This window comes from Streptomyces sp. NPDC088706 (assembly GCF_044752765.1).
Taxonomy (GTDB): Bacteria; Actinomycetota; Actinomycetes; order Streptomycetales; family Streptomycetaceae; genus Streptomyces.
The window spans coordinates 114,247-157,064 of sequence record NZ_JBIVLW010000015.1; the positions used below are offsets into that span (position 1 = coordinate 114,247).

Annotated in this window: 32 protein-coding genes (1 of these 32 running past the window's edge); 20 read left to right on the forward strand and 12 right to left on the reverse strand. The window is 71.5% G+C overall.

The window, feature by feature from the left end; genetic code table 11:
- From truB to ACIQAK_RS26960, 4 genes are all read left to right on the forward strand, one after another.
- Positions 1 to 274: the 3' portion of a tRNA pseudouridine(55) synthase TruB gene (gene truB, locus ACIQAK_RS26945; RefSeq protein ID WP_366387761.1), read on the forward strand. Its footprint begins 626 nt before the window's first position; 274 of the gene's 900 nt are visible here — the last part of the coding sequence; its start codon lies beyond the left edge, outside the window; its stop codon occupies positions 272 to 274.
- Positions 275 to 477: 203 nt separating this feature from the next.
- Positions 478 to 4,311 carry a serine protease gene (locus tag ACIQAK_RS26950; RefSeq protein WP_366387762.1) on the forward strand — a complete coding sequence of 1,278 codons (3,834 nt, stop codon included), beginning with the start codon at positions 478 to 480 and terminating at the stop codon, positions 4,309 to 4,311.
- Between the two features lie 43 nt (positions 4,312 to 4,354).
- Positions 4,355 to 5,311: a bifunctional riboflavin kinase/FAD synthetase gene (locus ACIQAK_RS26955; protein WP_366387763.1), complete on the forward strand. Its 957-nt coding sequence runs from the start codon at positions 4,355 to 4,357 to the stop codon at positions 5,309 to 5,311.
- An 89-nt stretch (positions 5,312 to 5,400) separates the two neighbouring features.
- Complete coding sequence (locus ACIQAK_RS26960) at positions 5,401 to 6,510, forward strand: XdhC/CoxI family protein (protein ID WP_366387764.1); 1,110 nt, start codon at positions 5,401 to 5,403, stop codon at positions 6,508 to 6,510.
- On the opposite strand, the gene ACIQAK_RS26965 is transcribed toward ACIQAK_RS26960, so the two are convergent.
- From ACIQAK_RS26965 to eccE, 9 genes are all read right to left on the reverse strand, one after another.
- Positions 6,500 to 7,507, reverse strand: coding sequence for an ABC transporter ATP-binding protein (locus ACIQAK_RS26965; RefSeq protein ID WP_366387765.1), 1,008 nt, complete (start codon positions 7,505 to 7,507; stop codon positions 6,500 to 6,502). The two genes, ACIQAK_RS26960 and ACIQAK_RS26965, sit on opposite strands and share 11 nt — an antisense overlap.
- Positions 7,504 to 8,625: an ABC transporter ATP-binding protein gene (locus ACIQAK_RS26970; protein WP_401370543.1), complete on the reverse strand. Its 1,122-nt coding sequence runs from the start codon at positions 8,623 to 8,625 to the stop codon at positions 7,504 to 7,506. The genes ACIQAK_RS26965 and ACIQAK_RS26970 overlap by 4 nt, the downstream gene beginning before the upstream one ends.
- Positions 8,571 to 9,500 carry an ABC transporter permease gene (locus ACIQAK_RS26975; RefSeq protein ID WP_366387767.1) on the reverse strand — a complete coding sequence of 310 codons (930 nt, stop codon included), beginning with the start codon at positions 9,498 to 9,500 and terminating at the stop codon, positions 8,571 to 8,573. The genes ACIQAK_RS26970 and ACIQAK_RS26975 overlap by 55 nt, the downstream gene beginning before the upstream one ends.
- Complete coding sequence (locus tag ACIQAK_RS26980; RefSeq protein WP_366387768.1) at positions 9,497 to 10,588, reverse strand: ABC transporter permease; 1,092 nt, start codon at positions 10,586 to 10,588, stop codon at positions 9,497 to 9,499. The genes ACIQAK_RS26975 and ACIQAK_RS26980 overlap by 4 nt, the downstream gene beginning before the upstream one ends.
- 3 nt (positions 10,589 to 10,591) lie before the next feature.
- Complete coding sequence (locus tag ACIQAK_RS26985; protein ID WP_366387769.1) at positions 10,592 to 12,469, reverse strand: ABC transporter substrate-binding protein; 1,878 nt, start codon at positions 12,467 to 12,469, stop codon at positions 10,592 to 10,594.
- A 196-nt stretch (positions 12,470 to 12,665) separates the two neighbouring features.
- The gene (locus ACIQAK_RS26990) at positions 12,666 to 15,878 is read right to left on the reverse strand and encodes an SCO5717 family growth-regulating ATPase (RefSeq protein ID WP_366387770.1); all 3,213 of its coding nucleotides are present in this window, start codon (positions 15,876 to 15,878) and stop codon (positions 12,666 to 12,668) included.
- A gap of 241 nt (positions 15,879 to 16,119) precedes the next feature.
- On the reverse strand, positions 16,120 to 16,353 hold the full coding sequence (locus tag ACIQAK_RS26995; protein ID WP_015611831.1) for a DUF397 domain-containing protein: 234 nt from the start codon (positions 16,351 to 16,353) through the stop codon (positions 16,120 to 16,122).
- Positions 16,354 to 16,440: 87 nt separating this feature from the next.
- Positions 16,441 to 17,151: a hypothetical protein gene (locus ACIQAK_RS27000; protein ID WP_366387771.1), complete on the reverse strand. Its 711-nt coding sequence runs from the start codon at positions 17,149 to 17,151 to the stop codon at positions 16,441 to 16,443.
- Between the two features lie 41 nt (positions 17,152 to 17,192).
- The gene (eccE, locus tag ACIQAK_RS27005) at positions 17,193 to 18,548 is read right to left on the reverse strand and encodes a type VII secretion protein EccE (RefSeq protein WP_366387772.1); all 1,356 of its coding nucleotides are present in this window, start codon (positions 18,546 to 18,548) and stop codon (positions 17,193 to 17,195) included.
- Between the two features lie 182 nt (positions 18,549 to 18,730).
- Here eccE and eccB point away from each other — a divergent pair, with 182 nt between their 5' ends.
- The 7 genes from eccB (at position 18,731) to ACIQAK_RS27040 (ending at position 25,872) form a co-directional block, all read left to right on the forward strand.
- Positions 18,731 to 20,257, forward strand: a complete 1,527-nt coding sequence (eccB, locus tag ACIQAK_RS27010) for a type VII secretion protein EccB (RefSeq protein WP_366387773.1) — start codon at positions 18,731 to 18,733, stop codon at positions 20,255 to 20,257.
- A 14-nt stretch (positions 20,258 to 20,271) separates the two neighbouring features.
- Positions 20,272 to 21,624 (forward strand): type VII secretion-associated serine protease mycosin, encoded by a 1,353-nt coding sequence (gene mycP, locus ACIQAK_RS27015; RefSeq protein WP_366387774.1) that lies wholly within the window; start codon positions 20,272 to 20,274, stop codon positions 21,622 to 21,624.
- A gap of 70 nt (positions 21,625 to 21,694) precedes the next feature.
- Positions 21,695 to 22,156, forward strand: a complete 462-nt coding sequence (locus ACIQAK_RS27020; protein ID WP_366387775.1) for a hypothetical protein — start codon at positions 21,695 to 21,697, stop codon at positions 22,154 to 22,156.
- Positions 22,153 to 23,832 (forward strand): hypothetical protein, encoded by a 1,680-nt coding sequence (locus tag ACIQAK_RS27025; RefSeq protein ID WP_366387776.1) that lies wholly within the window; start codon positions 22,153 to 22,155, stop codon positions 23,830 to 23,832. Before ACIQAK_RS27020 ends, ACIQAK_RS27025 begins: the two co-directional genes overlap by 4 nt.
- A 27-nt stretch (positions 23,833 to 23,859) precedes the next feature.
- A complete protein-coding gene (locus ACIQAK_RS27030; protein ID WP_366387777.1) occupies positions 23,860 to 25,101 on the forward strand; it encodes a S8 family serine peptidase in 1,242 nt (413 codons plus the stop codon).
- Between the two features lie 74 nt (positions 25,102 to 25,175).
- On the forward strand, positions 25,176 to 25,538 hold the full coding sequence (locus tag ACIQAK_RS27035; RefSeq protein ID WP_366387778.1) for a WXG100 family type VII secretion target: 363 nt from the start codon (positions 25,176 to 25,178) through the stop codon (positions 25,536 to 25,538).
- A 34-nt stretch (positions 25,539 to 25,572) separates the two neighbouring features.
- The gene (locus tag ACIQAK_RS27040) at positions 25,573 to 25,872 is read left to right on the forward strand and encodes a WXG100 family type VII secretion target (protein WP_366387779.1); all 300 of its coding nucleotides are present in this window, start codon (positions 25,573 to 25,575) and stop codon (positions 25,870 to 25,872) included.
- A 244-nt stretch (positions 25,873 to 26,116) separates the two neighbouring features.
- On the opposite strand, the gene eccCa is transcribed toward ACIQAK_RS27040, so the two are convergent.
- On the reverse strand, positions 26,117 to 30,091 hold the full coding sequence (gene eccCa, locus ACIQAK_RS27045; protein WP_366387780.1) for a type VII secretion protein EccCa: 3,975 nt from the start codon (positions 30,089 to 30,091) through the stop codon (positions 26,117 to 26,119).
- 350 nt (positions 30,092 to 30,441) lie between these two features.
- On the opposite strand from eccCa, the gene eccD reads away from it, so the two are divergent.
- The 6 genes from eccD to ACIQAK_RS27075 all read left to right on the forward strand — a co-directional run bounded on the left by eccD (position 30,442) and on the right by ACIQAK_RS27075 (position 37,691).
- The gene (eccD, locus tag ACIQAK_RS27050; protein ID WP_366387781.1) at positions 30,442 to 31,944 is read left to right on the forward strand and encodes a type VII secretion integral membrane protein EccD; all 1,503 of its coding nucleotides are present in this window, start codon (positions 30,442 to 30,444) and stop codon (positions 31,942 to 31,944) included.
- A gap of 188 nt (positions 31,945 to 32,132) precedes the next feature.
- Positions 32,133 to 32,423, forward strand: coding sequence for a 30S ribosomal protein S15 (gene rpsO / locus ACIQAK_RS27055; protein WP_003965855.1), 291 nt, complete (start codon positions 32,133 to 32,135; stop codon positions 32,421 to 32,423).
- A 312-nt stretch (positions 32,424 to 32,735) separates the two neighbouring features.
- A complete protein-coding gene (locus ACIQAK_RS27060) occupies positions 32,736 to 34,949 on the forward strand; it encodes a polyribonucleotide nucleotidyltransferase (RefSeq protein WP_366387833.1) in 2,214 nt (737 codons plus the stop codon).
- On the forward strand, positions 34,946 to 36,325 hold the full coding sequence (locus ACIQAK_RS27065; RefSeq protein ID WP_366387782.1) for a pitrilysin family protein: 1,380 nt from the start codon (positions 34,946 to 34,948) through the stop codon (positions 36,323 to 36,325). Before ACIQAK_RS27060 ends, ACIQAK_RS27065 begins: the two co-directional genes overlap by 4 nt.
- 33 nt (positions 36,326 to 36,358) lie before the next feature.
- Complete coding sequence (gene dapB, locus ACIQAK_RS27070; protein WP_366387783.1) at positions 36,359 to 37,111, forward strand: 4-hydroxy-tetrahydrodipicolinate reductase; 753 nt, start codon at positions 36,359 to 36,361, stop codon at positions 37,109 to 37,111.
- 10 nt (positions 37,112 to 37,121) lie between these two features.
- On the forward strand, positions 37,122 to 37,691 hold the full coding sequence (locus ACIQAK_RS27075) for a tetratricopeptide repeat protein (protein WP_366387784.1): 570 nt from the start codon (positions 37,122 to 37,124) through the stop codon (positions 37,689 to 37,691).
- Between the two features lie 80 nt (positions 37,692 to 37,771).
- Here the strand turns inward: ACIQAK_RS27075 and ACIQAK_RS27080 are convergent, their stop codons facing one another.
- Complete coding sequence (locus ACIQAK_RS27080) at positions 37,772 to 38,323, reverse strand: PH domain-containing protein (protein ID WP_366387785.1); 552 nt, start codon at positions 38,321 to 38,323, stop codon at positions 37,772 to 37,774.
- 117 nt (positions 38,324 to 38,440) lie between these two features.
- Positions 38,441 to 38,680 carry a hypothetical protein gene (locus ACIQAK_RS27085; protein ID WP_366387786.1) on the reverse strand — a complete coding sequence of 80 codons (240 nt, stop codon included), beginning with the start codon at positions 38,678 to 38,680 and terminating at the stop codon, positions 38,441 to 38,443.
- A gap of 197 nt (positions 38,681 to 38,877) precedes the next feature.
- Here ACIQAK_RS27085 and thyX point away from each other — a divergent pair, with 197 nt between their 5' ends.
- The 3 genes from thyX to ACIQAK_RS27100 all read left to right on the forward strand — a co-directional run bounded on the left by thyX (position 38,878) and on the right by ACIQAK_RS27100 (position 42,492).
- The gene (gene thyX / locus ACIQAK_RS27090; protein ID WP_366387787.1) at positions 38,878 to 39,615 is read left to right on the forward strand and encodes an FAD-dependent thymidylate synthase; all 738 of its coding nucleotides are present in this window, start codon (positions 38,878 to 38,880) and stop codon (positions 39,613 to 39,615) included.
- A gap of 152 nt (positions 39,616 to 39,767) precedes the next feature.
- Positions 39,768 to 40,667, forward strand: coding sequence for a 4-hydroxy-tetrahydrodipicolinate synthase (gene dapA, locus ACIQAK_RS27095; RefSeq protein ID WP_366387788.1), 900 nt, complete (start codon positions 39,768 to 39,770; stop codon positions 40,665 to 40,667).
- 139 nt (positions 40,668 to 40,806) lie between these two features.
- Complete coding sequence (locus tag ACIQAK_RS27100; RefSeq protein WP_030569288.1) at positions 40,807 to 42,492, forward strand: ribonuclease J; 1,686 nt, start codon at positions 40,807 to 40,809, stop codon at positions 42,490 to 42,492.
- The last annotated feature ends 326 nt before the right edge of the window (positions 42,493 to 42,818 follow it).

Genomic DNA, 42,818 nt, shown 5'->3' on the forward strand with positions numbered 1-42,818 from the left:
CACCCGGGTCGGCCCGTACGGACTGGACGCGGCCCGCACCCTGGAGGCGCACCAGGAGGAGCTGACGGTGATGCCGGTCGCCGACGCGGCCGCCTCCGCCTTCCCCCGCTGGGACGTCGACGACAAGCGCGCCAAGCTGCTGCTGAACGGCGTACGGCTGGACATGCCCGCGCACCCGCCGGGGCCGGTCGCGGTCTTCGGGCCGGACGGCGCGTTCCTCGTGCTCGTGGAGGAGGAGAAGGGCAAGGCCAAGAGCCTCGCCGTCTTCGCCTGAGCCGGCGCTCCCGGTGATGTGTGGAGCGGGCACCACCCCCCCACCCGGTGCCCGCTCCACGTCCCCCCGGGACCATCTCTGCTCCAGGGGGACACGCCTATTCACCCCATTGGACGGGCGCTCGAAGTGAACACCCGGTGCGCGGGGGGCGCTTTACCGGTCCGCGCTACTCCCGGAGATCACCGGCGGCCTACCGTCAGACCATGGGCAGTGGGGACCGGTCGACGCTGGTGAGAATCTGTGATCAGGCCGGCCGGCCGCGGGGGACGGGATTCGTCGCGGACGACCGCGGCACGGTCGTCACCGCCCACCAGGCCACCGCCGCCCCCGGCCCGCTCCTCCTCCACGGCACCGACGGCCGCACCTGCCGCATCGGCCCCGACGACATCACCGCGCTCCCCGCCCTCGGCCTCGCCCTCCTGCGCACCGGCGGCTCCGGAACCCTCGACGTGGAGCCGCTGCCCATCGCCGTACGGGAGCGGATCGAGCCCGGCAGTTACGTCGGGATCGCCGCCCACGGCCGCCGCGAGGCCCGGGTCCTCGGTACGGCCCCCGCCACCTACACCGCCCCGGACGGCGCCCACCCGGTCCCGGCCGCCCTGGAGCTGGCCCTCGGCACCGACGGGCGCGACGCCCTGCGCTCCGGCGGCGCGGCGATCGGGGGACCGGTGAGCGACCCGGCCACCGGCGCGGTCCTCGGCCTCCTGTGCACCGCCCTCACCACCCCGTACGAGGCCGCCGGGCTCGCCCTGCCCCTCCCGCGCGGCGCCGACCCCGCTCTCGACGCCCTCCTCGCGCGCAACGCAGCCGCCGCCCCCGCCTACGGCCCCGACCTCAACCTCGCCGGGGTCCTCCAGCTCACCGCCACCTCCGTCGGCTCGGCGGACGGCCCCGGAGCCCGCACCGCACCGGTCGAGCGCGATGAGGTCACCGCCGAGTTCGCCGCCTTCGAGGCCGGTACGGGCACGGTCCTGGGTCTCGTCGGCGGGCCCGGCACCGGCCGCACCACCGAGCTGGCCGCCCTCGCCGCCCGCCGGGCCGACAGCGCGGCGCCCGCCCCCACGCTCTGGCTGCGCGGCGCCGACCTGCTGGCCGACGACACCTCGGTCGCCGAAGCGGCGGACCGTACGCTGACCCGCTCGGCCCGGATCGTGGCTGCGGCCGGGGCCCTCGGGGACATGGCCACGGCCACCGCCGGACGGATCGCCCGGCTCACCGCCGACGCCGGCCACCCCCTCCTCGTGGTCCTGGACGGCCCGGAGGAGATGCCGCCGCTGCTGGCCCACCGCCTCGCCGAATGGACGGCGGGCACCGCCACCTGGTTGCGGGAGCACCGCGCCCGGCTCGTCGTCGCCTGCCGCCCCGAGCACTGGGAGACCGCTGGCGCCCTCTACCCGCCCGGCGCCCTGCACCGCCCCCACCGCCCCGCCCGCGGGCTGCCGCCGTCCCTGCGCCTGGCCGATCTCACCCCCGCCCAGGCCGACCGGGCCAAGGAGCGCCTGGGCATCCCGCCGCACGCCCTCGCCCCCGGCCACGACCGGCACCCGCTCACCCTGCGCCTGCTCGCCGAGGTCCGCGAGGCCCTGCCTCCGGGCGTCCCGGGCCGCCCCGACACCGAGGATGTCTTCGGCGCCCACCTGGATCTCATGTGCGTGCGCGTCGCGGTCCGGATCGCGGCCGCCGCCGACGAGCAGCCCCGCGGCACCGCCGTACGGAGGCTGGCCGCCCGGGTGGCGGGCCAGGTCCACGAGGCGGCCCGGCGCTGCCTGGGCCCGGGGCAGGGGGAGCTGGACCGGGAGGCGTTCGAGGAGATCTTCCCCTGGCGGACCGGGTGGGCCTCGGCCGTACTGACGGAGGGGCTCCTGGTCCCCGCCGGGGCCGGCTACCGCTTCGCCCACGAGGAGTTGGGCGACTGGGTGCAGGGCGCCCACCTGGACCTGGACGCGGCGCTGCGCTCCCTGGTGCACCGCTGGCACCGGGGGAGCGGTGGACGCGAGCGAGTGCCGTGTCCCCGAGCCGCCGGGGAGCCCCACGCCGCCGGGGAGCCCCACGCCGCCGGGGAACCCCGCGCCGTCGATGCGACCCGCGCGGCCGGGGAGCCGCATGCCGTCGATGCGACCCGCACCGCCGGGGAGCCCCACATCCCCGGGAAGACCCGCATCCCCGGGGAGATCCGCACCACCCGGGAGCCCCGTACTCCCGGGGAGCCCCGCTCCCTGCCCGTGCCCCGGCACCGGATCGGGCCGGTGATCCAGGCGATGGTGCTGCTCGGCCGACGCCAGGGCACTGCCGCGCTGGCGCACCGGATGGCCGACCTGATCGAGGCGCTGGACCGGCTCTGGACCGACGGACACCACCGCGACGGGCACCCCGGCGCGGGTCCTCGCCGCGACGGACACCCAGGCGAAGGTCCGCGCCACGACGGACACCCCGGCGCGGGTTCTCGCCGCGGAGGCCCCCGGGACGAGGACGCCGCCTGGTGGGCGGCCCATCTCCTCGGCGGCAGCCTGCTCCGGGTGCCCGACGCCCGCCCGTACCTCGGTGTCCTACGGGTCCTCGCCGGGCGCATCACCCGCCACGCGGCCGCCGCCACCGGGGGACCGGCGGGCCCGGGGGCGTACGGGGAGTTCGGGCCCTGGTTCTGGCGGCGGCTCCGGCTGCCCGAGGAGGACCGGATCGACCTGCTCCGCCGCCTCGTCCCCGCCGACGGGGTGCCCCGCACCGACGGCGACGAGCGGTATCTCGACGCGGTGGCCCGCCGCCTCACGCTCGACGCCCCCGCCGTACAGCCGCTGCTCTGCCGCTGGTTCACCGACGAGCGCCCGCTGCTGATGGGACCCGGCGCACCGGAAACCGAGCTGCGCCCCACCGTGGCCGCCGCCGCGCAGGCCCTGCTCTTCGCCCGCCGCGACCTCGCCGTCGACGACCTGACCGACGCGCTGATCGCCACCCCCCACACCCGGGCCGGTGAGCTGCTGGCCGCCCTCGCCGAGGACGAGCCCACCGCGCTGTGCCGGGCCGTGGAGCGCTGGGCCCGCGACGAGGACCGCCCGGCCCGCCGCTCGGCCGCCGCCCGGTACGGCGTACTCCTCCAGCAGCGCGTCACCACGGAGGGCGACCGGGCCCTGCTGCGCTCCGCCGCCCTGGAACTGCTCGCCCGCCCCGAGGAGGACGGCCTGCACGCCGCCGCCCTGACCCTCCTCGTCCGGGACCCGCAGACCCGGGGCCGCCACCTCGCGCAGGCGCTCCGCCGCTTCGCGCACGGCGACCCCCGGCTGCCCGTGGAGCTGCTCGCCGAAGTCTTCCCGGTCCACCCCGAGCCGGTCCTCGCGGCCCTCCGCGCCCGACTGGCCCACCCCGGCGACGGCGGGGGCGCGGTGCTGCGGGCCCTGGCCGGGCTCGACACGCCCGCGCTCGCCCTGCACGTCACCGGGCTCTTACGGGAGTACATCGGCGCCCACCCCGAGGACGGCACGCACCCGGCGGAGTACGTCGACCTCCGCCTCGAACACGGCCCCGCCGCCCGCGCCCTGCTGCTGCCCCTGGTCACCGGACTGCTCCGGGACCGCCCCGCCCCGTCGCCGGTCCGCGCCGCGCTGGCCCGGGTGCTCGCCGGGGCCGGGAGCGCCGCGTCCCGGCCGCTGCGCGCCGAGCTGCTGGAGGTCCTGCTGGAGTTCGAGCAGACCACCGGACGGGACCCGGACGTACTGGAGGCCCTCCTCCAGGCCGCGGCGACCGGAGCGGCGACCCGCCCGGAGATCCGTACGCGCGCGCTCGTCCACCGCACCGGCATGCTCCTCGTCCGCACCCCCGAGGGCGCCGCCCGCTTCGACCGGCGCCTGGTCGAACTCGCCCGGGACGTGCCCGGATTCGCCGCCCTCGTCATCCGCTGGCTCGCCGACGCCCCGCAGGAGTGGGCGGCGGTGGTGGGCCCCAGCGCCCGGCGCACGGTGGAGGCGTCGGAGACATCACGGCGGGCGATGCCGATGCCGATGCAGGCAGCGGGGCGTGAGCATGGCAGTCTTAGACCTGCGTAATCGACATACACACGTACACAGGTTCGGGCGAGGAGCGGTCACAGTGCAGCGCTGGCGTGGCTTGGAGGACATCCCCCAGGACTGGGGACGCAGCGTCGTCACCATCGGCTCCTACGACGGCGTGCACCGCGGACACCAGCTGATCATCGGCCGGGCCGTCGAGCACGCCCGTGAGCTGGGCGTTCCGTCCGTCGTCGTGACCTTCGACCCGCACCCCAGCGAGGTCGTCCGCCCCGGCAGCCACCCGCCCCTGCTCGCCCCGCACCACCGCCGCGCCGAACTCATGGCGGAGCTGGGCGTGGACGCGGTGCTGATCCTGCCGTTCACCGCGGAGTTCTCCAAGCTGTCGCCGGCCGACTTCATCGTGAAGGTCCTGGTCGACAAGTTGCACGCGAAGGCCGTCATCGAGGGGCCGAACTTCCGCTTCGGCCACAAGGCCGCCGGGAACGTCGCCCTGCTGACCGAGCTGGGCGCCACCTACGACTACACCGTCGAGGTCATCGACCTGTTCGTGACCGGTGCGGCGGGCGCCGGCCAGCCGTTCTCCTCCACCCTCACCCGCAGGCTGGTCGCCGAGGGCGATGTCGCAGGCGCCGCCGAGATCCTCGGCCGCCCGCACCGCGTCGAGGGCATCGTGGTACGCGGCGCCCAGCGCGGCCGCGAGCTGGGCTTCCCCACCGCCAACGTGGAGACCCTCCCGCACACCGCGATCCCGGCCGACGGCGTCTACGCCGGCTGGCTGGAAGTGGACGGCGAGTCGATGCCCGCCGCTATCTCGGTCGGCACCAACCCGCAGTTCGACGGCACCGAGCGGACGGTGGAGGCGTACGCGATCGACCGCGTCGGCCTGGACCTGTACGGGCTGCACGTGGCCGTCGACTTCCTCGCGTACGTCCGCGGGATGCTGAAGTTCGACTCGATCGACGACCTTCTGGTGGCGATGGCCGCCGACGTGAAGCGGTGCAGCGAACTGGTCGCCGCGTACGACCGCGCCCACTGACGCACCCGTCCGGGTCGTCGGCGTACCCGCGGGCCCCCTGACTACCGCCTGGCCGTGCGCCCCGCCCGGGGACGGCGGATGCTGGCAGGGTGCGCGACATCCTGCCCGACCTCCAGGCCCGGTGCGCCGCCGGCACGCCCTTCGCCCTGGCGACCGTCGTCGCCGTGCACGGCAGCGCGCCCCGCGACCCCGGCGCCGTGATGGCCGTGGACGAGTCGGGCACGGTGCTGGGCAGCGTCTCCGGGGGCTGCGTCGAGAGCGATGTGTACGGGGTCGCCCGCGAGGTGCTCGCCGGGGCGGGACCGCGCGTGCTCACCTACGGGATCAGCGACGACGAGGCGTTCGGCGTCGGACTGACGTGCGGCGGGACGATCGAGGTGCTGGTGCGTGCGTATGCGTCGGACGGCGAGCTGGCGGACCTCGCGGCTGTGCTGGACCTGATCGCGGCGGACCTCCCGGTCGCCGAGGCCACCGTCCTGTCGGGAGAGGCGCGGACCGGCGCCCGCATGGTGGTCCGCCCTTCCTGTACCTCCGGCACGCTCGGCGACGAGGGGCTCGACGCCGCCGTCACGGACGACGCCCGCGGGCTCCTGGCCCAAGGGCGCACCGGTGTCCAGCGGTACGGGGCGCACGGGCAGCGCCGGATGCAGGAGGCCTCCGTCTTCGTCCGGACGTACGCCCCGCCGCCCCGCATGCTCGTCTTCGGCGCCATCGACCACGCGGCGGCGACCGCGCGCATCGGCACCTTCCTCGGCTACCGGGTCACCGTCTGCGACGCCCGCCCCGCCTTCGCCACCCGGGAACGGTTCCCGACCGCCGACGAGGTCGTGTGCGCCTGGCCGCACGACTACCTGGAAGCGACCGAGGTCGACGCCCGTACGGTCGTCTGCGTCCTCACCCACGACCCGAAGTTCGACGTGCCGCTGCTCGCCGCCGCGTTGCGCACGCCCGCCGCGTACATCGGGGTCATGGGCAGCCGCCGCACCCACCGCGACCGGCTGGTGCGGCTGCGCGCGGCCGGGGTGGACGAGGCGCACCTGGCACGCCTCGCCTCACCCGTGGGACTCGACCTCGGAGCCCGTACGCCGGAGGAGACGGCGGTCTCCATCGCCGCCGAGATCATCCAGCACCGCTGGGGCGGCACCGGTCGGCCGCTCGGCGAACTGACGGGCGCCATCCACCACGGGGTCAGGCCCTAGCCCCCCGCGCCGCCGCCCAGTGGCACGCCACCTGGGTGTCCGCGCCGCCCCCGAGCACCGGCAGGTCCACCGTGCGGCAGGCCTCCGCCACCCCCGCCCGCTCCGCCTCCCCCGAGGCGAGGACCTGGCAGCGGACGTGGAAGCGGCAGCCGGAGGGCACCTTCGAGGGGTCCGGGGGTTCGCCGGTCAGGACGACCGGTTCGCCCTCCGCCTCCGGGAGGACGGACAACAGGGCCTGGGTGTACGGGTGCTGAGGGGCCGTGAGCAGCTGCTCGACCGGGCCCGTCTCGACGATCCGGCCGAGGTACATGACCGCCACCCGGTCCGCGATGTTCCAGGCCAGCCCGAGGTCGTGGGTGACCACCAGCGCGGAGAGGCCCAGCTCGTCGCGCAGGCGCAGCAGGAGGGCCAGGATCTCCCCCCGTACCGAGGCGTCCAGCGAGGCCACCGGCTCGTCGGCCACGATCAGCTCCGGCTCCAGCACCAGCGCACCGGCGATCACGACGCGCTGGCGCTGACCGCCCGACAGCTCGTGCGGGTAGCGCAGGAGGAACCGCTCCGGAGGCCGCAGCCCGGCTCGGGAGAGGGCTTCCGATACGGCCGCCCGCTCGTCACCCCCGTACCCGTGGATCCGCAGCCCCTCGGCCACCGCGTCGTACACCGTGTGCCGCGGGTTGAGCGAGCCGCTGGGATCCTGGAGCACCAGCTGCACCCGCTTCCGGTACGCCTTGAGCGCCCGGCCCGCGTAGTCCAGCGGGGAGCCGGCGAAGGTGACCTGCCCGGCGGTCGGCGGGACCAGGCCGAGCAGCGACCGGGCGAGCGTCGTCTTGCCGCACCCCGACTCACCGACCAGCGCGACGATCTCACCGGGCCGGATGTCGAGGTCGACGCCGTCGACGGCACGGGCGGTGGCGGCCCCGCGCCGGCCCGGGAAGGCGACCTCGACCGCTTCGGCGCTGAGCAGGGGCGTGGCGCCGACGAGAGGGGTGGTGCTCATGGCGTGCTCCTTGCGTCTTCGTCCCCGGGCCGCGAGCGGTCCGCGTCCACCAGCACGCAGGCCACCCGCCGCCGCGCCCCGGCCTCCCGCAGCTCCTGGTCCTCCGTGGCGCAGGAGTCCAGCGCCACCGGGCACCGAGGATGGAACGTACAGCCGCCCGGCAGCGCCGCCGGGTCCGGCGGGTCACCCGGCAGGCCGCGGGGGGCGCGCCGGGAGGCGAGGTCCCCGATCTTGGGGAAGGCGGCGGAGAGCGCCCGGCCGTACGGGTGGCGGGCCTGCGCGTACACCTCCCGGGCGGGGCCCTCCTCGACGACCCGGCCCGCGTACATCACCGAGAGCCGGTCGCAGGTGTCGGCGAGCACCGCGAGGTCGTGGCTGATCATGATGAGTCCGACGTCCTGGTCGGCGACCAACTGCTCGATCAGCCGCAGGATCTGGGCCTGGATCATCACGTCGAGCGCGGTCGTCGGTTCGTCCGCGACGATCAGGCGCGGGTCGCAGGCCAGCGCCATCGCGATCATCACCCGCTGACGCTGTCCGCCGGACAGCTCGTGCGGGTAGGCCAGCGCGCGGGAGGCGGGCAGGCCCACCTGTTCCAGCAGCTCTCCGGCACGCTCGCGGGCGGCGGCCGGAGTGGACCTGCCGTGCAGCAGGATCGGCTCGGCGATCTGGTCCCCGACCCGGTGCACCGCGTTCAGCGAGTGCATCGCGCCCTGGAAGACGATGGACGCGCCCGCCCAGCGGACCGCCCGCAGCCGCCCCCACTTCATGGTGAGGATGTCCTCGCCGTCGAGCAGGATCTCGCCGGAGAGGGTGGCCGACGCGGGCAGCAGTCGCAGCAGCGCGAGGGCCAGCGTCGACTTCCCGCAGCCGGACTCCCCGGCGATGCCGAGCTTCTGCCCGGCCTCCACCCGCAGATCGACCCCCCGTACGGCGGGGACGGCAGCACCCCCGCCGCCGTACGTGACGGTCAGGTTCCGCACCTCCAGGAGCGGCGGATCACCCACCGGCTCCGTCAGGTCGGGAGATGCGGACGGGTCCGGTTCGGTGGTGGTCGTGGCAGTCAACGGGACACCCCCAGTCTGGGGTTGAGCACGGACTCGATGGCGCGGCCGCAGAGCGTGAAGGCGAGGGCGACCACGGCGATGGCGAGTCCGGGCGGGGCGAGGTACCACCAGTTGCCGGAGCTGACCGCCCCCGCCTCGCGGGCGTCCTGGAGCAGCCCGCCCCAGGAGACGATCGTCGGATCACTGAGCCCGAGGAAGGCGAGGGTGGCTTCGGTGAGGATGGCGGTGGAGATCACCAGCGTGGTCTGGGCGAGCACCAGGGGCATCACGTTGGGCAGGACGTGGCGGGCCATGATGTGCCCGTGTCCGCCGCCGAGCGCCCGCGAGCGCTCGATGTACGGGCGGGACTCGACCGAGAGCGTCTGCGCCCGGACCAGGCGGGCGGTGGTCGGCCAGGTCGTCACGCCGATCGCCAGGATCGTCGTCCAGATCGACCGGTCCAGGACCGTGGCCAGGGCGATGGCCAGCACCAGCGTCGGCATCACCAGGAACCAGTCGGTGACCCGCATGATGACGGTGGCGTACCAGCCCCTGAAGTGGCCCGCGGTGATCCCGATGAGGGTGCCGATGGCCACCGACAGGAAGGCGGCCAGCAGCCCGACCGTCAGGGAGACCCGGGTACCCCAGAGCATCAGGGCGAGCAGGCTGCGCCCGAACTGGTCGGTGCCGAGCGGGAACGCGCCGCTCGGCGCCTCCATCGGGCCGCTCGGAGCGTCGGTCACGCTCCTGGAGCCGGCGCCCGCCAGCAGGGGTGCGGCCAGCGCCAGCAGGGCGATGACCACGAGCACGGCGAGGCCGACGAGTCCGGCGCGGTGTGTGCGGTACTGCCGCCAGAAGCGGACGGCAGCCTGCCGTCGCCGGGCCCGGGCGAGGGCGCGGGGGCTGTCCGTGGACACGGCTGCGGGTTTGTCGGTCGTGACAGTCATCGGCCCACCCGGGGATCGAGCAGCGGATAGATCACGTCGGCCAGCGTGTTCATCAGGATCACCGCGGAGGCGAACACGAAGAACAGCGCCTGCACCAACGGCAGGTCGGGCACGCTCAGCGCCTGGTAGAAGAGGCCGCCGAGCCCCGGCCAGGAGAAGACCGTCTCCACCAGGATCGCCCCGGCCACCGTCGTACCGAGGTTCACGAAGAGCAGCGTCACGGTTGGCAGCATCGCGTTCGGCACGGCGTGCCTCCGGCGTACCAGGTCGTCCCGCAGACCCTTGGCGCGGGCGGTGGTCAGGTAGTCGCTGCCCATCTCGTCCAGCAGCGAGGAGCGCATCACCAGCAGGGTGCGCGCGTACTCCACGGCGACGAGCGTGATGACGGGCAGCACCATGTGGTGGGCGATGTCCAGCACCCGGTCGAAGCCGGTGGTGGAGCCGGACTCCATGCCCCCGGTCGGGAAGAGCCCGGGGATCGGGCCGATGCCGACCGACAGGGTGATGATGAGGAGCAGGCCGAGCCAGAAGGAGGGCACCGAGTACAGCGTCAGCGCGAACGCGGTGTTGGCCCGGTCCCCGGCACTGCCGTTGCGCCAGGCGGAGCGGGCGCCGAGCCAGATGCCGAGGAGCGTGTAGATGACGAAGGCGGTGCCGGTCAGCAGCAGGGTGGCGGGCAGCGCCTCGCCGATCTTGTCGATGACGGGGGCCCGGAACTGGTACGACGTACCGAAGTCGCCGGTCAGGGCCTTGCCGCAGTACTGGGTGAACTGCTGCCAGAGCGGCAGGTCGAGGCCGAACTCGCGGCGCATCGCCGCGATCTGTTCGGTGGACACCTGACGGCCGCCGGTCATCTGCTTGACCGGGTCGCCCGGGATCAGCCGGAAGAGGAAGAAGCCGGTGACGAGGACGGCGAAGAGGGAGACGGCCGCCCCGGCCAGCTTGCCCGCCGCGTAGCGGAGGTAGGCGGCGGCGGAGCGGGAGCGCGGGGAGCGGGCCGCCGGCCCGGCCGGAGCCGGGCCGCCGGATTCGGTGCTCTCCACGCCTGCCGCGCCCTTCAGCAGCGCTGGAGTGGATTCTGAGCTCATGGACTATTCACGGTCTTCCGCGGTGGAGCGGCGACGCATGGCGAACAGCAGTCCGCCACCGGCGAGGACGACGACGGCGATCCCGACCCCGATGAGCACTCCGGTGGAGGAGCCACCGGAGTCGGAGGAACCGGACGAGGAGGCCCCGGCGGCCGGGACCGCCGACCACCAGCTCCAGTAGCCGTCCTGGCCGTAGATGTTGCCCGCGGCCGCCGGCATGGTGGTGATGGACGCGATGTGGTCGGTGCGGTAGGCCTCGACGGCATTCGGGTACGCCATGACGTTCATGTACCCGGTGTCGTACAGCCGCGACTCCAGTTGCCGGACAAGATCCGCCCGCTTGGCGGGGTCGTACTCGGCCAGTTGCTTCTTGTAGAGCTCGTCGTACTGCGTGTCGCAGATGAAGTTGTCGGTCGCGGCCGACTCCTTCGCCTTCGTGGGCAGCGCGGCGCAGGTGTGGATCGACAGGACGAAGTCGGGGTCCGGGTTGACGGACCAGCCGTCGAAGGCGAGGTCGTACTCACCGGCGTACCAGGGGTCGGAGACGTTGTCGAGGCAGTCGACCTCCAGCCCGATGCCCTGCTCGCCCCACCACTCCTGGAGGTACTTGCCGATCGCCTTGTCGTTGGGGTCGGTGGCGTGGCAGAGGATACGGAAGTCGAGCGGCTCGCCGTCCGTGCCGACGCGCTTGCCCGCGCCGTTCTTCCTGTACCCGGCCTCGTCCAGCAGGGCGGCGGCCTTCGCCGGGTCGTAGGTGAGCTTCTGACTGCCCGAGGGCTTCCAGAAGTAGTCGGAGAAGCGCGGCGGGATGTACCCCTCGCCCTCGACGGCGTGGCCCTGGAAGACCTTGTCGATGATCGTCTTGCGGTCGACCGCCATGAACAGCGCGTGCCGCACCTTCTGGTCCAGCAGCGCCGGGTGGCCGTCGCCGAACTTCTTGCCGTCCTTGGTACGGGCTCCGGGGTTGACGGCGAGCGCGAAGAACCGCCGGCCCGGGGCGTCGTTCACCTTGATGTCCGGAGCGTTCTCCAGCGAGGCGGACTGGGCCGGGGTCAGGCTCGGGCTGCCGGCGACGAAGGAGACCTCACCCTTGCGCAGGGCGGCGACGGCCGCGTCCTGGTCCTTGTAGTAGCGGAAGACCAGCTCGTCGAACTTGGGCGACCCGCGCCAGAAGTCCTTGTTGGCCTTGAGCTTCACGAAGCTGTCGACCTTGTAGTCCGTCAGGATGAACGGGCCGTTCCCCACGACGGGGAAGTCCTTGTCGTTGTTGAACTTGGAGAAGTCGCCGACCTTCTCCCAGACGTGCCTGGGGACGATCGGCACGTCGAGCGCGGCCATCGTGGCCTGCGGCTCCTTGAGCTCGATGACCAGCTTGTCCTTGCCGGTCGCGGTCACCTTCTCGAAGTTGCCGACGAAGCTGCCGTTGGAGGTGGCGGCGCCCTCGTCGGTCATCATCTTGTTGAACGTCCAGGCCGCGTCCTCGGCGGTGGCCTGCTGTCCGTCGGACCACTTCGAGTCCGGCCGGATCGTGTACGTCCAGGTCAGCTTGTCCGCGGACGGCTCCCACGCGGTGGCGAGCCCCGGGATCGCCTTGTTGTCCTTGGCGTCGTAGTTGGTCAGGTAGTCGTACATGAGCCGGTGGATGCTCGTGCTGACCAGGCGCTGCGCGAGGAACGGGCTGAGCGAGTCGACACTCTGGGCGACGGCGACCGTGAGCGTGGTCTTCCCGTCGGCGGCGGCGGCCTCGGTGGGCGCCGGAGCGAGCGGGTTTCCCGGGACGACGGACCCTGCGGTGAGCGCCAGGGCGGCCGCGCCCGAGGCCAGCAGGGTACGCAGGCGCCTGCCGGGCCGGGTGGTGCGGGAGGAAACTCTTGTGACCATGGACGGGGACCTCGCGTCATCACTCGCTTGAGAAGGCGGGTTGATCTCTGGTTCGCCAGCTGGTGAAGCGAAGGTTTATCAGCGGTCGCGGGGCTCGTCAACGGTCAGTCAAACCGCGTGTGGGCTGCGGAAACAGCGATGAGGGCCCGCACCGCGCGAGCGGTGCGAGACCTCATTGGTTTAGACCTCTAACGCCTTACTGGTGAGGAGCCTGCGGCGGCTGCGGAGGCGTCTGCCGCCACCCCGCCGCAGGCACCGGACCCGGTAGATCGGGCTGGCCTGCCGGGTTGTCCTGACCGCTGGGCTGACCTTGCGGCGGACCGGCCGGAGCCGGTCCACCCGACTGGACCTGCGAGGGCGGCGACTGCTGCCACCCGTTCTGCGGTCCGCCCGGACCCGGCTGCGGGGGATAGGGCTGCTGCGGGGGCTGCGGAGCGCCCGGCTGTCCCGCGGCCTGATATCCCCCGTACGGCGGCTGCCCGGGGTAGGGCTGCTGAGCCGGCTGCCCCGGCTGCCCCGGCCGGCCGGGGTACGGCTGCTGGTAGGGCTGGCCGGGGGCCGGGTGCTGCGGCGCGTACGGCTGCTGACCGCCGGGGCCCGGCTGCTGCGGGGACGGATAGGGCTGCGGCTGGGGGGCGTGGGGCTGCTGTTGCGACATCTGGGGCTGCTGGCCCTGGACCGGCTGGCCCTGGTGACCGGGCATCGGCTGGCCCTGCGCCGGGTAGCCCTGCTGGCTCGGCATCGGCGGGGCGTACTGGGGGGGCGGGTTCTGGCCGTCCGCCGTCCACAGTCCTTGCTGCTGCTGGGCGCGTGCGAAGTCCTCCGCGACGAGGGCCGAGAGATTGAAGTACGCCTCGCGGGTCTTCGGCCGCATCATGTCGAGGTCGACCTCGGCGCCCGCCGCCAGGTGCTCGTCGAACGGGACGACCACGACACCCCGGCAGCGTGTCTCGAAGTGCTGCACGATGTCGTCGACCTTGATCATCTTTCCGGTCTCGCGGACCCCCGAGATGACGGTGAGCGAACGCTGCACCAGGTCCGCGTACCCGTGCGCCGAGAGCCAGTCCAGCGTGGTGGAGGCGCTGGAGGCACCGTCGACCGAGGGCGTGGAGATGATGATCAGCTGGTCGGCGAGGTCCAGCACCCCGCGCATGGCGCTGTAGAGGAGGCCGGTGCCCGAGTCGGTGAGGATGATCGGGTACTGCTTGCCGAGCACGTCGATCGCGCGCCGGTAGTCCTCGTCGTTGAACGCCGTGGAGACGGCCGGGTCCACGTCGTTGGCGATGATCTCCAGCCCGGAGGGCGCCTGCGAGGTGAACCGCCGGATGTCCATGTACGAGTTGAGGTACGGGATCGCCTGGACCAGGTCGCGGATGGTGGCCCCGGTCTCGCGGCGCACCCGGCGGCCGAGCGTGCCCGCGTCCGGGTTGGCGTCGATGGCGAGGATCTTGTCCTGCCGCTCGGTGGCCAGGGTCGAGCCGAGCGCGGTCGTCGTGGTGGTCTTGCCGACCCCGCCCTTGAGGCTGATCACGGCGATCCGGTAGCAGGAGAGCACCGGCGTGCGGATCAGCTCCAACTTGCGCAGCCGCTCCGCCTCCTCCTTCTTCCCGCCCAGCTTGAACCGGGAGGCGGCGGAGGGGTTACGGCTGCTCTTCGCCTTCTGCTTCCCCCGGACCAGCCGGTCGGAGGAGAGCTCGACGGCGGCCGTGTACCCCAGCGGTGCGCCCGGCACGGACCGCTCGCGCTGGTCGTGCGTGACCGGGGTGGGCCAGGCGCCGCCGGCGCGGGGGTCGACGGGCTGGCCCTGGTGGCCGGGCTGGGACTGCTGACCGTGTGCACCCGACTGGTCCTGCCGGCCAGGCTGCTGCTGGGCGGGGAGGTGGGGCGGCTGGGGCTGGCCCTGCTGACCCTGCTGGTACGGCTCCGGCTGCTGGGGGGCGGTGGGGGCGACGGGCGCGGGGAGGTTGGGGGTGGCCTGCGCGGGGAACGGGGCCGGCTGCTGGTTCTGGGGGCTCTGGTGGGCCTGGTGGTTCTGCTGGCCCTGGTGGCTTTGCTGGTTCTGCTGGCCCTGCTGGGCCTGGTGGTTCGGCTGGGCTGCGTTGGGCGCCTGGGGCGGGTGGGCCTGCGGGAAGCCGTAGCCGCCCTGCGGGGGCTGCTGCTGTTGCTGCGGGAAGCCGTAACCGCCCGCGCCCTGGGGGGCCTGGGGGTGGGCCTGCGGTGGCAGGGGTGCGCCCTGGCCGGGGAACTGCTGGGCTGCGGGGGGCTGTTGGGGCAGCTGGTACGGCTGGGGTGCCTGCGGCTGAGCCGGGTGCGGGAAGCCGTAGCCGCCGGGGGCCTCGTGGGGCGGCACGGGCGCGGGCCACTGCGCGGCGGGCTGTGGTGCGCTGGGCTGCGGCGCGGCCGGCTGGAAGGCGGGCGGCAGCGGGGGGAGCGCGCCGCCCTCGGCGGGCGCGGACCAGGGCACCGGCGCGGCGGAGACCTGCGGTCCGGGCAAGGCGGCGGGCGGGGCGTCCTGGGGGGCGGCGTCCTGCGGTACGGCGTCGGCCTGGGCGCCTGCTCCGGCGGCGGGGGCGCGGTCGCCGTCCGTGGCGCTGCCGCTGTCCGCGGTGCCGTCCGAGGCCGCCACGTCGTCCGCGTCGTCCGGGCTCGGGGCGTCGACGGAGTCCGTAGGCTTCGGGGCATCCCCGGCGGCCGCCGCGTCCGTGCCGATGCCCGTGCCCGTAACCGTGTCCGTGCCCGCTTCGGCGTCGTGGTCGGCGCCGGCGGAACCCGCGCTCGTACCGTCGGCGCCGGCGGAACCCGCGCTCGTACCGTCGGCGGCCGTGGAGCCCGTCTCCGTGACGGAGGAAGCCGAACCCGACTCCGTACCGGCAGAGGCCGAACCCGTGTCCGTACCGGAAGAGGCCGAGCCGGGTCCCGTGCCGGAAGCCTGTGCCGCTGCCTCGCGTTCGGCGATCTCCCGCTTGAGGGCGGCCGGGGAGAACCGCATCGTGGCCCCGCTCTCCACATCGCCACCCCCGAACGGGCCCGGGTCACCGGCGGCCTCGGCGGAGGGGGCCGGAGCGGCCGGCGGGGCAGGTGCCTCCGGGACCGCCGGCACGGCGGGCTCCATGGGTGCGGGCGCGGGCGTGTTCTCGGGCGGCGTCTGAGGCGCGGGAGCCCAGTTGGGGTCGAAGCCGCTCCGGGACGGCTGCTCCGGCACGGAGACCGGCGTCCCGTGCGGCGGCGGAGGCGGTGCCAGGTGGGAGCCCGCTCCCCCCGACGAGTCCCCCGCCGCGTTCTGCGTGTACCAGGCCGGAGGGGTGTAGTCGATGGTGAACTCACCCGTCATCTCGGCGGGATCCGCGTCGGACGACTCGTCGACGGGCGTGTCCCATCCGCCGCGGATCTCGTCCCGATCGCCGTTCACTTTGCCTCCTGGTGTGGTCGAGCACCCTTGTGCCGTGGTGGGTGGGGGCGACCGGTCTCGCCGGCCCGGTACGCCCGGCTCTCCCCCTTGCGACGCGCGCAACCCGCTCGCGGGTTCCTCTGCCGCGCCCCCACCCACCCTAATCGCCATCGGGCGAACTCCGGCAGGCCGTATCGCGGGCGAAGAACGGTACGAGGGTGGCCGCCCGGCCGGGCGACCACCCTCGTACCGCGTCCGGCGTCTACTTGAGGTCGAACTCACCGTCGCGGGCGCCCAGGACGAACGCCCGCCACTCCGCCTCGGTGTACCGCAGGACGGTGTCCGGGTCGAGGGAGGAGCGCATGGCGACCGCACCCCCGGGCAGATGCGCGATCTCCACCCGCTCCTCGACGTCCTCCGTGCCGGGCGCGCTCAGCCACTCCACGCCCGAGATGTCCAGAGCGTAGAGCTCGTCCTTTTCCTGCTGGGTGCCCATGCCGGCGTCCCTTCCGATCGAACGGTGTCGTTGCGTGGTCCATGCTCCCCGGTGGGAGCGGCGCGTGGGGTGCGAACGGGAGAGGAATCAGTCCATCCGGCGAGCTGTGCCCAGCAGACCGCTCTCCGCGTCCGTCGCGCTCGTCATCACCCAGTGGCGCTCGCGCCCCGCCACCCAGAGCGTCACGCCGTCCGCCAACGTCGGCAGCGCCTCGCTCTCGGCCGGTGCCAGCCCCAGGATCCGGCCGATCTGCCGCGCCTCGTCGGGCGAGACCCGCTGGATGCCCACGAGCGCGGAGGAACGCATCAACCGGGGTGCCACAGGGCTGAGATAGGGGAGCAGCGTCAACACGGACTGCCAGGGAGAGGAGATCACCCGGCCGCGGGGCGGTCGCATGCCGCAGTCGCGGATGACCACCACGGGGCTGCCGACCGTCGCACCGGTCGGCGGGACCCGCCCCACGTCGTACAGGGAGACGCACTCCAGCCCGGCGCCCGCCGCCTGCGCCAGTGTGGTCCAGGCCTGGACGCGTCCGGTCTCGACCGCCACCCGGGCACCCGTTCCGGCGGCGCGCAGCGCCAGCACCTGCGCCGTCCACAGGCCGCCGATCAGTGTGACGTCGTACGGGACCGGCCGGTGGAACCCGATCAGCTGCGGGCGTCCCTCCGCGTCGTCACCGATGATCACGCCGTCGTCACCGACCGGAAGCGACAGGGCGCCCAAGTGGTCGGTGGGCACGGTGTGGCCCGCGTGGCGGGGGCCGAGCAGTCCGCGCCTGGCCCCGATCGGCTCCCGCACGCCGCCCGCCACCGCTGCTCCGCCTCTCCTCGATCCACTCCTCACTGGGCTCCTCCCAGCGGGAGCGTCGCCAGCACACCCGGCAGCTGTTCGCGGTCCAGCCGCGCCAGACCCACCTTGGCATGCCGGGCGGCCTGCTCCAACGTCCTTCGTACGCCCACCAGTTCGGTGTCCGAGCCGCCGGTCACCCGGACATGGCCGCTCACGCTCGTCTCTCCCTGCCGGGCGCCCCGCCGGACGGTGAGGCTGAACGTCGTGGCGTACGCGGGGACCGACGTCAGCAGTGCGACCAGCTGCGGGAGCGGCGTCGCCCCCCGGCCCAACTCGGGCCAGCGGTCGACGGCGTACGTGGTGTGCCACCGGTCGTCGCACCGCCAGACCCGCGAGGTCTCCATCGTGCGCCGCTGAGGCGCCGCGTCCGGACGTCCGGCGCGGCCCGACAGCAGGGGGTTGGCACAGGCGGACGTGGCGACGGCCGAGTTCAGCTCGTCCTGGTCCAGCACCACGGCCCGGAACCCGGCCCCCGTGATCCGGCTCGCCACATGGTCCGCGACCCGCACCAGGCAGCGCTGGGCCCCCTCGATCCCGCCGCCCCGCGCCTCGATGGCCTCCCGGCACAGCTCCGGATCCAGCTTCACCGCGACCCAGGTCATCCGCAGCGCGGGTGCCCCGGTCTTGTCCTGGAGCGGCCCGTAGGAGAGGCGGGCCACCGACTGCTGCGGCAGGTGCGGGGCCGGAGCCGCCCGTACCTGCTGCACCAACTGCGCCGATTCCAGGGCGATGTCGTCGACCTGGAGGGCGTCGCCCAGCAGCGACAGCGGGAGCGAGCGGGCGCCGAACGCGGGCCGCAGCGCCTCACCGCTCGCCTCCACCCGCACCGCGGCGGTCAGGAAGGTGCCGTCCCCGAGCATGCCCACCGTGCGGTGGTCCCGGTCGACGTAGATGTGCGGGCCGAACCCGGGCACGTTCTCCGCGACCGGGGCCAGCATCGGCTCCGCGTCGCCGCCCGGCGCGGTCGCCGCCCGCCGCCGGGCCTTGAGGGTGAGGGCGCCCGACAGCCAGTCCTGGAGCGCGCGGCCCCGGCGGCGTACCACCGCGAGCAGCACCAGCAGCACCACGAGCACGCCGGCGGGCACCAGCCACGCACCACCGAGCGCCGCACCCACCGCGGCCACCGCCAGCGCCGCCTCGATGATCACCAGTCGCCGCTGCAGGGGCCGCGTCCGGCCGGTCCGCGTGGTGGCGCGCAGCGTCGTGGCCGCGGGAGCGCCCGTCGCGGCGGCGTTCGACGCAGAGGCGGGGGCGGTGGCGGCCGGCTCGTTGCTGCGTTGCCGACGGGAAGGACCGGGGGTTCGGCGACCCGGCCGCCCGGTACGCTCTCGCGTAGCTGCACCCATTGCCGCGTTGCCCCCTCGTGTCCGTATTCACCGTTTTCCGCACGGGTGTTGACCGGGTGGTCACCCTACCTGAGCAGTGGGGGCCGAGCCCCTGGGGGCATAGTAGGGGCCCGGTGCGACACCAGGGGCCGACGGTGGGTGTGGCACCCTGGTCGACCATCGGGGAGAAGGGGCAGCGGAACATGGCATCACGGCGGGATGAGCTCAACGCCTACACCTTTGCGAAGCGGAGGTTGATCGCACAGTTCCTGCAACCCAACCCGAGCGGTTCCGAGGAGGGCGCACCCCGCCCCCTGCGCGCGGTCGTGCCGGGAGCGATCATCGGTGTCGTCGTCCTGGCCGTATTCGGCGCCTGGGGCATGTTCAAGCCGGTGGCCCCCAAGGGCTGGGACGTCGCCAACGAGAACGTCATCATCGCCAGCAAGTCCACCACCCGGTACGTGGTGTTGAAGACCGACGGCAAGAAACAGCTCCACCCCGTCCTGAACATGTCCTCGGCCAAGCTCCTGCTCGCCCAGGACAAGGGCAAGGTCGTCAACGTCGACGAATCGGTCCTGGACAACGGCACCATCCCGCACGGCGCGACGCTCGGCATCCCGTACGCCCCCGACCGGCTGCCCGACCCCAAGGACGCCGGAGCCGCCAAGCGCTGGGCCGTCTGCGAGCGGCCCGGCGAAGGCGGCCGGGCCATCCAGAAGGCGGCCTTCGTCCTCGCCGAGCGCGAGGAGGAGAAGACCGAGGGCAAGGCGAGGCTGCGCGGTGGCGAGGTGATGTACGTCGAGGGCCCCGACCGGACCCGCTACCTCGTGGACGCCACGGGCAAGGCGTACCCCGTCCCCGACGACGAACTGCTGCTGCGCACCCTGGTCGACCAGAACTCCGAGCCCCAGCGGGTCTCCGCCGCATGGCTCGCGACGCTGCACCGGGGCGACCGGATCACCTTCCCGAGCCTGGACGGCAACCCGGGCGACCCCGCGAACATCCCGGGCAGCCTGGACACCGACGCGAACAGGGTCGGCATGGTTCTGGCCGCCACCGCCGGAACCAGGACCCAGCAGTACGTCGTCCTGCCCGACAGGGTCGCCCCCGTCTCCGACTTCATCGCCAAGCTCCTGCTCAGCAGCCGCGACCTGGCCACGCTCGGTCAGGCCGGCCAGAAGAAACTGGTGAGCGCCGCCGCGTTCTCGCCGGGCCGGGCCTTCGGCGCGGAACAGGACTGGCCCGTCCACGAGCCCAAGCCCGTCAACTCCCCGGACGTCACGAAGGGAAGCCGGAACACCGTGTGCAACGTCCTGCGCGACGTCGACGCCGACAACGGCTCCACCACCCTGTCCACCTGGGTGGGTACGAGCTTCCCCGCGACTCTCCCCACCGGCTCCTCCAGCGCCTACGTCACCCCCGGATCCGGCGAGTTCTTCCGCCAGTTCAAGGGCTCCAGGACCGACGTCGGCTTCCTCTTCCTGGTCACCGACACCGGACTGCGCTACGCGATGCAGTCCAACAGCGACAGCGGGCAGGACGACTCCGGCATCGGCGAATCGGGCTCCGAGAAGGAGAGGCAGGCGCGCCAACAGGAGGCGCGGCAGGCCCAGAACCTGCTCGGCTACAAGGACGTCGACCCCACGCCGGTCCCGGCCGCCTGGTCCACCTTCCTGCCGACGGGCCCCCGGCTCTCCACCGGCGCGGCGAGCCAGCCGCAGGGTTCGTGAGGAGCGGTACGCAGATGACGCGCCCCACGCCCCCACCCCCGCGGTCTCCGGCGTCTGCTACCAGGCGCCTGCTGACGACAGCGGCGGCCACCGCGGTGCTGCTCGTCGCCCTGCCGATCCCACCGGCCGCCGCCGACGACACGACCCAGTGCACGTTCGGCGGGAAGAAGTACCCGGGCCGCCCTTGGTCGTTGCAGCGCGTCCTCATGGACGAGCTGTGGAAGCAGTCCACCGGGAAAGGCGTACGGGTGGCGGTCATCGACACCGGCGTCGACGTGAAGAACCCCCAGCTCACCCGCGCCGTGGACGCCGGGTCGGGCATCAACCTGCTGCCGAAGGACCTCAAGGGCGAGGACGGCAGAAAGCTCGAACGCGGCAAGGAGAACGGCACCACCGACACGGTGGGCCACGGCACCAAGGTCGCCGGCATCATCGCCGCGCGCGAGGCGAAGGGCACGGGCTTCACCGGCCTCGCCCCGGACGCGACGATCATCCCGATCCAGCAGAACGACGCCGACGGCAACGGAACCGCGGACACCCTGGCCACCGCCATCCGCCACGCCGTCGACAAGGCGAAGGCCGACGTCATCAACATCTCCCAGGACACCGCCAACGCCGTCGAGCCGACACCGGCCCTGAGGCAGGCGGTCGACCACGCCCTGGCCAAGGAGATCGTGGTCGTCGCCTCGGCGGGCAACGACGGTCTGGGCGGCAACGTGAAGCGGACCTACCCCGCTTCGTACGAAGGCGTCCTCGCCGTCGCCGCCTCGGACCGGAACAACGAACGCGCCTACTTCTCCCAGTCCGGCGAGTTCGTCGGCGTCGCCGCCCCCGGCGTGGACATGATCTCCACGGTCCCCGGCGGCGGACACTGCGCCGACAACGGCACCAGCTTCTCCGCCCCGTACGTCGCCGGAGTCGCGGCCCTCATCAGGGCCAAGCACCGCGACTGGACGCAGGAGCAGATCGTCGCCCAGATCCAGCAGACGGCGGAGCGCTCCGTGGCGGGCCACGACCGGCTGGTCGGCTGGGGCGTCGTCGATCCGGTCCGCGCCCTGACCGAGGACGACAAGCCCATCGACCGCCCGGTCGCCGGCGAGGGCATGAGCAAAGGCGAAGCGCCCACCCTGGCCCCGCTCCGCCTGGGCGAAACGGCGGAGGAACGCAACGCCCGCCTCGCCACGTACGTCGTCGTGGGCGGCGGCGTCCTGGTGGCCGCGATCGCCGGCGCGGCAGTGGCCGTACGGGACATGAGGCGCCGCGCGAGGCGGCTGGCGGTGGCGGCTGACGGGACGGAGCGGCGGCTGACGCATGAGACAAGTCACGTGGCCGCCAACCCAATTGGCCCGGCGCCACGCAGTGACTAGAGTTGCTGGATGAGATGGGCTCGGATCGCATCGGTGCGATAGCAACGCGGCACGATCCGAGCAAACGGGGATGCAGAACGGGGAGGACGGCATTGTGACCGGTCCAGGCGGTGGTACGGGTGACCTCAGGCGCGGAGTAGGGGCGCTGGAGACATTCAAGAAGCGGGTGGACGCCCTGCTCACGGACCTCGAGGGCTCGGCGGCCGGCAAGTCGAAGGTGGCGGCCCAGACGGTGTCCCGCGCCTCCTTGAGCGGCCCGAACGCCCGCTTCGCCGAGGCGGACGGCCTCTACACCCAGTACAACCGCGTACACGAGTCCCTGGTCTCACTCTCCCGGTCGCTGGGCGACCAGATCGAGTACCTGAGCCTGGGCGTGCACGCGGCGGCGGTCGGCTTCGACAACGTGGACGACGAGACCAGGCGGCGCTTCCACGAGATCCAGACACGGATGGACCGGGAGCGAGCGGAAGCCATCAAGCAGAAGCAGCGCAGTGACGAGGACCGGTCCGGATCCGGGTGGGGGACGGAATGAGCGACGAGAAGCAGCCGGTACTGACCCCGGCCGAACAGCACAAGCAGGACGAGGGACGCGTCAGCTCCCAGCTCGTCGTCACCGACGTGACGGAGCGGGTGAAAGAGGTCATGAGCCTCTTCTCCCTCGGCGGCGGGAGCACCGCAGGCCGTACCTCGTTCGAGGGACACGAGCTCAACGCCATCATCGACCTGGTGGAGAACTCCAACCCGGCGGACCTGGAGAACGCGGGCGAGGCGCTCTGGAAGGCCAGGGACGCCATCCGGAGCGCGGCGAAGGAACTGGGCGACCACATCGACGGGGTCGACTGGCAGGGCGAGTCCGGCGAAGCCTTCCGTAACTGGGGCAAGGGCCTGGTCGCCCACGCCACGAAGCTCGGCGACTTCGCGGACGCGGCGGGCACCCAGATCACGGTGGCCGGCACCGGCCTGGCGTCGGTACGGAGCGCCATGCCGCCGCGCGACAGCCGAATGATCCAGAAGAACCCGGACGACATCCTGCTCCCGGCCCGGACCGAGACCAACCCGGAGTACGCGGCGGCCCTCGCGGTGGAGAAGAACCGCCAGGAGGCCATCAACCAGGTCAACCGGCTGGCGTCGTACTACGCGGTGTCGGAGGAGGTGCTTGCGGGGCAGGAACCGCCGCTGTTCGACATGAAGCTTGGCGTCAATATGCCCAAGCCGGAGGGAGCGGAGAGATATCCCACCTCGTCAAGCAGTTCATCGGCGGGTTCTGATGACCTTTCGGGCGTCGGTGCGGCACGAGGCGTTCCAGAGCGCGCAACCATAGGAGAGCCGGGCGCTGTGACTTCGGGCAACAGTCGCGCTCGGGACGAAGGCCTCGGCTTGGCGCCTGTCCTGGACGACAGTACGTCGACGGAGATCAACAGCGTCACGACCCCGACCACTCCGACGGCGCTCACCAGCTCTCCGCCTGCTCCGTCGGTCAGCAGCGGCTCAGGACCGACGAACGTTCCGACGCCGCCCTTGTCGGCCGGTTTCGGAAACCCGGTCTCTGCTACCTCGTCGCGGTTCACGGGATCACCGGGTGCGCCTCGGTCCGTCGGCCAAGTCGGTGGAGGTCTGGGCAAGGTGGCGTCAGTAGGTGGGCGCTCCCCTGCCGCTGGAGCCGCTGGCACGCCTGTAGGGCGCCCGAGCCCGATGACTGGCGGGCCGTCAGCTCCCGGGCGTTCCGTCGGCAGTCCGCAGTCGCCTGCGGCCGGGCAGTCCGGTGTGATGGGCGGCCGCCCCACGGCCGCCCACGGCGGCACAACGGCAGCAGGCAGTTCGCGTACGGGGCAGGGCAACGGCATCGTGGGCGGCACACCGCAGCGGGCCACCGCTGGGACGGCGGGGACCGGCGGGGCCCGTGGGGTGCCGCGAGGAACGGTGATCGGCGGACCCGGCGCGAGTGGCAGCTCCCCCCGCTCAGGCCAGCGTGGCGCTCCCGTTTCGGGGGCCAGTGGAGTAGTCGGTGCCCCTCGAGGTACGGCGGGCTCCGGTTCGAAAGGCTTCACGTCTGGTGGTGCAGGCCTCGTCCGTGGCCCTGCCGGTCGACGGCAGTCGGAACGAGAGGACGACGAGAACACCGGGTCAGCTCGTCCGGATTACCTGACGGAAGACGAAGAGACATGGGCGGTTCGACGGCGCGGAGCCGTGCCGCCGGTGGTCGAGTAGCAGCCCCAGGAAGGTTCGGAAGTCGGGATGTCAGCAGGAATGCGTCGGCCCCAGCAGCGTGTACTTGGCGCACTGGCGGTGGCAGCCTCGTGGAGCTTGGTCTTGATCGGAGCGGCCCAGCCTGCTGCGGCTGCAGACGCAGAGTCCAAGCAGTGGTACCTGAGCGCTATGCAGGCCGAGGAAATGTGGAAGGTCACAACGGGCAAAGGCATCAAGCTTGCTGTCATTGACTCGGGTGTCAACTCGGACACGCAATCTCTGCAGGGGCAGACTCTCAAGGGATTCGACGCGACGGGGGCGGAGGGGGACGAGAACGACGACTACAGCGGTCACGGCACAACGATGGCTGAATTGATCGCTGGAACGGGCAAGGGCGGCGGAATCAAGGGTCTCGCTCCGGGCGTGAAGATCATCCCGATGCGTATCGGGAGCAGTGACTTTCAGAAGAAGCATTCCTCTAATGTTCACGACTGGGCTGACGCTATTCGAGCCGCTGCAGACAGTGAAGCGAAGATCATCAGCATGTCGTTCGGTAGCCCGTATTCGACGCAGCAGGAGCGCGAGGCGGTAAAGTATGCCGAGGCGAAAGGCAAGCTTGTTTTCGCTCCGGTGGGGAATGATGCTCAAGGGCGCAACAGGGAAGAGTATCCGGCAGCTTATCCCCAGGTGGTAGGTGTCGCTTCGGCGGATAAGCAGGGAAAGGTAGCGAAGTACTCGCAGAGCGGGAATACAGTAGACCTCGCTGCTCCCGGACAAGAGACTCCGCGGTGGTGTGACAATTCCTTCCAGCGTTACTGCGATGGCGATGGCGGAACCAGCTCCGCCACCGCCATCGCCTCCGCCTCCGCCGCCCTGGTCTGGTCCGCCCACCCCGACTGGACCGCGAACCAGGTTCTCAACGTCCTCTTCGACACGGCCGGAAGGGACTGGGAGAAGGGCACTCTCAGCAAATACCTCGGCCACGGCCTCATCCGCCCCGCGATGAACATCCTCAAGGGCAAGGGCGACCCCGGAGACCCGGACATCAGCCCGCTCACCGAGGAGCGGACCGGCGGCTCTCCGGCCTCCTCCGCCCCCTCCGAGCCCGCCGCTTCCCAACAGCCCGCCCAGGACGAGAAGACGGGCGAGGCCGACGAGACCGTAGCCGCGGGCGAGAGCGGGGCGTCGGACGGCGGTGCCCCGATCGGCCTGATCCTCGGCGGCATCGCGGTCGTCGCCGCCCTCGGGGGAGTGGTCTTCGCCGTCGTCCGCAGGCGCGGCGCGGCCTGACCGCAGGTTCCTCACATGTACCGGTCGGCGAGCCATGCCGGCCGTCAAGAAGCAACTGGTAGGAAAGGAAAGCCATGACGGCAGACCAGAAGGTCTCAGCTGAAGCGCTACTCAGGCTCGAGGGCGACCTCACCGAGAGGTTCGAATCGGTGAAGGGCCAGCTCCGGCAGCTGCACGCGACGATCGACAGCCTGGAAGGTGCCTGGAAGGGCATCGGGGCCGGCGAGTTCAACGCGAAGCAGGGCGAGGTCAACAAGCGGATGGTCAGCATCGGCAACGAGCTGCTCCGCTTCCAGGAGGCCATCAAGGCCGCCCGCACCATCTCGGGCAACACCGAGGACGACATCCGGGCGGCTCTCATGGGCGTGGACGTCGTCGGTGGTTACTCCGGTGACGCCGCGGCCACGGCCCGGACCTCGAACCTGAACAACTTCTGACCGGTATTCCCCAACTCGACTGAAGGAGGACCACATGGCCAACAACGACGGTACGACGGTCGTCACTTATGCCAGCCTCGATCTCGCGGCCGCGTCGATCGACCGTCAGGCCAAGCAGCTCGACCAGGACCTCCGAGCGATCAAGTCGATGATCGCCTCGGTTTCGGAACTGTGGGAGGGCGAAGCCAAGACGGCCTACCGCGATGCGCAGAAGCGCTGGGACGCCGACGCCACGGGCATCCGGGAGAACCTCTCCCAGATCGCTCGCGCCGTGCGCGACGCGGAGACGGCCTACCGCAGCGGCGACAAGCGGGCGGCGGCGAACTTCCTCTAGTCCGCTCCGGCCGACAGCCGATCCGGCCTGAATCCGGTCGATCCGGCCCATCCGGCAGGGCACACGCTGCAAGCACACACAGCACACACAGCACATCAGGACAGCACGTCAGGGTGGACACGCGCGGGAGGTGTCCACCCTGACGCATGTCCGCCGCCGAACGCCTGCGCTGGACGGCTGCCGAGGGTGGGGGCGGACCACATACCCACCCCGCACCCCCAGCCACCCCCAGCAGCGTCCCGGCCTACTGGCCCCCAGCCATCAACCCCGTCTGCACCAACGGGTTCCCCCGCCGCCGAGTGATGAAGATGCCCCGTCCCGCCGGCATCGGGCGCGGTCGTACGCCGCCGAGGATGTCGCCCTCCGTCGGGTCGCCCGACAGCAGCACGCCCTGCGCGCCCAGCTCGGTCATGCGCTGGAGGAACGGGTCGTACAGGGCCCGGCTGGCCCCCGCCGTGTTGCGGGCGATGATGAACCGGACGCCCACGTCCCGCGCGAACGGGAGCAGTTCGGTGAGGGAGGAGAGCGGGTTGCCGCTCGACGTGGAGACCAGGTCGAAGTCGTCGATGACCACGTAGACCGTCGGGCCGCGCCACCAGCTGCGGTCCCGCAACTCCTGGGCCGTGACATCGGCGGACGGAGTGCGGCGCTGCATGAGGTCGTGCAGCGCGACCATGTGGTGGTCCATGTTGTTGGACATGGGGATGTACTCCGCCAGGTGTGACGCCGGGGTCACATCCAGCAGGGAGCGCCGGTTGTCGATGACGAAGAGCTTGCAGCTGTCGCCGTCGTACCGCTCGGTGAGCTGCTTGATGACCAGCCGCAGCAGGTTGGACTTGCCGGACTCGCTCTCTCCGAAGATCAGGAAGAACGGGTCGTGGTCGAAGTCGACGAAGACCGGCGCGAGGTTGTTCTCGTCGATGCCGAAGGCGATACCGCGCTCCGGGACCGCGTAGCCCGCCGGCAGTTCGCTCGCCGGCAGGGAGCGCGGTAGCAGACGCACCTGCGGGGCGGGCGCCGCCGTCCAGTGCCGGGACACCTCCTGGTTCATGGCGGCCGTCGCCTCGGACAGGTCGCTGTCGGAGTTGATGCCGTCGATCCGCGGCACCGCCGCCATGAAGTGAAGCTTCTCCGGCGTCAGCCCGCGCCCCGGCACCCCGGCGGGCACGTTGACCGCGACCTTGCGGTCCAGCTCGGAGTCCATGACGTCGCCGAGCCGCAGCTCCAGGCGGTTCATCAGATGGTCCTTCAGGCTGGCCCGGACCTCCATGGACCGTGACGCGGTCACGATCAGGTGGATGCCGTAACCGAGGCCCCGCGCCGCGATGTCGACGGCGGCGTTCTCCAGCGCCTCGTAGTCCGTACGGAAGTTGCCCCAGCCATCGATGATCAGGAAGACGTCACCCCACGGCTGGTCCGTCACCGAGATCTCGCCGCGCGCCCGCATCCGGCGGAAGGTGGCGATGGAGTCGATGCCGGCGCTGCGGAAGTACTCCTCGCGCCGCGACAGGATGCCGTACACCTCGGCGACCGTACGGCGTACCCGCTCGGGATCCAGTCGGGAGGCGACCCCGCCGACGTGCGGGAGGCCCGCGATGGACGACATGCCGCCGCCGCCGAAGTCGAGCCCGTAGAACTGGACTTCCTGCGGGGTGTGCGTGAGCGCGAAGCCCGCGATGAGGGTACGGAGCAGGGTCGACTTGCCGGACTGCGGACCACCGGTGATCTGCATGTGGCCGGCCGCCCCCGAGAAGTCCCGGTAGAGCGTGTCGCGCCGCTGCTCGAACGGCTTGTCGATGACGCCCAGGGGTACGACGAGCCGTCCCGCACCCTCGAACCCGGGCTGCGTCAGCCCGCGCCCCGGTACGGGTGAGAGCCCCGGCAGGATCTCGTCCAGCGTCGGCGGGTTGTCCAGCGGCGGCAGCCACACCTGGTGCGCCGAGGCCCCCCGCCCCTCCAGCCGCCGCACGATCACGTCGAGCACCGTGTCCGCCAGCGCGTCGTCCTCGCCCGCCCGCTGGTCCGGCACCCCGGCCCCCGCCTGCCGGCGCGGCTGCACGTACCGCACCGGCACCGGCGCCGCCGTGAACGGAACCGGCCTGCGGTCCACCGGCAACGGGCCGCCGGGCTCGACGGCCTGTCCCCCCGAGCGGTACACCCCGGACACGTACGCGGCCTTGAACCGCACCATCTCCTCCGTACCGAACTTGAGCAGCCCGGAACCGGGCACATTGGGCAGGTGGTACGCGTCGGGCACCCCGATGGCCGCCCGGGACTCGGCCGCCGAGAAGGTGCGCAGACCGATCCGGTACGAGAGGTACGTCTCCAGACCGCGCAGCCGCCCCTCCTCCAGGCGCTGCGACGCCAGCAGCAGATGGACGCCCAGCGACCGGCCGATGCGTCCGATCTGCACGAACATGTCGATGAAGTCGGGCTTCGCCGTCAGCAGCTCGCTGAACTCGTCGATGACCAGCACGAGCGAGGGGATGGGCTGCAGCGGCGCACCCGCCGAGCGCGCCTTCTCGTAGTCGTGGATGTTGGCGTAGTTGCCCGCGTCGCGCAGCATCTCCTGACGGCGGTTGAGCTCACCGCGGATGGAGTCGCCCATGCGGTCCACCAGCGTCAGGTCGTCCGCGAGGTTGGTGATCACCGCGGCCACGTGGGGCATCTGCGCCATCCCGGCGAAGGTCGCACCGCCCTTGAAGTCCGCGAGGACGAAGTTGAGCGTCTCCGAGGTGTGGGTGACGGCGAGGCCGAGCACCAGCGTGCGCAGCAGCTCCGACTTTCCGGAACCCGTGGCGCCCACGCATAGCCCGTGCGGGCCCATGCCCTCCTGCGCCGCCTCCTTGAGGTCCAGCATCACCGGCGCGCCGCCCTCACCGACACCGATCGGTACGCGCAGCCGCTCGGCCTGGGAGCGGGGGCGCCAGGTCCGGCTGACCTCGATGGAGGCCGCGTCCCCCAGGTTCAGCAGATCGGTGAACTCCAGGTTGGCCAGCAGCGGCTCGTCGTCGTCCCCGCCCGTCGCCATGTGCAACGGGGCCAGCTGACGGGCCAGCGCCTCCGCCGCCTCGTAACTCAACAGGTCGGGCGCTCCCTCGTAGACGAGCCCCTGCCCCGACTCCAGCTGCAGCGATTGCGGCTGCACCACGACGGAGAGGCCGCCGCGCGCCCCCTGCACCTCGCCCGGTACGACCTCGATGACCGTCACGCCCTGCAACCCCTCGGCCGAGGCGAGCACCGACATCGCAGGCACCGACTCGCCGTCCAGGACCACGACGACGTGCGGCTGCTCCAGGAGCGGCTGACCGCCGGGCTGGAAGCGGGGGCGGCCGTCCAGACGGGCCGCCAGCTGTTGTTCGAGCTCCAGGACTCCGGTGGTGATCAGGCGCCGGCTGCCGGCCCCGTCGACCGAACCCGTGTCCTGTACGTGGGGGAGCCACTTCGCCCACTCCCACTGCGGGGCCGCCTCGGCGCCCGTGGCGATCCCGATCACCAGGTCCTCGGGGGAGTGCAGCGAGGCCAGAGCGCCGACCATCGCCCGCGCGGAGGAGCGGGCGGAGTCCGCGTGGCCGCTGATCGTCAGGTGGTAGAACGCCCGCAGCGAGACGGCCATGGGCAGGCCGTCCAGCGTGGAGTGCGTCGTCAGGAACTGCTGCATCGCCCCGGCGGTCAGCGGTTCCAGCTCATCGACCGGTGCCGTCTCGGGCGCGACGAGCGGGGTGGCCAGCTCCTGGCTGCCCAGCCCGATGCGCACCTGCGCGAAGTCGGCGTCGGCGACCCGCCGCTCCCACACCCGGCTGCCCTCGGCGACCAGCGCCCACAGCTGCTCGGGTGAGGGGTGCAGATAGAACTGCGCGTCACGCTGTTTGCGCGCGGTCTTCACCACCGTGCGCCGGGTCTGCGTCAGGTACTTCAGGTAGTCCCGCCGCATGTCCGCGAGCTGACCCTGGGTGCCCCGCCGGAAACGCACCATCATGGCGATGGCCATGGCCACCGTGGAGGCGATCATGATCACGCCCATGATCCGCATGATCGGGTTCGGCGTCATGAAGAAGAAGACGACCGAACCACCCATGCCCAGCATCGGCAGGAGCTGCATGAGCATGCCCTCCTGCTGGCCCCGGGGCAGCTCCGGCGGAGGTTGCAACTGCACCTGCTCGACCGGTACTTCGGAGGGCAGGGCCCGCGGTGGGCGCTTGACGACGATCTGGCTCACAGCTCACCAATTCCCTTGCCGGACGGAAGTGTTCCTATCGGCGCCCCCGTGGCGACGGGCTCCATCCGCGGGATGGATCCTACTGGCGGAGCGGGGGCCCCATGGCGGTAGGGTGTCGCGGTGCGTATGCGCATCCGCTAACTAGCGCAAAAAGACGGTCATTCGGGACGCAGCGCGAGATCTGTGTCCTCAAGGACGTTTCCGGCAGAAGAGCAGCAGGCGAAGTCCACAGCAGCAGGCGAAGTCCGCAGCAGCAGGCGAAGTCCACAGCGGTCCACGGCAACGGACGAAGTCCACAGCGGTCCGCAGCAACAGGCGAAGTCCACACACAGGGGGAGCAGCAGGTGACCATGACGGCCCAAACGGCAGCCACCACGGCCGGCCGGCCGAGTCACGGGGTCGCGTCCGGCAACGGCACCGGCTTCTGCCGGGTCACGGTCGTGGCACCCGACAGCCGGGTCGACGTGGCCCTGCCCGAGGACGTACCCGTCGCCGACCTCTACCCCGAGATCCTCCGGCTCTCCGGACAGAGCCCCGCCCCGGGCGCCCCCGTCGGCTACCACCTCGTACGCCGCGACGGCACCGTCCTGGACGGCGCCCGCACGCTGGCCGGCCACCGCATCCTCGACGGCGAGCTGCTCTCCCTGCGGCCCTTCTCCGAGTCGCTGCCGCCCGCCGTCTTCGACGACGTCTCCGACGCCGTCGCCACCGCCGTGGCCAAGGACCGCGCGCTCTGGGGCGACTCCCTCATGCGCGGCGCCGGTCTCTTCGGCGGGTCCGTCCTGCTGAGCCTGCTGGGCTTCGTCCTGTGGACGGCCGACCCCCGGCACGACATGCACGGGCTGCCGGGCATCCTGGCCGCCGTCGCCGCCGTACTCCTGCTCGCCCTCGCCTGCGTACGCGCACGGGTCTACGACGACCGGGGCTCGTCCATCGCGCTGGGCACCGGCGCGATGGTGAACGCCGCGGTGGCCGGCTCCGGGCTGCTCTCGCTCAGCGCGGGGCAGGGCGTGGGCCGGCTGCAGTTCCTGCTCGCCTGCGCCGCCGTCCTGGTGGTCGCGGTCATCCTCATGATCACCGCGCCCGGCGGCGACGGCCCGTTCGTCGCGTTCGTCTTCGCCGGCGCCACCGGCCTCATGGTCACCTTCATCGCCATCACGGCGGAGCTGAAGCCCACCGAGGCCGCCGCCGCCTGCGCCCCCTTCGCCGTGGGCGCCCTGGCCTTCCTGCCCGGCCTCTCCACCCGCTTCGCCCGCCTCCCCATCGGCTTCGAACCGCCCCGCTCCGCGGTCGGCGACTACGGCACCTCCGACCCCGCGCCCCAGGGCCCGGTCGACGCCGTACGGATCGCCGCCCAGGCGCGCCGGGGCCACGAGCTGCTCCTCGGCATGGTCGGCGGCTGCGCGCTGGTGGCCGTGGCCGCCGCCGCGGTGCTGGGCTTCTCGGACAACGTCTGGGGCCAGCTGCTCGCCCTGGCCACCGGGGTCGCCATGCTGATGCGCGCCCACCTGTTCCGCTACACCGCCCAGGTCGGCTGCACCCTCGCCGCTGGCCTCGGCTCCCTCGTACTCCTCGGCCTCGGCCTCTCCCTCAACCCGCCGCTCACCCTGGTGCGCGACGCCCTGCGGGGGGACGGCACGGCACTGGACATCCGTACGGTGTGGCTCGCCGCGGCCGTCGCGGGCGTCGCCGCACTGATCACCGCCATCGGCCTGATCGTGCCGCGCAAGGGGGTCACCCCGTTCTGGGGCCGCTTCCTGGAGATCGCCGAGACGGCCGTCCTGCTCACGCTGCTGCCGCTGTGCCTCGCGGTCTTCGACGTCTACCGTTCGATCCGGGCCCTCACCAGCTGAGCCCCGGGAGGCGCCCGTCCGGGCGTGACCCGAATGGCTGGTACTCTGGCCAGTGGCCGTTTGTGTACGCCTCTCCGGATCATCCTGGGGACTGCGCTCATCGGACCTTCGCCTCCGAGTCACGGAAGCTCCCCTGAGATCAAGACCAGGGGCACTCGTGGGCGCTTCGAACACCAAGAGGAGTACGCGTGCCGCTCGACGCCGCTACGAAGAAGCAGATCATGTCCGAGTTCGCCCAGAAGGAGGGTGACACCGGATCCCCCGAGGTCCAGGTCGCCATGCTCTCCCGCCGGATCTCGGACCTGACGGAGCACCTCAAGACGCACAAGCACGACCACCACTCCCGTCGTGGTCTGCTGATCCTGGTCGGCCAGCGTCGCCGCCTCCTGCAGTACCTGGCCAAGAAGGACATCCAGCGCTTCCGTGCGCTGGTCGACCGCCTCGGCATCCGCCGCGGTGCGGCCGGCGGCGCCAAGTAAGTACGCCGTGGAGAGGGAGCGGTTCCCGCGTCTGAGGGGACCGCTCCCTTTGCCGTACGTGCGCGACCGGTGTCAAGCTCAGTAACCTGGACACCGGAACACCTGTGACACCGCAGCACCTGTAGCACCGCAACACCGCACACACGAGGGAGAGGCGCAGCGACGCCGCCGCCGGTCCTCGGTAGTGGCCCCCGGGAACATGCCCGGGAGCTTCGATCGAAGACCGGCCCGCACACACGGCGCGCCTCTCCCGCACCGTCCTCCGCCATACGGGCGGCAGGACGAAAGACGACGAGTATGGAGAAATCACTAGTGGAGAACGAGACCCACTACGCCGAGGCCGTCATCGACAACGGCATCTTCGGCACCCGCACCATCCGCTTCGAGACGGGCCGCCTGGCCAAGCAGGCCGCCGGCTCCGCCGTCGCGTACCTGGACGACGACACCATGGTGCTGTCGGCCACCACCGCTTCCAAGCGGCCCAAGGAGAACCTCGACTTCTTCCCCCTCACGGTGGACGTCGAGGAGCGGCAGTACGCGGCCGGCAAGATCCCCGGCTCCTTCTTCCGCCGTGAGGGCCGGCCCTCCGAGGACGCGATCCTCACCTGCCGCCTGATCGACCGCCCGCTGCGCCCCTCCTTCAAGAAGGGCCTGCGCAACGAGATCCAGATCGTCGAGACGATCATGGCGCTCAACCCCGACCACCTGTACGACGTGGTCGCGATCAACGCCGCCTCCTGCTCCACCATCCTGGCGGGCCTGCCCTTCTCCGGCCCGATCGGCGCCACCCGCGTCGCCCTGATCAAGGGCCAGTGGGTCGCGTTCCCGACGCACACCGAGCTCGAGGACGCCGTCTTCGACATGGTCGTCGCCGGTCGCGTCCTGGAGGACGGCGACGTCGCCATCATGATGGTCGAGGCCGAGGCCACCGAGAAGACCATCCAGCTCGTCAAGGACGGCGCCGAGGCTCCCACCGAGGAGATCGTCGCCGCCGGTCTGGACGCCGCGAAGCCCTTCATCAAGGCGCTCTGCAAGGCCCAGTCCGACCTCGCCTCCAAGGCCGCCAAGCCGGTCGGCGAGTTCCCGGTCTTCCTGGACTACCAGGACGACGTCTTCGACGCGCTCGCCAAGGCCGTCACCTCCGAGCTGACGCGGGCGCTCACCATCGCCGGCAAGCAGGACCGCGAGGCCGAGCTCGACCGCGTCAAGGAGATCGCCGCCGAGAAGCTCCTCCCGGCCTTCGAGGGCCGCGAGAAGGAGATCTCCGCCGCGTACCGCTCGCTGACCAAGAAGTTGGTCCGCGAGCGCGTCATCAAGGACAAGGTCCGCATCGACGGCCGCGGCGTCACGGACATCCGTACGCTCGCCGCCGAGGTCGAGGCCATCCCGCGCGTGCACGGCTCGGCGCTGTTCGAGCGTGGCGAGACCCAGATCCTGGGCGTCACCACCCTCAACATGCTCCGTATGGAGCAGCAGCTGGACACCCTCTCCCCGGTGACCCGCAAGCGCTACATGCACAACTACAACTTCCCGCCGTACTCCGTCGGCGAGACCGGCCGCGTGGGCTCGCCCAAGCGCCGCGAGATCGGCCACGGAGCGCTCGCCGAGCGCGCCATCGTGCCGGTGCTCCCCTCGCGCGAGGAGTTCCCCTACGCGATCCGCCAGGTCTCCGAGGCGCTGGGCTCCAACGGCTCGACGTCCATGGGCTCGGTCTGCGCCTCCACCATGTCGCTGCTGAACGCCGGTGTGCCCCTCAAGGCCGCCGTCGCCGGTATCGCCATGGGCCTGATCTCGCAGGAGATCGACGGCAAGACCCACTACGTCGCCCTCACCGACATCCTCGGTGCGGAGGACGCCTTCGGCGACATGGACTTCAAGGTCGCCGGTACGAAGCAGTTCGTGACCGCGCTCCAGCTCGACACCAAGCTCGACGGCATCCCCGCCTCGGTCCTGGCCGCCGCGCTGAAGCAGGCCCGTGACGCGCGTCTGCACATCCTGGACGTCATGAACGAGGCCATCGACGTCCCGGACGAGATGTCCCCGAACGCCCCGCGGATCATCACCGTCAAGATCCCGGTGGACAAGATCGGTGAGGTCATCGGCCCCAAGGGCAAGATGATCAACCAGATCCAGGAGGACACCGGCGCCGACATCACGATCGAGGACGACGGCACCATCTACATCGGTGCCCAGCAGGGTTCGCAGGCCGAGGCCGCCCGCGCCACGATCAACGCGATCGCCAACCCGACCATGCCGGAGGTCGGCGAGCGCTACCTGGGTACGGTCGTCAAGACGACCACCTTCGGCGCGTTCGTCTCGCTCATGCCGGGCAAGGACGGCCTGCTGCACATCTCGCAGATCCGCAAGCTCGCCGGTGGCAAGCGCGTGGAGAACGTCGAGGACGTGCTCGGCGTCGGCTCCAAGGTCCAGGTCGAGATCGCCGAGATCGACTCCCGTGGCAAGCTCTCCCTCATCCCCGTCGTCGAGGGTGAAGAGAACGAGACGAAGGACGACACCGACAAGTGACGTCCCGTAGTTCCGCGGCGACGGCCCGCACCTCCTCGGAGGCGCGGGCCGTCGCCCGTACCCAAACGCTTCTCAAGGGCAGCAACGGCATCGGAACGGTCCGCCGGACCGTCCTCCCCGGCGGTCTGCGGATCGTCACCGAGACCCTGCCCTCCGTCCGGTCCGCCACCTTCGGCATCTGGGCGAACGTCGGCTCCCGCGACGAGACGCCCACCCTGAACGGCGCGACCCACTACCTCGAACACCTCCTCTTCAAGGGCACCGCCAAGCGCACCGCCCTGGACATCTCCTCCGCGATCGACGCGGTCGGCGGCGAGATGAACGCCTTCACGGCGAAGGAGTACACCTGTTACTACGCGCGGGTCCTGGACACCGACCTGCCGCTCGCCGTCGACGTGGTCTGCGACATGCTGACCGGCTCGCTGATCGCCCCCGAGGACGTCGACGCCGAGCGCGGCGTCATCCTTGAGGAGATCGCGATGACCGAGGACGACCCGGGCGACTGCGTGCACGACCTGTTCGCGCACACCATGCTCGGCGACACCCCCCTCGGCCGCCCGGTCCTCGGCACCGTCGACACGATCAACGCCCTGAACCGGGGCCAGATCGCCCGCTTCTACAAGAAGCACTACGACCCCACGCACCTGGTCGTCGCCGCCGCCGGAAACGTCGACCACGCCACGGTCGTACGCCAGGTCCGCAAGGCCTTCGAACGCGCCGGTGCCCTCTCCCGTCACGACGCCGTCCCGATGGCTCCCCGCGAGGGATCGCGCACCCTGCGCACCGCCGGCAAGGTCGAGCTGCTGAACCGCAAGACCGAGCAGGCCCACGTGGTCCTCGGCATGCCCGGCCTCGCCCGCACCGACGAGCGCCGCTGGGCGCTGGGCGTTCTCAACACCGCCCTCGGCGGCGGCATGAGCTCGCGCCTCTTCCAGGAGGTCCGGGAGAAGCGCGGCCTGGCCTACAGCGTGTACTCGTACACCTCGGGCTTCGCCGACTGCGGCCTCTTCGGCGTCTACGCCGGCTGCCGCCCCAACCAGGTCCACGACGTCCTCAAGCTCTGCCGCGACGAGCTGGACCGGGTCGCCACCCACGGCCTGGACGACGACGAGATCACCCGCGCGATCGGCCAGCTCTCCGGCTCCACCGTCCTCGGCCTGGAGGACACCGGCGCGCTGATGAACCGCATCGGCAAGAGCGAGCTGTGCTGGGGCGAGCAGATGTCGGTCGACGACATGCTGGCCCGCATCGCGGAGGTCACCCCCGACGACGTACGGGATGTGGCGGGCGAGCTCCTCACCCACCGCCCCTCGCTCTCGGTCATCGGCCCGCTCAAGGACAAGCAGGCGGACCGCCTCCACGAAGCGGTCTCCTAACCCGAAGCGCTCGCACCCCTTAAGGAAGACAAGATGAGCAAGCTGCGCGTAGCCGTTCTCGGTGCTCAGGGGCGGATCGGCTCCGAGGCCGTACGGGCCGTCGAGGCCGCCGACGACCTGGAGCTGGTGGCGGCCCTCAGCCGGGGCGACAAGCTGGAGGCCCTCGCCGAGGCGGGCGCCCAGGTCGCCGTCGAGCTGACCACCCCCGCGTCGGTCATGGGCAACCTCGACTTCTGTGTCCGGCACGGCATCCACGCCGTCGTCGGCACCACGGGCTGGAACGACGAACGGCTCGCGCAGCTGAACACCTGGCTGGCCAACTCCCCGGAGACCGGCGTCCTGATCGCCCCGAACTTCTCCATCGGCGCGGTCCTGACCATGAAGTTCGCGGAGCGGGCCGCCCGCTACTTCGAATCGGTCGAGGTCGTCGAACTCCACCACCCGAACAAGGTCGACGCCCCCTCCGGCACCGCCACCCGCACCGCCCAGCTCATCGCCGCGGCCCGCGCGAAGGCCGGCAGCGCCCCCCAGCCCGACGCCACCACCACCGCCCTGGACGGCGCGCGCGGCGCGGACGTCGACGGCGTCCCGGTCCACGCGATCCGCCTCCGCGGACTGCTCGCCCACCAGGAAGTGCTGCTCGGCGGCGAGGGCGAGACCCTCACCATCCGGCACGACTCCCTGCACCACAGCAGCTTCATGCCGGGCATCCTGCTCGGTGTGCGCCGTGTGGTGACCACTCCCGGCCTCACCTTCGGCCTGGAACACTTCCTCGACCTGAACTGACTGGGCCCCCATGCGCGCGAAGATCACCTACATCGTCACGGCCGCCGTCCTGGTCTTCTACTTCGTCCTGGTCGGCAGCCGCGGTCTGATGCTCATCCGGCACGGCACGCTGCTCACGGTCACCTTCGGCGTAGCAGTGCTGATCCTGCCGGTGATCGGCGTCTGGTTCCTCTGGAAGAACACCCAGTTCGTCCGCCGTGCCAACGCGCTCGCCGCCGAGCTGGACGCGGAGGGCGGCCTACCGGTCGACGACCTGCTCCGCACCCCGTCCGGCCGCATCGACCGGGACGCCGCCGACGCGGTCTTCACCCAGCGCCGCGAGGAGACGGAGGACGCCCCGGACGACTGGCGCGCCTGGTTCCGCCTGGCGGTCGCCTACCAGGACGCGAGGGACACCCCGAGGGCTCGCAAGGCGATGCAGCGGGCGATCGCACTGCACAGGCACCCGCGCCCTGCGACACCTTCCGGCCCGGGCGCGCCCTCCAGCCCGCCTGATGCGCCCGCGCACTCGCGCCCGTCCACACCCTCTCCAGCCCGTCCGGCGATTGAGGGCACCCGATCAAGCCCGTCCGGCGACTGAGGAGATCTCTCACGCCGTACGCGGGTGAGCCCGGGACCGACAACCGGCCCCGGGCTCACCCACGTACACACGGCGACGGCTCACCCGTGCCGATACTCGTCCGCCCAAGCCTCCACCGCATCCGTGGCCCGCTCGAACGCCTCTGCACGCCCGAGGAAGTCCGCGTTGTGGTCGGAGGCCAGCGGCGGCAGCGTCTCCCCGTTCTGCCGGGTGACGACCAGCGCCTGGCCCTGCACCGTACGGGGGAGTCCCAGCAACTTGACGGGCTGCTGGACCGTACGGACGGAGGCCGTGGCCCCCCACGGCACCGTGGTGGTCCGGAAGAACCCCACGCGCCGCACACCGTGCCGGCTCACCCACGCGCCGACCCGCAGGAGCCGCAGCGCGGCACCGATCAGCGCACCGGCCGGCAGCAGACACACCGCGGCCCCGGAAAGCCCTCCGGTGACACCGATGATCATGGCCGCGAGCAGAACGAACGAGGCCAGCAACAACAGGGTGGCCGCAGCCGCGACCCGCCACGGGCCGGGGCGGTAGGGACGCCGCCAGCTGTCGTGGTCGTCGAACGGCAGCGCGACGTCCTCCGCGCTCGCGTCGAATGCGCGGTCGGCCGTCAGAAAGGGCAGGGGCACGACTCATCCTCACTCACAAGCACGCTCGATTGCTGTGCCCGGTGAGGCTACCGAGGCCGCCCCCGGCCCGACCACCCCAGGGGGTCCGTACGAGTAGCTCACGGCCCGGGGAGGTACTCAGCGGCCCTGGGACGCCTCGGACTGCTTGCCGTGCGAGGCGGACTGCCCGGAGTCGAGCGCCGGAAGACCCAGCAGCAGCGAGCCCACGAGCCCGGCGACCACGGTCAGCCCGATGAGGGAGCGCCCCAGCAACTCGGGAACGCTGGCGCGGGCGGAGGGAGGCGGAGTGACATTACTGCGGAATCGGTCGGCGTCGGCGACGAACGAGAACGGGACGGATTCACGCCGGCGGAACATGAGGAAACTCTCCTTGATCTCAGTGACGGGTGCTGCTACTGAGTCAGACGCACGAAAGGCCCGATCGGTGCCCCGAATCGCCGTAACGTTCGAAGGACTCCACGAACGGCTGCCCGGCACCTCCTCGTGCATGCGTCACCCACCCGGCCCGTAAAGTGGTCGCCGCCCGAGCGACGCCATTGGAAGGACCCCCGCCGGTGACCGACACCCCCGAACCCGCAAAGCCCCGCTTCCGTAGCGATGTCACCGTCGACCTGGTGAAAAGCGCCGCGGGCGACGCGGACGTCCTGTTCGCCGCCCGGGTCTCCACCGCCGGCGAACAGTCGCTGGAAGAGGTCACCAAGGACCCGGAGCGCTCCAAGGGGCTCATCAACTACCTCATGCGGGACCGGCACGGCAGCCCGTTCGAGCACAACTCGATGACCTTCTTCATCAGCGCCCCGATCTTCGTCTTCCGTGAGTTCATGCGGCACCGCGTGGGCTGGTCCTACAACGAGGAATCGGGCCGCTACCGGGAGCTGGAGCCGGTCTTCTACGTCCCCGGCACCTCCCGCAAGCTGGTCCAGCAGGGCCGCCCGGGCAAGTACGAGTTCGTCGAGGGCACCGAGGAGCAGTACGGCCTGACCACCCGCGCCATGGAGGAGTCCTACCGGGCCTCCTACGAGGCGTACCAGGAGATGCTCGCCACCGGCGTGGCCCGCGAGGTCGCCCGCGCGGTCCTCCCGGTCGGCCTCTTCTCGTCGATGTACGCCACGTGCAACGCGCGCTCCCTGATGCACTTCCTCGGCCTGCGTACCCAGCACGAGCTGGCGAAGGTGCCTTCCTTCCCGCAGCGCGAGATCGAGATGGTCGGCGAGCAGATGGAAGCCCACTGGGCGCGGCTCATGCCGCTCACACATGCGGCCTTCAACAAAAATGGACGGGTAGCCCCGTAGGCGGTGTCCGTATTGCGGCGTTTCGAGAAGTTCATCTAGGCTGATCAAACGGACCCGGCACTGCTTGAACCCCCGAGCAGGCAGTGCCGGGCTCCTCTTCCCCGTCCCCCCGAGGGGGGACCACGCGCTGAGCAGCGAGTAGCGTGTTACCCATGGCTCCGATCTCCACTCCGCAGACCCCCTTCGGGCGGGTCCTCACCGCTATGGTCACGCCCTTGACGGCGGACGGCGCTCTCGACCTCGACGGCGCCCAGCGGCTCGCCGCCCATCTGGTGGACGCAGGCAACGACGGACTGATCGTCAACGGCACCACCGGTGAGTCTCCGACCACCAGTGACGCGGAGAAGGACCAGCTCGTACGGGCGGTGCTCGAAGCGGTAGGAGACCGGGCGCACGTCGTCGCCGGCATCGGCACCAATGACACCCGCCACAGCGTCGACCTCGCCCGCACCGCCGAGCGCACCGGCGCCCACGGACTCCTCGCCGTCACGCCGTACTACAACAAGCCGCCGCAGGAGGGTCTCCTGCGCCACTTCACGGCCATCGCCGACTCCACCGGCCTGCCGGTGATGCTGTACGACATCCCGGGCCGCAGCGGCGTCCCGATCGACACCGAGACCCTCGTACGGCTGGCCGACCATCCGCGGATCGTCGCCAACAAGGACGCCAAGGGCGACCTGGGCCGCGCCAGCTGGGCCATCGCCCAGTCCGGCCTCGCCTGGTACTCCGGCGACGACATGCTCAACCTCCCACTCCTCTCGGTCGGCGCCGTCGGCTTCGTCTCCGTCGTCGGCCACGTGGTCACCCCGGACCTGCGGGCGCTGATCGAGGCCCACCTGAGCGGTGACGTGCAGAAGGCCACCGAGATCCACCAGAAGCTGCTCCCGGTCTTCACCGGCATGTTCCGCACCCAGGGCGTGATCACCACCAAGGCCGCACTGACGCTCCAGGGCCTCCCGGCCGGACCGCTGCGGCTGCCCCTGGTGGAACTCACCGCCCAGGAGACGGCCCAGCTCAAGATCGACCTGGCCGCCGGCGGGGTACAGCTGTAACCACAGACTTCACAACTGAATGAAGAGAACGAGCGAGGCACCTCGCAAAGAGCACGCCCCCAGACAACAGCAAGTGCACGAATGACATGCGCGCCACGTGCCTCAGCGGTACGTGGCGCGTGTGGTTAAGGAGAGTCTTTTGAGCCATCCGCACCCTGAACTCGGTACCCCCCCGAAGCTCCCGAAGGGCGCCCTGCGGGTCACCCCGCTCGGCGGCCTGGGCGAGATCGGCCGCAACATGACGGTCTTCGAGTACGGCGGCCGCCTGCTCATCGTCGACTGCGGCGTCCTCTTCCCCGAGGAGGAGCAGCCGGGCATCGACCTGATCCTGCCGGACTTCACCACGATCCGGGACCGCCTGGACGACATCGAGGGCATCGTCCTCACGCACGGCCACGAGGACCACATCGGTGGTGTCCCGTACCTGCTGCGCCTGAAGCCCGACATCCCCCTCATCGGCTCGAAGCTGACCCTCGCGCTCATCGAGGCGAAGCTCCAGGAGCACCGCATCCGCCCGTACACCCTCGAAGTCACCGAGGGGCAGCGCGAGCGCATCGGCGTCTTCGACTGCGAGTTCATCGCGGTCAACCACTCGATTCCGGACGCCCTCGCGGTCGCCATCCGCACCCCGGCGGGCATGGCCGTGGCCACCGGTGACTTCAAGATGGACCAGCTCCCGCTGGACGGCCGCCTCACCGACCTGCACGCGTTCGCGCGTCTCAGCGAGGAGGGCATCGATCTCCTCCTCTCCGACTCCACGAACGCCGAGGTCCCCGGCTTCGTACCGCCCGAGCGGGACATCTCCAACGTCCTGCGCACGGTCTTCGCCAACGCGCAGAAGCGCATCATCGTGGCGAGCTTCGCCAGCCATGTGCACCGCATCCAGCAGATCCTGGACGCCGCCCACGAGTACGGCCGCAGGGTCGCCTTCGTCGGCCGCTCGATGGTCCGCAACATGGGTATCGCCCGTGACCTCGGCTACCTCAAGGTCCCCGCGGGCCTGGTGGTCGACGTCAAGACCCTCGACGACCTGCCGGACGACGAGGTCGTGCTGGTCTGCACGGGCTCGCAGGGCGAGCCGATGGCCGCCCTCTCCCGGATGGCCAACCGCGACCACCAGATCCGGATCGTCCCGGGCGACACGGTGATCCTCGCGTCGTCCCTGATCCCGGGCAACGAGAACGCGGTCTACCGCGTGATCAACGGCCTGACCCGCTGGGGCGCCAACGTCGTCCACAAGGGCAACGCCAAGGTCCACGTCTCGGGTCACGCCTCGGCCGGTGAGCTGCTGTACTTCTACAACATCTGCAAGCCGAAGAACCTGATGCCGGTCCACGGCGAATGGCGCCACCTGCGGGCCAACGCCGAGCTAGGAGCCCTCACGGGCGTGCCCAAGGACCACATCGTCATCGCCGAGGACGGCGTGGTCGTCGACCTGATCGACGGCAAGGCCAAGATCGTCGGCAAGGTCCAGGCCGGATACGTGTACGTCGACGGCCTCTCCGTCGGCGATGTCACCGAGACCTCCCTCAAGGACCGCCGCATCCTCGGCGACGAGGGCATCATCTCGGTCTTCATCGTGGTCGACAGCTCCTCCGGCAAGATCGTGGGCGGCCCCCACATCCAGGCCCGGGGCTCCGGCATCGACGACAACGCCTTCGTCGGGGTCACCCCGAAGATCCAGGAAGCCCTGGACAAGTCGGCCCAGGACGGCGTGATGGAGCCGCACCAGCTCCAGCAGATGGTCCGCCGGGTCGTAGGCAAGTGGGTCTCCGACACCTACCGCCGGCGCCCGATGATCCTCCCGGTCGTCGTCGAGGTCTGATCCGCCTGACCAGCCCGTACGGGAGCGGGGCCCCTCGATTTGCATCGGGGCGCCCCGCTCCAGTACGTTTACGGCTCCGCTCGACCGGGAAGCACCGCGCGCACTAGTGCGCCGGAGCCTCCCCGACGGGGCGGGAATTCCGACTCAGAACCTCTGATAAAGTCGGATCCGCCGAAAGGCAAGGCCACTCCACAGGCCACCGGAAATCGAATTCGGACCGGAAACGGAACGGAAAAGAGTCTGGTAAAGTTGGAACCGCCGGAAAGGGAAAACGCGAAAGCGAAGAACCTCGAAAGCACCCCGCTTCGACCGGGAATCGGACAGGA

What these genes read in the sequence shown, in the direction of transcription:
- ACIQAK_RS27085 (WP_366387786.1), bottom strand. Translation starts at nt 38,680, where the DNA reads ATGTTCCGCCGGCGTGAATCCGTCCCGTTCTCGTTCGTCGCCGACGCC.
- ACIQAK_RS27035 (WP_366387778.1), top strand. Translation starts at nt 25,176, where the DNA reads ATGACGGCAGACCAGAAGGTCTCAGCTGAAGCGCTACTCAGGCTCGAG.
- ACIQAK_RS27025 (WP_366387776.1), top strand. Translation starts at nt 22,153, where the DNA reads ATGAGCGACGAGAAGCAGCCGGTACTGACCCCGGCCGAACAGCACAAG.
- eccB (WP_366387773.1), top strand. Translation starts at nt 18,731, where the DNA reads ATGGCATCACGGCGGGATGAGCTCAACGCCTACACCTTTGCGAAGCGG.
- ACIQAK_RS27020 (WP_366387775.1), top strand. Translation starts at nt 21,695, where the DNA reads ATGCAGAACGGGGAGGACGGCATTGTGACCGGTCCAGGCGGTGGTACG.
- eccD (WP_366387781.1), top strand. Translation starts at nt 30,442, where the DNA reads ATGACGGCCCAAACGGCAGCCACCACGGCCGGCCGGCCGAGTCACGGG.
- ACIQAK_RS27075 (WP_366387784.1), top strand. Translation starts at nt 37,122, where the DNA reads ATGCGCGCGAAGATCACCTACATCGTCACGGCCGCCGTCCTGGTCTTC.
- ACIQAK_RS27030 (WP_366387777.1), top strand. Translation starts at nt 23,860, where the DNA reads ATGTCAGCAGGAATGCGTCGGCCCCAGCAGCGTGTACTTGGCGCACTG.
- ACIQAK_RS26985 (WP_366387769.1), bottom strand. Translation starts at nt 12,469, where the DNA reads ATGGTCACAAGAGTTTCCTCCCGCACCACCCGGCCCGGCAGGCGCCTG.
- mycP (WP_366387774.1), top strand. Translation starts at nt 20,272, where the DNA reads ATGACGCGCCCCACGCCCCCACCCCCGCGGTCTCCGGCGTCTGCTACC.
- ACIQAK_RS26975 (WP_366387767.1), bottom strand. Translation starts at nt 9,500, where the DNA reads ATGACTGTCACGACCGACAAACCCGCAGCCGTGTCCACGGACAGCCCC.
- ACIQAK_RS26995 (WP_015611831.1), bottom strand. Translation starts at nt 16,353, where the DNA reads ATGGGCACCCAGCAGGAAAAGGACGAGCTCTACGCTCTGGACATCTCG.
- dapA (WP_366387788.1), top strand. Translation starts at nt 39,768, where the DNA reads ATGGCTCCGATCTCCACTCCGCAGACCCCCTTCGGGCGGGTCCTCACC.
- ACIQAK_RS27040 (WP_366387779.1), top strand. Translation starts at nt 25,573, where the DNA reads ATGGCCAACAACGACGGTACGACGGTCGTCACTTATGCCAGCCTCGAT.
- eccE (WP_366387772.1), bottom strand. Translation starts at nt 18,548, where the DNA reads ATGGGTGCAGCTACGCGAGAGCGTACCGGGCGGCCGGGTCGCCGAACC.
- dapB (WP_366387783.1), top strand. Translation starts at nt 36,359, where the DNA reads ATGAGCAAGCTGCGCGTAGCCGTTCTCGGTGCTCAGGGGCGGATCGGC.
- ACIQAK_RS26980 (WP_366387768.1), bottom strand. Translation starts at nt 10,588, where the DNA reads ATGAGCTCAGAATCCACTCCAGCGCTGCTGAAGGGCGCGGCAGGCGTG.
- ACIQAK_RS26950 (WP_366387762.1), top strand. Translation starts at nt 478, where the DNA reads ATGGGCAGTGGGGACCGGTCGACGCTGGTGAGAATCTGTGATCAGGCC.
- ACIQAK_RS26965 (WP_366387765.1), bottom strand. Translation starts at nt 7,507, where the DNA reads ATGAGCACCACCCCTCTCGTCGGCGCCACGCCCCTGCTCAGCGCCGAA.